This is a genomic window from Roseivivax sp. GX 12232, assembly GCF_021272185.1.
Taxonomy (GTDB): Bacteria; Pseudomonadota; Alphaproteobacteria; order Rhodobacterales; family Rhodobacteraceae; genus Roseivivax.
Map to the genome: position 1 here is coordinate 1 of NZ_JAJSEC010000001.1, position 56,890 is coordinate 56,890.

The following is a 56,890-nucleotide window of genomic DNA, read 5'->3' on the forward strand; positions in this document are numbered from 1 at the left end:
TAATCCGCGCCGCCTCACGGGCGGCGCGGACACCTCACTCGCCCGAGATCAGCCTGTCGGGCACTTCGAAGCGCTGATCGTCGACCCGGATGAGGTGCAGGCCGTCCTCGAGCCGCCAATCGGTGTCTGTGCCAACCCCCGACATCGTGGCATTGCCCCGCAGGAACTGGCCATGCGCGAAGGTCAATGTGCGCCGAAAGCCGTTCTGAAAGGTCGCGACCAGCGTTGCATCGCCGCCGCTGCCGCGCGCGGACCGGATCGTGCAGCGGCCCATCGGCTCGCCGGGGTTCTGCGCGCAGGCGACCTCGGCACGGAGATCGAAGTCGCCGCGCTTGGCTCGGGCGGCGCTCTCGTCGAGCCCGCGCGCGACCACGCCATCGGGGCCTCCGGCCGGTGCCAGCCGCGCGACTGGCAGATGGCCGCGCGGGCCGCCTGAGAGCGGCGCGACCCTGCACCAGACCTCACGAGCCAAGGCCTCACAGCCAAGATTGGACAGGATCGTTCCAGGGGCGAGCCTGGTAGCAGGGGCGGCCTCCTCATTGGGCGCGCTGCGCAGGGGAACGGGCGCCTCGCCCAACAGCCGCCAGCGCCGGATGCCGCCCGCTTCGGCCGCGGCGGGAACCGTTGCCTGCGCTGCCGAGGTGCCCCGCTCCTGCGCCATACCGGGACCTGCAAGCGCCACGAGCGTCAGTGCGAGGATCACGGGAAGCCGGAAACGGCACTGTGTGGCGGTCAATGGGGTCACGGATTGCGGCTCCGGTCAGGGCTTGGCACCAGTATCAAAAACTTCCCGCAGAAGTCTGCCTTGGCGCAAGCCCGCAGAGGCTCAGCGGCGCAAGATGATCAGCGCCGGGGCCTATCAGGTGATAAGGTCGAGGAACCGGCGGTGCATGTCTCAGACCTCGGCGATGCGGCCTGGTGTCCACACTTCGCGCTCGGGACGTTCGTTGTGCCCGGCGATGCTTAACTGGAGATTTCAGTCCGGCTGGAAAATGCGCGCGAGTCTGCCAGAGAACGCCGGTCCGCTTGAACGCGGTCGCGAGGGCCGCGACGACAGTCGAGACCGTGCGCTGCAAGCTGAGCGCCCGACAGGCGTGCGGATGTCCGAAATTCATCGCGGGGGGTAAATGGCGGAGAGGAAGGGATTCGAACCCTCGAGACGGTTTCCCGCCTACACACTTTCCAGGCGTGCGCCTTCGACCACTCGGCCACCTCTCCGCGGCGGTGTCTAGCGGAAGTCCGGGGCCGGGTGCAAGGGGCCTCGGGGCAGTTATTTTTCCTTATTTTTGACCCCGGCACACGACGCTCGGACCAGGGCGCGCCGCGGGCGCAGGACGCGCCCGCATGTGCCCTACTCGCCGCCGTCGGGGTCGCCGCCGCCGGTGGAGCTGCGCACGGATTTCGACAGCGGGCCCTTGTCTTCCATGCTCTGCGGGGTCTGGCCCTCGGCGGCGAAGGCGCGGTGGTCGGGCACGCCCTGCCCGGTCAGCGCCTCGGCGTTGCGCAGCCAGAGGTCGCGCTGCGGGAAGGGGATCTGGATGTCCTCTTCGGAGAAGCGCTCCGCGATCTGGTGATTCATCTCGGTCTGGACCTCGAAGATCTCCAGGATGTCGGTCAGGATCACCCGGATCTCGAACTCGATGCCGCTTTCGGCGAAGCCCTTGAACCAGACGTAGGGCGCGGGGTTCATCAGCACCAGCGGATGCGCCCGGGCGATGGACAGAAGGATGCGCTGCACCTTGCGGGTGTCCGAGCCATAGGCCACCCGGATCGGCACGATCAGCCGGCCGAGCGTGTTGCCGCGGGTGTAGTTGGTCACCGTGCCCGAGACGAGGTCCGAGTTCGGCACGATCACGTCGAAACGGTCGAAGGTCTCGATCCGGGTGGAGCGCACCGAGATGTCCTTCACGAAGCCCATGTTGTCGCCCACGGCGATCCAGTCGCCCTGGCTGATCGGCCGTTCGATCAGAAGGATGATGCCCGAGACGAAGTTCGACACGATGTTCTGCAGGCCGAAACCGATGCCGACGGACAGCGCACCGGCGACCAGCGCGATCGAGGACAGGTCGATGCCGGCGGCGGTGAAGGCCACGATGGCGGCGGTGAAGATGCCGATGTAGCCGATGCCCGCGACGATGGCGTTGCGCCCGCCGATGTCGATCCGGGTCTTCGGCAGCACGCTCGAGCGCAGCCCGCCCTGAAGGCCCCGGGTGATCGCAAAGCCGATCAGGAAGACGGCGATGAAATAGAGGAAGTCCGCCGGAGAGATGCGGCTTTCGCCGAGCTGGAAGCCGGTGGTGAAGGCGGTCCAGAGCTCGGTCAGATCCGAGACCCGCGCGCCCCAGATCAAGGCCAGGACGGGGAAGGCGCAGAGCATCAGAAGGAAGCCCGCGAAGACCGGCACCAGGCTGTTCGATTCCCGCGCCGTGCGGCCGGTCACCAGGTGGTAGACATCCGCGATGACCCGCAGAAGCACGAGGAGCGTGCCCGCCAGGACCAGCGTGGCGATCATCGGGAAGGTCAGCGCCAGCGCCACCTGCAGGTAGCCCGCGGCGGCGAAGATCGGCGCGGCGAAGGCGGTGACGATCAGGATCCGCCCCAGGAGCCGCGCGACGCGGAACCAGAAGAGCACCGGGTCGGGGTCGTCCTCCTCGCCCTGGGCCTCGGCCTCGGGCGCGGCGCCGCGGAAGATCATGCCGAGCCGGAACAGGAGCAGCGAGGCGACCGCGATGATCGGGAAAGACAGGACCGCCACCACGTCCGAGGAATAATCGTCGGCCTCGGTGAAGACGTTCAGGATCGCGCCCAGGACGACCAGCACCGAGAGGCCCGAGAAATAGACCCGCGCCTCGGTCCGCCGCGCGTTCTCGAGCGGCAGCGTCGCCTCGTCGTCATCCGAGGAAAAGCTCTGCTGGGCGAGCCAGCGCACGTAGACCAGGATGCCGACCCAGACCGGCAGGCTTTCGAGGATCAGCTCGCCCCGGGCGCCGATCAGCCCGGTCAGCCGCAGCCCGTAGGAGATCAGGATGATGCCGATCAGCGGCAGCACGATCATCCCGAGCGAGGCGGCGAAGCGCCAGACGCCCGAGGCCCGGCGCGAGATCGTGTTGCGCAGCCAGCGCACGCCGCGTTCGGCCCAGTGCCGCCCGCGCGCCAGGAGCAGCAGCCCCAGGAGGATCAGCACCACCGCGATCGGCAGGCTCTCGCGATCGGTGGAGAGCGCGCCATCGGCGAACTCGCCCTCGGTCTCGACCACGAAGGCGCGGAAGGAGCGCAGGAGCTCCTCGACCGCGGTCGGCCAGAGCGCGGGGTTGAGTGGCGTCGGCCCCTGCGAGAACAGCCGCTCGGCGGCGCGGGCGCGGATCCGGCCGTCGATCTCGCGGATCAGACCGTCTGCGCGGGTATAGGCCTCCTCGGCGGTCAGGACCGGGGCGCGGGCCTCCTCGAGCTGGCGGCTGAGCGCGGCGCGGCGCTCGGCGATGTCGGCGGCCTCTTCCTGGCCTTCCTCGGGCGCGGGGCCCAATGCGTCGAGCTGCGCCTGCAGGGTCTGCACCCGGGCGTTCTGCTCGTTCTGCAGGATGCTGAAGCGCTCGCGGTAGGCCACGAGGTCGCCGCGGATGCGTTCGAGAAGGCTGGTCGAGGCCTGGCCGTCGGCCAGCGTCTTCTCGATCCGCTCGGCGCTTTCGTTCCAGGCGTCGAAATCCACCGTCTCGGCGCGCGGGGCGGGATCGGGGCTGCTGTCCTCGACCGCGCCGCCGCGGCCGGTGGCGGCCTGGCCGATCTCCTCGGCGGACTCGGCCGCGGTCTCGGCGGCGCTGCCGTCTTCCTGCGCAGCAAGACCGCCCGGCGCCAGCGCCAGGAGCGCCGCCAGCCCGGCGGCGCGAAGCCAGCGGGCGGCGGCGGTCATACGTCCTCGAAGACGCCCGGGATAGAGGCCGGCGCGCGGTCCATCCACGGCGGCTTGGGCAGGCCCTTGCTGTCGAGGAACTCGGGGTTGAAGAGCTTCGACTGGTAGCGGTTGCCGAAGTCGCAGAGGATCGTGACGATGGTGTGGCCGGGGCCCATCTCCTTGGCCATGCGGATCGCGCCCGCGACGTTCACGCCGGTCGAGCCGCCCATGACGAGGCCCTCTTCGCTCAGCAGGTCGTAGACGATGGGCAGCGCCTCGGCGTCGGCGACGCGGCAGGTGAAATCGGGGGTGAAGCCCTCGAGGTTGGCGGTGATCCGCCCCTGCCCGATGCCCTCGGTGATCGAGTCGCCGGGGTTCTCCTCGCCGGTGTAGAGCTTTAGGAGGCCCGCGCCCTCGGGATCGGCGAGGCCGACCTTCACGCCCTTGGGCTGCAGCGCCATTCCGACGCCCGCGACCGTGCCGCCCGAACCCGCCGCGCAGATGAAGCCGTCGACCTTGCCGCCGGTCTGTTCCCAGATCTCGGGGCCCGTGGTCTCGACGTGGGCCTGGCGGTTGGCGACATTGTCGAACTGGTTGGCCCAGATCGCGCCATGCGGCTCGGTCTTGGCCAGCTCCTCGGCCAGGCGGCCCGAGTAGCGCACGTAGTTGTTGGGGTTCTTGTAGGGGGCCGCGGGCACCTCGACCAGCTCGGCGCCGGCGAGCCGCAGCATGTCCTTCTTTTCCTGGCTCTGGGTCTCGGGGATCACGATCACCGTCTTGAAGCCCAGCGAGGCGCCGACCAGCGCCAGCCCGATGCCGGTGTTGCCGGCGGTGCCCTCGACGATGGTGCCGCCGGGCTCCAGGAGCCCGCGCTGGACCGCGTCGCGGATGATGTAGAGCGCCGCGCGGTCCTTCACCGACTGGCCGGGGTTCATGAACTCGGCCTTGCCGAGGATCTCGCAGCCGGTCTCCTCGCTGGCCCGTTTCAGGCGGATCAGGGGGGTGTTGCCGACGGCTTCGGCCAGGTCCTTTGCGATGCGCATGGCGGCGTCCTTTTGATTTCCCGCTCGGGTGTCCTTGGGTGTAGGACGCGGACCCCGGGAACTCAAGCGCCCGCGCGGAGGCCCGCGCGTTCGCGCGCCAGCCACAGGAGCATCATCGCCAGCGGTCCGGCGTTGATCTCGCCGCTCTCGACATGGCCCAGGGCCTCCTCGAAGGGCAGGACATGGCTGCGGATGTCCTCGTTCTCCTGGTCGAGCCCGGCGTGCACGACGCCCCGCCCGTCGAGGTCGGCGAGTCCCAGGAAGCAGTGGAAGAACTCCGAGGAATAGCCCGGCGAGGCATAGACCTTGAGCATCGGGCGGATGTCGGAGAGCTCCAGATGCGCCTCCTCCAGCGCCTCGCGGCGGGCGGTCTCGATCGGCGGCTCGCCCGCGTCGACCAGCCCCGCGACGGGTTCCAGCACCCAGGGGCGCGGGTCGTCGCGCATGAGCGGGCCGTAGCGGAACTGCTCGATCAGCAGCACCTGGTCGGTGACCGGATCATACGGCAGGACCAGGGCCGCGTCGAAGGCGCAGAAGGCCTCGCGGGTGACGGTCCGGGACTGTCCGCCCTGGTATTGCGGGAAGCGCACGTCGAAGCGGCGGAGGCGGAAGAAGCCGTCGTGCCCGCCCTCGCGAAACTTCACCTCGGGCGCGCCACGCTCGCCCATGTCGGTGCGCAGCGCCGCGGGCGCGGGGTCGCGGCCCATCTCGCGGGCCCAGCCGCGCGCGGCAAAGACCGGCCAGAGCGCATGGGCGGCGCTGGCGTCCTCGTGGCCGAAGCGGGCCATGATCTCCTCCGCCGCCGAGGTCGCGATGGCGCCCCAGCGCGCCGACCAGTCGGCGATCTCGAAGGGCGCGCCGGTCTCGGGGATCTCGGCGGGGACATAGACCCGGGCCAGGCAGCGGCCCGCCTCGGTCTCGACCTCGAGGTCCTGCGGCAGGTAGCCGAAGCCTTCCTCGTAGTAGTCGACCCGCCGGGCGGCCTCGGCGTCGAGCGTCACCAGCTGGCCCTCGGCGGCGCCGGGGCTCTCGATCAGCACCGGGTAGGCCGCGCCCGCGACCCAATGCGCCGCCCGGCCCGGCAGACGCGCGGGCGTGACAGCGACCTCGCGGCCGGCGACCGCGGTCAGAAGCGGCGCGTGCCGCAGGGTTCCGAACAGAAAATAATGTGTCACGTCAGCGCCAGTAATGGCTCGCCACTTCGGCTGCAACGCCCGCGATCACCGCGCCCAGGGCCATGAGGCCCAGGGTCTGCGGCACCAGCAGGTAGCTGCCGTATTCCAGGAAGAAGGCGATGCCGCCGTCGATCGCCTCGAAGACCGAGGAGTATTTCTTCTTCAGGCTTTCCTCGACCATGGCGTCGGTGGCCTGCACCCCGAGGCAGAGGATCGTCGCGACCGCGGTGCCGGTGATGCCATTGGTGATCGCCGCCGCACTGCCCCGGCCGATCCCGCGCCCGATCACCCGCCAGCCGACGATGAAGGCCAGGACCGCGTTGACCTCGGCCACGAGCCCCACGACCACCGAGTCCGGCAGATCGGCCACCACCAGCTGGGTGACCGCATAGGCCAGGAGGGCGAGCAGAAGGCCCGCCACGAGTTTCGGTGCCGTGGGCATGGGGCTTAACCCGGACGTGACAACGTGATCTGCGTGACGTCGCAATTGCCCGAGGAGAAGGTCGCCGCGCAGGACGTCAGGTAGAAGTTCCACATCCGGCGGAAGCGGTCGTCAAACCCTAACTGGGCGACCTGGTCCCATTTGTCGTTGAACGTGTCGTGCCAGCGACGCAGCGTCTGGCTGTAGCTTTCGCCGAACTCGATGCTCTTCATCACCTCGAGGCCGGCGCGGGTGATCTCGTCGCGCAGCACCACCGGCGAGGGCAGCATGCCGCCGGGGAAGATGTATTTCTGGATGAAGTCGGGCCCGCGCTTGTAGACCTTCCAGCGGCGGTGCTGGACGGTGATGACCTGCAGCGTGGCCCGGGCGCCGGGTTTCAGGCGTTCTTTCACCGTGTCGAAATAGACCGGCCAGTATCTCTCGCCCACCGCCTCGAACATCTCGATCGAGGCGATGCCGTCGAAGCGGCCCTGTTCGTCGCGGTAGTCCTGCAGCTTGATCTCGACCTGGTCTTCCAGCCCGGCGCGGCGCATGCGCTCGCGGGCGTAGTCGTATTGCGCCTGGCTGATCGTCAGCCCGGTGACCTTGAGCCCGCGTTCGCGCGCGGCATATTCCGCGAAACCGCCCCAGCCGCAGCCGATCTCGAGCACGTGGTCGCCGGGCTTGGCGCCCATCTGGTCGACCATGGAGGCGTATTTCTTCACCTGCGCCGCCTCGAGGCTTTCCTGGCCGGTTTCGAATTTAGCCGAGGAATAGGTCATCGTGTCGTCAAGCCAGAGGCCGTAGAACTCGTTCCCGAGGTCGTAGTGATGGGCGATGTTGCGCCGCGCCTGGGTCTTGGAGTTCGACTTCAGCCAGAAGCGCGCGCGCTCGTAGAGCCGCACCAGCCCCATGCCGGGGAAGCCGTCGTAGATGTCCTCGTTGTCGGCATGGACGAGGTCCATGAAGGCCTGCAGGTCCGGGGTGGACCACCAGCCGTCGAGATAGGCGTCGCAGAAGCCCAGGTCGCCCTCGCGGATGAGCCGCGCGAAGAGGTCGGGGTTGTGGATCTCGAGCTCGGCCACCGGCCCCGGGGCCTTGCCCTCGGCGCGGAAGCGGCGGCCGTCGGGCAGGACGAAGTCGACGCGGCCGTTCTCCAGGCCCCGGACCATGTCGAAGACCTGCGTGAAGTAACGGGGCAGATCCTTCTGCCCGGCGGTATCGGTCAGGATCATCTCCCGCGCATCCCCCTCAAAAATCACCAATCTCTCCGGCGAACCACGACGGGCCCCTGCGCGAAGTTTCCAAAGAAGCTATAGGCGGCGGAGGCGGCGCGGCAAGGCGACCCCCGCGCAAGTGACGCGGCGAGAGCACAGTGGCGCCCTGCCCCGCCGGGCCCGGACCTGCGCCGCGGTGCCGCGGGCGGACGGCCCGGCTTCGCGGGGCGTGCCGCCCGGTCATGCGCCGTCCCACTCAGAAATCGCGGTTCTCATAGGCCTTGAGCGCCCGTTCCCGGCCCTCCTTGGCGCCCACGATCGGCTCGGGATAGGCATCCCCGGGCGCCATCTTCCAGGACCGCGGGATCGCGTCGAAATAGCTCAGCGCCTCGGCGGGCGGGTCCTGCTGGCCCTCGGCGATCCAGCGCCGGAGATAGCGGCGCTGCTTGTCGAAGCGGTCGACCTGGGTCTCGGGGTTGAAGACCCGGAAATAGGGCGTCGCATCCGGGCCCGAGCCCGCCGACCACTGCCAGCCGAGCGCGTTCGAGGCCGGGTCCCAGTCGATCAGGCAGTCCTCGAACCAGGCCTTGCCGATGCGCCAGTGGCTCATCAGGTGCTTGCAGAGATAGGAGGCCACGATCATCCGGCCGCGGTTGTGCATCCGGCCGGTCACATACATCTCGCGCATGGCCGCGTCGACGAAGGCCATGCCGGTGCGGCCGCGCTTCCAGGCGATGACCTCGGAGCGGCGCTCGTCCTCGTTCCAGGGGAAGGCGTCCCATTCCCGGCGCCAGTTGCCGCTGTCGAGCTGCGGGGTGTGCCAGAGCAGGTGATAGGCGAACTCGCGCCAGACCAGCTCCTGCAGGAAGGTGCCGGCGCCCGCCTTGCCGTCCTCCTGCGCGCGGCGCCCGGCGGCCCAGCATTGCGCCGGGGTGATCTCGCCCAGGGCCAGGTTCTCCGAGAGGTTCGAGGTGCCGTCCTCGGCCGGCAGGTCGCGGGTGGTGTCGTAGTCGCCGATGAGGTTGGCGGTGAAGGCGCCGAGGCGGGACTGCGCCGCCCCCTCGCCGAGGCGCACGTAGGGCCGCACCACCGCCGCGCCCCGGTCCATGCCCGCGCCGAGCGCCCAGTCGCGCAAGCTGTCGCTCGCGGGCCAGCTTTCGGGGGCCGGGATGCGGCCCGGCGTGGCGATCGGCTCGGGCACATCGCGGTCGCGGACGGCGCGCCAGAAGGGGGTATAGACCTTGTAGAAGCCGCCGGTCTTGGTCTCGACGCTCCAGGGTTCGAACATCACGTGGCCGGCGAAGCTTTCGGCCGCGACGCCCTGGTCCTTGAGGGCGGATTTGACCTCGCGGTCGCGCTCCACGCTCTCGGCGTCATAGGCGCGCATCCAGTGCACCGCGCCGGCGCCGGTCTCTTCGATCAGGTCCTGCAGGACGCTGAGGGCATGGCCCGCGCGCAGGATCAGCCGGCTGCCCTTCTCGGCGTAGCTTTGCCCGAGGTGCTCGAGCCCCAGCTCCAGTCGCCAGGCCGGCGCGGTGCCGAGACCGCCGACCAGCCGGTCGCGGATGAAAACCGGGATGACCGGCCCGCCGCGGCGGGCGGCGGCCTCCAGCGCGGGATGGTCGGAGAGCCGCAGGTCGCGGCGGTGCCATAGGAGCGTCGGTCTCGTGTCAGCCAAGGGCGCCTCGCGGGGTTGTTCTTGGGGGGCTGGGAGGGTGGGGTTGGCAGGAGAGCTAGCGTGGCGCGGCGGAGGTCAACTGTTGGGGGGGGGTGTTGGTCCGGGGCGTTGGGAGGATGGTGGCTGGCGAGATGTGCTCGGAGGACGGATGGAGGTGGGGACCACCTGAAGCCGGCGGGAGGAGGAAGCCCCGAGACGCCCCCGCCTTCGCAGGGACTCATGCATGCACGGAACGGCTAGGCCCCCTCTTGCGCCCGAATAGCACCGAAGGTGCCGGGCGCGCGCCGGACCGGCCCCTTGGGCCGGCGCTCCTTGGGGTGGCGTGCATAGCTCGTCGCTAGCCCTGAGCTTGCTGGGATTAAGTGCCCCGCTCAGAGCGCAGCAGCGCCGGCCCCCGGTCCGGTGCGCGCCCTCTGTTGGGAGTGTTGAGAGGGGGTTTGGGTCCCGGCCTCTTAGGGAGGATCAGCTCACTCAAAGGACGTCTCCAATCCGAAAGCCGCGCATGTGGCGTGGACGGGCAAGACATCTCGACGCCGCCCCCACAGGAGCTCTGGCCTTCACAGCACGGCCAGGCACCTCCTTGCGCCCGAATAGCATCGAAGATGCCGGGCGCGCGCCGGACCGGCCCTATGGGCCGGCGCTCCTTGGGATGGCGTGCTTAGCTCACAGCCAGCCCTGACCTTGTTGGGATAAAGTGCTGAGCTCGGAGGTCGGTTGCGACGGCCCCCGGTCCAGCGCGCGCCCTCTGTCGGGAGGGATGAGAGGGGGTTGGGGGCGCGAACTCGGGTGAGCGGTCCGGCACGCTTCGGGCGGAGAGCGACGCTTGGCGACGCTACGTGTTCAGATGTGACTAAGGTGCCCTACCACCCAGGACGCCCCACCGTCTCCCGCGACGCCCCAACACTCCCAAACCAAGCCCCTTGCCCCCTCTCAAACAAAAAAAAGACCCGGGCGCTCCACGCGCCCGGGCCCAAAAGCCTCTCAGCTCACCCTGCCGCTCAGCGCGGCTCGGTGCGCAGGCCCTGCAGGGTCGACCAGCAGAGCACCAGCAGGATCAGCGTGAAGAAGATCCCGGTGGTGTTCACCATGGCCTGCAGCGCGGTCAGACCGCCGCCGATCAGGAGCACGATGGCCACCACGCCCTCGGTCGTTGCCCAGAACACCCGCTGCGCGGTGGGCGCCTCGGTCTTGCCGCCGGCGGTGATCGTGTCGATCACCAGCGAGCCCGAATCCGAGGAGGTGATGAAGAACACCAGCACCAGCACGATGCCCAGCGTCGAGGTGATCATCGTGAAGGGCAGATCGCCGAACATCGCGAACATGGCGATGGAGTCGTTATAGCTGCCGATCACGTTCTGGTAGACGCCGCTCTCGGTGCCCATCTCGATGACATGGCTGATCGCCGTGCCGCCGAAGGTGGCCATCCAGAAGACCGACACCAGGGTCGGGATCAGGATCACGCAGGTGATGAACTCGCGCACCGTGCGGCCGCGGCTCACACGGGCGATGAACATGCCCACGAAGGGCGACCAGGAGATCCACCAGGCCCAGTAGAACGAGGTCCAGCCCTGGCGGAAGCTGTCATCCTCGCGGCCCACCGGGTTCGACAGCGGGATCACGTCGCGCACATAGGTCGACAGGCCGGTCCAGAAGTCGCTGAGGATCTGCAGCGTCGGCCCCGCGATGAAGACGAAGAGCAGCAGCAGCCCGGCCAGGAACATGTTGAAGTTCGACAGGACCTTCACGCCGCCGTCGATGCCGCGCACCACCGAGATCAGCGCCACGGCGGTCACGCCGATGATCACGATGACCTGGGTGTTGAGCCCCTCGGGCAGGCCGAAGACGTAATGCAGACCCGAGGAGGCCTGCTGCGCGCCGAGACCCAGCGAGGTGGTCAGGCCGAAGAGCGTCGCGAATACCGCGGTGATGTCGATCACATGGCCGGTCCAGCCCCAGACGCGATCGCCGAGGAGCGGGTAGAAGGCCGAGCGGATCGAGAGCGGCAGCTGCTTGTTGTAGGTAAACAGCGCCAGCGACAGGGCGACCACCGCGTAGACCGACCAGGGGTGCAGACCCCAGTGGAAGATCGTCGCGGCCAGGCCATGGGCGCGCGCTTCGGCGACCAGCGCCTCGTTGACCGTGCCGTCCTCGGAGAGCGGCCCCTCGAGACCAAGCGGGCCCGAGACCTGCATGTGGTAGACCGGCTCGAGCACGCCGAAGAACATCAGGCCAATGCCCATGCCGGCAGCAAAGAGCATGGCGAACCACGACAGGTAGCCGAAGTCCGGCGTCGCCTCGGTGCCGCCCAGGCGCACGGTGCCCCAGGGGCTGACGATCAGCGCCAGGCAGAAGATCACGAAGATGTTCGCCGCCGACAGGAAGAACCAGTCGAAGGTCGTGGTCACGAATGTGAACAGCCAGTTGAACACCGCCGATGCCTGATCCTGGAAGATCAGCGTGACCAGCACGAAGGCCATGGTGGTCAGCGAGGAAATCAGGAAGACGGGGTTGTGAATGTCGAAGACCAGCGGGCCGATCTTCTTTGTGACATTGTCCTGTCCGACCTCATAGGATGTGTCGATCGTGTCGACTTCTCCGTCGGGGCTTGGAATATCCAGCCCTTCCGATGACGTATCCGTCATGGACGATACCCTCCTTGCAGGTATGAGTGGATTTTTGCCTATCGCTTCACCTAGGGCCTCAGCCTCAAGGTCCAGCGAAAACCGCGAATTCGGCCCTTTAACGCGGTTCTGACCGGATGACACCCGGAAAACACGGGAAAATTCCCCGCAAAACGACACCGCCCCGCATCGCTCGGATGCGGGGCGGTGGATGGTTTCCTGTCCGCGCGGGCCCTGTCACGGGCCCCTCGGAGGCGGCTGGCTCAGCCGCGTTTTTCGCTTTTGAGGCCCGCGATGATCGCCCAGCACATCAGAAGAAGCACGATGGTGAAGGGCAGCCCGGTGGAGATCACCATGGCCTGCAGCGCGCTCAACCCGCCGCCCAGAAGCAGCACGATCGCCACCGCGCCTTCGAAGAGGCACCAGAAGACCCGCTGCGGCACCGGCGCGTCGATCTTGCCGCCGGCGGTGATCGTGTCGATCACCAGCGAGCCCGAGTCCGAGGAGGTGACGAAGAAGACGATCACCAAGATCACCGCGATGGTCGAGGTGATCGCCGCCATCGGCAGATCCGCCAGCATCCCGAAGAGCGACAGCTCCGGCGAGTAGCTGTCGATCACATTGGCCTTCACCTGGCTGGTCTCGGGGTTGGCGAGCACCTGTTCGATCGCCGTGCCGCCAAAGACCGCCATCCAGAGCACGCAGACCAGGCTCGGGATCAGGATCACGCAGGTGATGAACTCGCGCACCGTCCGGCCGCGGCTGACGCGGGCGATGAACATGCCGACGAAGGGCGACCAGGAGATCCACCAGGCCCAGTAGAAGGCCGTCCAGCCCTGGCGGTAGCTGTCATCCTCGCGCCCGACCGGGTTCGAGAGCGGCAGGAGATCCCGGCCGTAAGCCACGAGCCCCTGCCCGAAGTCGGTCAGGAGCACCAGCGTCGGCCCGGCCAGCAGCACGAAGAGCAGAAGCAGCGCGGCCACCACCATGTTGACCTCGGAGAGGACCTTCACCCCGCCGTCGAGCCCGCGCAGCACCGACACCAGTGCCACCACGGTGATCGCCACGATCAGCACCACCTGGCTGGTGACGGTATTGGGTACGCCGTAGACGAACTCGAGCCCCGCGACCGCCTGCTGCGCCCCGAAGCCCAGCGAGGTCGCGAGCCCGAAGAGCGTGGCGAAGACCGCCAGCGTGTCGATGATATGGCCGGTCCAGCCCCAGACCCGCTCTCCGAAGATCGGGTAGAAGGCCGAGCGGATGGTGAGCGGCAGCCCCTTGTTGTAGGTGAAAAGCGCCAGCGCCAGGGCGACGATGGCGTAGATCGCCCAGGGGTGCAGGCCCCAGTGGTAGATCGTCGCCGCCAGCCCCATGCGGGCCGCCGCCTCGACGTTCTCGGCGATGATCGAGCCGTCCTCGGCGATGGGCGAGGCCACGCCCAGGGGCTCCGAGATGGCCATGTGGTAGACCGGCTCCAGCACCCCGAAGAACATCAGCCCGATGCCCATGCCGGCGGCGAAGAGCATGGCGAACCAGCCCGCGTAGGTGAAATCCGGCGTCGCCTCGGTGCCGCCCAGCCGGACCGAGCCCCAGGGGCTGACGATCAGGAACAGGCTGAAGAGCACGAAGATATTGGCCGCCGAGAGGAAGAACCAGTCGAAGGTGCTGGTCAGCGCCGGGCGCAGCCAGCCGAAGAACTCGGTCGCCTGGGCCTGGAAGATCAGCGCGTAGAGGACAAACAGCACCACCGCCGCGCCGGAGATCACGAAGACCGGGTTGTGGATGTCGAAGCCGAAGGGCCCGACCTGGCCGTCGATGTTGTCCTGTCCGATGTCGTATTCGGTGTCGATGATGACGGCGTGCCCCTCCGGTTCCGGCACGCCTTCGGCGACGTTCTGATCGGTCATGCTGTCCTCCCCTAGCCCTGTTGCAGGCGAGCGCCCCTCTCGAGGGTCCGCCGCTCTGGCGCGGTGGGCCCCGGAGGCGCCTTCCATGGCCGGGAAGCCTACCGGGTCGAATCGCTCTGTCCAGAAAAATGCTTAATCCCTAGGCATTTTGCTGGTGGGGGGACCGGGGAAATCGAGGCTGAGACGGCGGGTGTGGGGCGGGGGCACGTAGGGGTTGGCGCCCTCCGAAAAGCAGACCGCGCGCGACCACATCGGCCACGCGCGGTCCCGTAAGTCGCGCGGTTAGGCGGCTCTGGACCCGCCGCGGGCCCGCCCCCGCCTAGCTGCCGAGGTCGACCACGACCCGCCCGCGCACCTGGCCTTGCAGGATCTGCGCGCCGAGCTCGGGCAGGTCTTCCAGGGTCGCGGGGTGCACCATGGCCTCGAGCTTCTGCATCGGCAGGTCGCGGGCCACCCGCTGCCAGGCGCGCAGCCGGTTGTCATAGGGCTGCATCACGCTGTCGATGCCCAGGAGGTTCACCCCGCGCAGCAGGAAGGGGATGACCTTGGCGGGCAGATCCGCCCCGCCGGCGAGCCCCACCGCCGCGGCCGAGCCACCGTATTTCAGCTGCCCCAGAAGCCGCGCCAGCATCGGCCCGCCAACCGCGTCGACCGCGCCCGCCCAGCGCTCGCTCTCGAGCGGGCGCTTGGTGGTCTCGGCCAGCTCCTCGCGGGCCACGATCTCGGTGGCACCCAGATCCTTGAGGTAATCCGCGCCCTCGGGCCGCCCGGTGACCGCCGCGACCTCGTGGCCGAGCTCGGCCAGGATCGCGGTCGCGACCGAGCCCACGCCGCCCGAGGCGCCGGTGACCAGCACCGGCCCCTGCCCCGGCGTGAGCCCGTGATCCTCGAGCGCCATGACCGCCAGCATGGCGGTGAAACCCGCGGTGCCCACCGCCATGGCCTGGCGCGTGGTGAGCCCCTCGGGCAGCGGCACCAGCCAGTCGGCCTTGACCCGGGCCTTCTGGGCGTAGCCGCCCCAATGCGCCTCGCCGACGCGCCAGCCGGTCAGCACGACCTTGTCGCCGGGCGCGTAGCGATCGTCCGAGGACGCCTCGACCGTGCCCGCGAAATCGATGCCGGGCACATGGGGGTAGCTGCGCACCAGCCCGCCGCCGGGCCCGAGGCAGAGCCCGTCCTTGTAGTTCAGCGTGCTGTATTCGACCGCCACGGTGACCTCGCCCTCGGGCAGGTCCTCGGTGGCGATCTCGCGCAGCCCGGCGCTGGTCTTGCCGGTCTCCGCGTCCTTCTCGACGATCAGGGCCTTGAACATGGTGCCTCCTCCTTGTCGGTCGCGCCGCGCGGGGCCTCTCGGGGCCCGCGCGGGGTGGGGTTGGGTCGCGCCGCGGCTCAGGGCGCGTCGGCCTCCTCGGGCATGAAGACGAGGTCGCTGACCGGCGCCTTGGCGCCCGCCTCGGTCAGCATGGCGTGGATCTGGCCGCGGTGGTGGGTCTGGTGGTTGAAGAAATGCGTGACGCAGAGCGCCATGGGCCGGCTGACCTCGCGCCCCGCGACGCCGGAATACCAGCTGAGATCGCCCTGGAGCGCGGCGCTCTGCAGCCCCCGCGCCCAGTCGGTGAGCCGCGCGTCGAGCGCGGCGCGGGCGCGCTGTTGTTCCTCGAGGCTCGCGGTGAACTCCGGGCTCTCGGGGATACCGCCCTCGGGCAGCGGGCCCCCGGTGAAACGCGCGAGCCAGACCGTGTCGCCCCAGAGCAGGTGGTTCGCGGTCCGGAAGATCGAGCCGAAGAAGCCCGCGCCGGTGCTTTTCAGCCGCGCCTCGCCGAGCGCGCGGAAGGCCGCGCCGAGCTGGCGGTTCTGCCAGGCGTTGTAGCGCGCCATCTGCCGCACGTAGTCCGCGTCGATCATCAGCCGGCCTCCTCTGCCGCCGCCAATCGAGCAGCTTGCCGCGCCGCTGGCAAGACCGTCGAGGGTTTACGGCTTCTTTACCTTGAGGACGGAGGCTGGCGCCCATGCCGCGTCTTTATGGTGCCCTCTCGCCCGAAGCCTGGATGGCCGAGCTTTTTGGCTCGCAATCGGCCATCCGCGGCCAGGTGATCCGCCGCTCGCGCCGCGACGTGGAGCGTTACGCGGGCATGGATGCGCTCAAGGCCGAGGTGGCGCGGCGCGGCTACCGGGCGGTGGAGAACTCGGGCCAGGTGGTGATCTTCTGCAACCGCGCGCCGATCACGCGGCTGGTCTGAGGGTTCCGCACGCGGAACCCTCGGGGAAATCCGACGCGGATTTTAGGGGGATGTTTGAGGGAATCGCTTTTGAGCGACCCGCGCGCCCCTGTTGGACGCGATGTCCGGCCGTCCACCCGCGGTGACCACCCGGTCCAAATGCCAGCTGAACCACCACGGCGCGTGAACCACCCGTCACAAAAGACTCCAAACCGCCACCACCCGCGCCCCCAGGTTTTCCGCGTCCGGAAAACCGCCCCGAAATCTCCGCGAGATTTCGACACCCCCTTTGCAAGCCCGCCGCAAACCCCTATCTTCCCAAGTGTTCCGGAAACGGAACTATGGACATAAACGCGCTCGTAATAAGCGGATCGGACCCGGGGGCGGTACCCGGCGGCTCCACCAAACACCCTTCGTTGGGGGGATCCTGGGGCCGAAACAGGATCGACGAACGTGTAAAGGGGTAGCTTTGTCCCGGTGAGGTACCACCGTTATCGGTCCGTAAAGCATAATTGCCAACGACAATCGTGCTCCGGTCGCTCTCGCAGCCTAATGCTGCGCGAAAGACCGAAATCTTAAGTCCAGTCCTCTAGCAAGGGCTGGCGGGGTTCGCAGGCACCTGGCAACAGAAGCCTGCATTTCAATACAATATGGGATGTTTGATGGCGCTGACGGGTGCATTGCGCCGGGCTATGCAAGCTGCGTGGTCACGCCGGGGGCGGGCCGAGCGTTTTGCCATCCGACCCAAAGCTCCAGCCGCAACGCGCCTCACCCCTCTTCGCCGGAGTTCGCCTTCTCGAGGTCATCCGGACGCCCGACGTCGAGCCAGGGTTCGTGCATCGGATAGGCCACGGTGCGCTCGCCGGCCTCCCGCAACCGGTCGAAAAGCATCGGCATGTCGCAGCGCTCGTCGCGCCGGAGATGCGCCAGGGCCTGCGGCTCGAAGGCATAGACACCCGCGTTGATATGGCTGCGCGACACTGGTTTCTCGACGAAGCCCGTGATCTCCAGCCCGTCCATCTGCACCACGCCATAAGGATTGGTCCACTCGTAGATCCGCACGGCCATGACGCCCAGCGCCTCCTGCCGCTCGCAGAACTCGATCAGGTCGCGGTAGTCGATGTCGGTCAGCACGTCGCCATTGGTCACGACGAAGGGCCGCGTCGGCGCGGGCGAAAGAAGCGACAGCGCGCCGGCGGTTCCAAGCGGCTGATCTTCGGTCACGTAGTCGATCGAGACCCCGAACCGCGACCCGTCGCCGAAATGGTCCCGGATCATCTCGCCAAGGTAGTTCAGCGACAGGATGAACTTGGTGAACCCCTGGCCGCGGGCGCGTTCGATGATGTGCTGCAGAATCGGTTTGCCGGCCACCGGCAGCAGCGGCTTGGGGCAGTTCTCGGTGTAGGGCCGCAGCCGCGTGCCTTTGCCGCCGGCCATGATCACCATGGCATGGTCATGCGCGATCGGCCGGTCGAGGTCGTTCCAGAGATGCAGCCCGACCACGTGGCCCTCGCCGTCGACCACCGGCACCTGCATGACGTCGTTGGCCTGCATGATCGCGCGGATCATCGCGCGGTCGGCGCCTTCGGGCACGACCAGAGGCCGCTTGTTCGCCACGTCCTGGGCCAGGTCCTCCATGGTCAGGCCGCGCAGCAAGCCACGGCGCACATCGCCGTCGGTCACCGTGCCGAAGAGCCGCCGCTCCGCGTCCACGCAGAGCACCAGCTTCAGGCCGGTCTCGTTGAGATTGGCGATGGTCTCGCCCAGCGTGGCGTCGCGCGGCAGGAGCGCCCCGCGCCACTTCGTGTCCTGTTCCGTCACGCGGTCTGCTCCTCGGGCCAGGGCATGTCGAAAAAGCCCTTGGGGCGGGCTTGGGTGTCCCAGTTCTCGATCACCTCGAGCGTGCGGGCGCTGGCCCCGCCGTCGCCGTATGGATTGACCAGACCCTCGAGCCCCGCACGAAACTCCGGCGCGAGGATACGGGTGATCGCGGCCTCTATGGCCCCGCGGTCTGCGGCGCAGTCCACAACGCTCTCGGCCTTCAGGCGCCCGTCCTGACGGCTGCCGATATTGACCGTGCCGATCTTGAAGGCCGGCGCCTCGATCAGTCCCGAGGAGGAATTGCCCACCACCCCGTCGACATGAGCCAGCGCCGAAAGATAGCGCCTCTGGCCGAGCGAGCGGTGCACGCAGGCGCGCCCGGGATGCCGCGCGACAAATGCGTCGATCATCTCGAACAGCACCTGACCGCCGGAGTCCGCGTTGGGCATGGTGAAGATCAGCTGAGCGGGCGTCTCTTCCAGCGCGGAGAGCAGCTCGCGCATCTGCGCGGCAGGGTCCGCACCGCTGGCCGTCTCGGGGTGGAAGGTCACCATCAGGCTCCGCTCGCCAAGGGGCAGTCCAAGCGCCTCTTCCAACTCGCCGCGCGCCATGGGCTCAAGTCGTGCAATGCCATCGAGGCCAAAGCCGCCGACGTCAAAGACCCGCCCAGGGTCCTCGCCCATCTGCACCACCCGCCGCCGGTAGGCTTCGCTTGCGGTGAAATGCAGGTCCGCCATCTTGGTGATGGCGTGCCGGATCGCGTCGTCGAAAGCGCCTTCGGTGACCTCCCCACCGTGCAAATGGGCGATGGGCACGCCCGCGATCAACGCCGCCGAGGCGGCCGCGAGAATCTCGAAGCGGTCTCCCAGAAGAACCACCATGTCCGGCGCCAGGTGCTGGAAGGCATCGGCAAAACCCGACATCGCGAGACCCATGGATTTCGTCACCGCCGGGCTGCTGTCCGAGGCCAGGAGCATCTCGACCTTCCAGTCGATCGTGAAGCCGTCCGCTTCGATCGCGCGCCAGGTCTCGCCGAACTGCGGGGCGAGATGCATGCCCGTCACCACGGTCTGCAGCTCGCAGGAGGTCGAGTCCTTCAGCCCCTGCATGAGCCAGCGCAGAAGCCCGTATTCAGCGCGCGAGCCGGTGACGACGCAGACCCGTTTCACAGGTGGACCTCCTCATCCGTCTCGAAGGCCCGGGGCGCCGCCTGTCCGACCACCTCGTCCCAGCGCATCGGCGAGAGGCCGGTGCCAGGCCGTTTGGCGGTCAGGTTGTCCTCGCTGAAACGCTCGCCCGGGGCGATCGGCCGGGCGGCCACGATGGATTTCCGCGCGACTGCGCAATTCGCCGCCTCGGACGCCGTGCGCGCCTTGATCGGCGAGCCCAGCGCCCGCTCGATGCGCCGGATGCCGCGGATCATCTCGCGCAGCTCCTCGGGCTCGAGGCTCGCCGCATGGTCGGGCCCGGGCATGGCGCGGTCGAGCGTGAAGTGTTTCTCGATCACCCGCGCCCCCAACGCGACGGCGGCAATCGCCACCTCGATGCCCTCGGTGTGGTCGGAGTAGCCGACAGGCACCCCGAAAGCCTCGGCGATGGTCCGCATGGCCCGCAGGTTCACTTCGTCGAACGGCGCGGGATACTCGGTGGTGCAATGCAGCACGGTGATGCGGGCGCGCGGCAGCCCGGCCTCTTCGAGCGCGGCGATGGCCGCCTCGATGTCGCCGAGCGTCGCCATGCCGGTCGACAGGATCACGTCTTTCCCGAAGGAGGCGAGCCTGCGCAGATACGGCAGGTTGGTGATCTCGCCCGAGGGGATCTTGAACTGCGGGAAGCCCAGGGTGTTCAGGTAGTCGAGACTGTTGAGATCGAAGCCGGTCGAGAAAAAGCCGATGCCGCGGGCCTCGCAATGCGCGATCAGCGCTGCGTGATCGGCCTCGCTCAGCTCGAGCTTGCGCAGCATGGCCAGTTGCGAGCTGTCGCCATCGGATCCTTCGCCCGCCGTGTTGCGGCTTTGGTAGCTGGCCTTCTGCGCCGAGGCCGCAGCGATCTTCTCGGCCTTGAAGGTCTGGAACTTGACCAGATCCGCCCCGGCCTCCGCCGCGACATCGACGAGGCGTTTGGCCGTCTCGAGATCGCCGTTGTGGTTCACGCCGGCCTCGGCGATGACCAGAACCTTTGCGTCTTGCGTCACGACGGTGCCCTCCGCGGTGTCTCGCGTATGGTCGTATCCTCGGGCAGATCGCTGCGGATCACGCAGCCCGCCCCGATCACGCTGCCCCGGCCGATGCTTATGCCCTGGTGGATGATCGCACCGGAGCCGATGAAACAGCCCTCCCCGAGCGTGACATTGCCATTCACCCGCGCCCCGGTCGAGACGTGGCAATGATCCCCGATCCTCGCGTCGTGCTCGACCAGGCATTGGCTGTTGAGAATGCAGTTCTCTCCGATCTCGGCCCCGGCATTGGCAATCGCCCCGTGCATGAGAATGCTGCCCGCGCCCAGGCTGGCGTGGCGAGAGCAGTAGGACGTGGGCGCGCAGACGACGGGCAGATCCGCGCCCGCGGCCCGGGCCGCGGCGAAACAGCGGATCCGCGCGGCGGCGGAGGCGATCTGCCCGATGGTCACAAGCGCCGCCGGATGCGCCGCCAGGATGTCGTCGAGCGCGTCGTCCGTCCCGAGGATGGGATAGCCCAGAACGGCGGTCGTCTCGGCGCCGGGACGCTCGACGATACCGGCGACCTCGAACCGCCCCTCGGCCTCGATCACGTCGATCGCGGCGCGGCAATGGCCGCCGCCGCCGATGAGCACGATCCCGGTCATGCCAGGGTTGCCCCGAGATAGGCCGAGGAGGGCACATTCACCACGCGGGCGGCCAGGTCCTCGGTCAAGGGCAGCGCCGCTCTTGGCGCATCGGCGTAGATCGGCAAGGTATGGAGCGGCTCCCAGACCGGCCGCGCCATGAGGCCCGCGTCGTTCAGCACCCCAAGCAGCGTGTCGCGCGCAGCGGCGGCATGCGGCTTCAGGACAAAGGCGTTCAGCCAGTAGTTCGACTCCGCGCCTTCGGGTTCGCGCAGCACCTCGAGATCGGGATGATCCGCGAAACTTGCCAGATAGGCCTCGGCCAGCCGGCGTTTCTGGGCCAGCCGGGTGTCGAGCTGGGCAAGCTGCGCCACGCCCAGCGCGGCATTAAGGTTCGGCATCCGGTAATTATAGCCGATCTCATCGTGTTCGAAGGCCCAGCGATGGGCGGCTTTCGCGGTTGTGGTCAGATGCTTCGCGCGTGCCGCGAGCTCGGGGTCGTCGGTAACTATGGCACCGCCGCCGCCCGTCGTCAGGACCTTGTTGCCATTGAAGCTGAGCGCGCTGACCCGGCCGAAACTGCCGCAGCGCTTGCCCTTGTAGCGGCTGCCCAGGGCTTCGGCGGCATCCTCGACGATGACGAGGCCGGCGTCCTGGGCGACCTCAGCGAGCCCGTCGATGTCGACCGGGTGACCAAAAGCGTGCATCGGCAGGATCGCCGAAATCCGCCGTCCGGTTTCGCGGTTGAAGAGCCCCTCGCCGCGCCGCTCGGTGGTGGCATCCAGATGCGTCCGCAGCGCCGCGGGATCGAGCCCCAGGGTCCGTTCTTCCACGTCCACGAAATGCGGCACCGCGCCCAGGTGATGCGTGGCATTGGCCGTAGCCACGAAGGTCAGCGAGGGCATCAGCACCTCGTCGCCCGCGGACACGCCCGCGACCCGCAGCGCCACCTCCAGCGCGGCCGTGCCGTTCACCACCGCGACGCCATGCGCCGTCCCGCAGGCGGCGGCGATCTCGGCCTCGAAACGGTCGACGTATTTGCCCACCGAGGACACCCAGCCCGAGCGGACGCAATCGGCCACCAGCGTCTCTTCCTCGCCGTGGAACTCGGGCTTGTGCAGCGGAACGAAGTCGGAGGGCGCGCCCAGCATGGCGTGCAGGCGATCGCGGATGTCATGGGCCAGGCGGGTCGGATCGGTCATGCGGGCGCTCAGATGTTGTAGCGGTCGGTCTTGTACCGCGCGAGGTTGGCCGGATTCTGGAACCATTCGGCGGTCTCGGCCAGGCCGCGCACGAAGCCGTCGCGGCCGCTGAACTCCGGCGCCCAGCCGAAGCGGGCCTGGGCTTTCTCGGTCCCCGCGAAGAGCCGCTCGACCTCCGAGGCCGCCGGGCGCTCGCGGCTCTGGTCGCTCTCGATTTCGACCTCGACGCCCATGGCTTCGGCGATGAGGTCCACGGTGTCGCCGATGGAGATTTCGAAATTGCTGCCGATGTTCGTCACCTCGCCGATGCAGCTGTCGCAGGTCATCGCCTGGATGAAGCCGCGCGCGGTGTCCCGAACGAAGGTGAAATCGCGCGTCGGATGCAGCGCGCCCAGCTTCACGCGCCGCGAGCCCGCCGCGATCTGGCCGATGATCGTGGGGATGACCGCCCGCGCCGACTGCCGCGGCCCGTAGGTGTTGAAGGGTCGCAGCACCGAGACCGGCATCTCGAAGGACCGCTGGAACGACAGCGCCATCTGGTCGGCGCCGACCTTGCTGGCCGCATAGGGCGATTGGGCGTTCAGCTGATGCTCTTCGGTGATCGGCACGAATTGCGCCGTGCCGTAGGTCTCCGAGGTCGAGGTGCAGACCGTGCGCGACACGCCGTGCCGGCGGGCCGCCTGCAGCACGTTGAGCGTGCCGGTCACATTGGTCTGCACATAGGCGTCGGGCGCCTGGTAGCTGAAGGGAATGGCAATCAGGGCGGCGAGATGCAGGACGGTGTCGCACCCCTCGACCGCCGCATCGACGCCGTAGGGGTCGCGAATATCGCCCGAGACCACCTCGAACTTGCCGGCCACATCCGGCGCGGCATCATCGAGCCAGCCCCAGGAGTTGAAGGAGTTGTAATAGACAAAGGCCCGCACGTCGTAGCCGTCCCGCACGAGCGTTTCGACCAGGTGCGACCCGATGAAGCCGTCCGCCCCGGTGACCAAGACCTTCTGTGCCATGCCGTTCCCTCAGCCGTCCTGTGGCGTGTCCCATGCCTCGGGATCACACCCCCTAGTTGGGGTTGGTCGTGCCACCGAACCCGCCCGCGCGCAAGCACCCAGCGCGGCGCCGCGCCCCCTGCCCCGACAACGAAGGGCCCGCAGATCCGCATCGACAAGACGCGCCGGGGCCCCTAGAGCTTGGCTCTGGAACAAAGGCGCATCGAGGCGGACGTGAGCGACAAAGGCCTGCTGGCGATCATCCCCGCGCGCGGCGGATCCAAGGGGTTGCCGCGCAAGAACGTGCTGCCCCTGGGCGCGCAGCCGCTCATCGCCTGGACGATCCGTGCGGCGCTGGTCTCCGCATCCGTCCAGCGCGTGATCGTGAGCACCGACGACCGCGAGATCGCCGAGGCCGCCCGCGCCGCAGGGGCCGAGGTCCCCTTCCTGCGCCCGCCCGAGCTGGCCTCGGACACCGCCACTTCCGCCGACGTCGTGGCCCATGCCCTTGCGCAGGCGCCCGGCTTTGCCAGCGGCGTCTTGCTCCAGCCCACCTCTCCGTTCCGAACCGCCGAGGACATCGACACCGCGCAGGCGCTTTGGCGGGCTGGGCAGGCCGCGACCTGCGTCTCCGTCTGCGAGGCCGAGGAAAGCCCCTGGCTGATGTTCACACGGGATCCAGGCGGACAGCTCGACCGCGTTCTGCCGCAGCCGGAACAGGGGCTTCGGCGGCAGGACCTCGCGCCGGCCTACCTTTTGAACGGGGCGATGTATTTCTTTCGGACGGAAGATTTTCTGGCCGACCGGCAGTTCGTCTCGGACGATACCGTCGGATACGTAATGCCCCGGGCGCGATCCCTGGATATCGACACCGCCGAGGATCTCGAGCTCGCACGCGACAGGCTGGCCGCCTGGGGTGGCCGCGTGCCGATGGACGTTGAGTGATCCCGCGGCCGAAGCTGGCGTGCGCGCCCCCGTGGTCTTGATTTCCGCCGCGTGCTAGGGGGACGCAAACGCAACGCGCCGAGGCTCCCATGACCGCCGCCCCAAGATTGATCCTCCATATCGGCCAGGGCAAGACCGGCTCGACCTCGATCCAGAACGCGCTTCGGAACAATCCCGAGACGCTGGCCCGCCACGGGGTCTTCTTTCCCGAGACCGGGCGGCACACCAATCACCAGGATATCTTCACCTATCTGACCGGCGACGTGAAACACCACGATCCGGCGCTCGGTGGCGCACGCGACGATGCCCGCAAGACCGCGCTCGGCAAGGAGTACTGGGAGGCCGCCCGCCGCAATATCGCCGAGGCCGCGCCGGAACTGGTGGTTCTGTCCTGCGAGAACCAGTTCCGCCCGTTTTCGGCCGAGGCGCTGACCCGGCTGAGCCGCGAGTTGGAGGGCATGTTCTCCGAGATCCTGGTGACCGCTTACCTGCGCGATCCTGCCGATCATTTCCTGTCCATGGCCCAGCAGGACGTGAAGAAGCGCCCCGACATCACCATCCCCGGCGAGACCGCACTGCGCGACGTGCTGGAGCCCTGGCAGATGCACGGCCCCGGCCCGGTGGAGGTGATCCGTTTTGCCCGCGACACGCTGCAGGACGGCGATGTGGTCGCCGATTTCTGCGCCCGCTACCTGCCCTTTGCCGCGGGCGACCTGAGCATTCCCGCCAATCGCGACAACACCACGATCAGCGCCGAAGCCATGGCGCTTCTGCAGGCCTATCACCGCGGCGAGATCGCCCCGCCGTCGCGCTACCACGCGGCCCGTGCGCAGCGGACGAAGGAATTGATCCAGACCGCTGACGCCGCCGAACCGGGCTTTTCCAAGCCGCGGCTCGCCGACGGTCTGAAAGCGGCGATCGAGGCGCGGGCGCAGGACCTCGGTTGGCTCGAAGAGCAGTTCGGCCTGTCTTTTCCCGGGCTCGATCCGGCCGCGATGCCGCGCGAGGCGGCGCGGGAGCGTATCGCCGGGATCGATGCGGTCTCGGATATCTGCGCGGTCGACGAGGCGCGGAAGAACGCCCTCTTGCAAAGGGTCCAAGCGGCGGGCGCACAAAAGCGCGGCCTGGGCGAGCGGCTCCTCGCGGCCTTCAGGCCCCGGCAAGACGCCAAGAGCGGTTAAGCGCGCGCCGCCTTCACCGGGCGCGACAACAGACTGGAAAGAGACATGTCGAAAACAATCATGGTCGTCGGATCGGCGCCGAACGCCAAACTCGTCCCCAGCGACCACATCTATTTCGCCAACTTCTCGGCCGTGGTCTTTGCGCCCGAAACGCTGCCCGAGACCGGGGCCAAGACCACGACCGTCTGCGCCGCCTCGGCCTATTTCTTCGACCAGTTTCCCGACCTCTACACCGAAGAGCCCGATCCGGAGAAGCCGCGCAAGAACACTTTCCGCTCGATGCAGGACCGCCTGGACCGGCTGAAAGCCGCCCCGGTGGACGAGACGCTGGCCTTTTCGCACAAGGACAAATACCTCGACGGCCTGCCCGCCGAGAAAAGCGAAGCGCGCCTGGTTCCGCCCCAGGAGGTCTTCGACAGCTTCGCGGCCATGGGCCTTACGCGCGATCTCCGCTGGCCCCTGCCCGTCCTGAAAGAGGCGCGCGCCTCGGGGCAGAAGATCCCCCGGAAAGACATGAGCTCCTTCCTCAAGGAGTTCTTCTGGAAGCGTCCCGCGCTGTTCTACTCCAGCGGCTATTTCCGCCCCTCCTCGGGTCTGACCACCATGGCCATCGCCATGGCGACGCATGGGCCGGAGGCGCGCTACCTGATCTCTGGGCTGACCTTCGAGAACCGCTCGGGCTATTCCACCGGGATCGCCGCGGATGCCAAGGTGCAGACGACCTCGAAGCACACGATCATCGACCGCCTTCTGATGGAGAAGATCCGCGAACGCTACGCGGTCGAGTTCATCTAGGCTGAAGAGAGCCCGCGTTTTCCGGGCTACTCCGCCTGCCCCAGCACATGGGGCGCCGCCAGCCGCGCACCGCTGATCGAGATGTGGTGGTCGTCGAAGTATAGCGCCTTGTCGTCGCGCAGCGCGTAGCACTGTTGCGCGTCGCAGAAGACCTCGCTCAGATCGACCAGGTTGACCTCGGGGTCAAGCGCCGACAGCGCGTTGTAAATCTCGGCGTTCTGCTCCGCCCAAGTGTCCAGCGGGCGGGCCGCCAGCGCCTCTCCGCCCGAGAAGCGGCTCGCGCTGATGTAGAAGCGGATGTCCCGCGGGATCGTCGGCGGATGCAGCACCAGGTGAGCGGTCCGGCCCGTCGCCGCGATGTCGTTGGCAAGGCGCACCAATGCACGCGCCGCTTCCGGCCCCGTGCCGTCGGTGCGGAAAGCCAGCACCACATTGCGGATCTCGGGGTCGTCCAGGACGGCGGCCAGACGCTCCTGGTAGAAGGCCTCGCAATGGGGCGCCGCGTCGATCCGGTAGCTCGGCGGGCAGCCGCTGATCGTATGATGGACGAGGCCCGCGCCCCGGGGCTCGAGCCCTTCGGCCAGCGCATAGGCCAGCTCGACCCCGTAGCTGTTGCCGTAGACCGCCCAGGAAGCCTCTTGCCCGAAATAGACGCAGGCCTCTTCCAGCGGGAACGCGTTGTCCTCGTGGTCGAAATGGCACTTGTCGCGCTTGGGGCTTTCGCCGGCCGAGGCGATCACCCCGAGGAAGTCCTCCGAGAACCGCAAGGCGGTCAGCCGATCGTTGTTTGCATAGGTCAGGACCGCGATCCCCGCCAAACCGGCAAGCGCCGCCGCTGACGCCAGGAGAACCTGCCCCTTGCCGAGAACGCCGCGCCGGAAGGGCTGTTCGACGAAGCGCCACGTGAGGATCGAGGCGACGAGGATGCCCGCCGAAAGCAGGGCGAACACCCAGGGCCCGCCGGAGAGGCCCGAGATCCGGTAGAATGCGAAGACCGGCTGATGCCAGAGATACAGGCTGTAGGAAATCAGCCCGACCGCCACCACGAGCTTCAGCGACAGCAGGCGATGCACGAGCGTTCCCGGGCGCGCACAGAGGATGACCAAGAGCGTGCCCACCGTCGGCGCCAGGGCGTAGAGGCTCGAGAAGGGTGTCTCTTCGTCATAGGCAAAGACCGAGAACAGGATCAGCCCCAGGCCCAAACCGGCGCCAAGATCAGCCCCGAGACCGGAGGCCGGTTCGGGGCGCGCGCGAAGATAGAGCGCGGCAAAGCTTCCCAGCAGCAGTTCCCACGCCCGGGCCGCAAGGAAGAAAAACGCCGTCTCGGGGTCGCTGTAGGCGGTGTGATGCGCATAGGCGAGGCTGGCCACGAAGATCAGCCCGAAGATGGTGGTCAGCGCCCGGGATCCGAAGCGCCAGATCGCCAGGACCAGCATCGGGAACAGGATGTAGAACTGCTCTTCGACGGCGAGGCTCCAGGTGTGCAGGAGCGGCTTGAGCTCGGCCGCGGTGTCGAAATAGCCCGCCTGCAGCTTGAAGATGATGTTCGAGACAAACAGCGCGACCCCAAGAAGGCTTTCGGCGAAGTCCTCCATGTCGCCCGGCAGGAGCAACGCCCAGGCGAACGGCAGGCTGCACAGGACGACGAACAACAGCGCCGGCAGGATCCGCCGGGCGCGCCGGTGGTAGAAGTCCAAGAGGCTGAAGGTGCCCTTGTCCTTGGCGCCAAGAATGAGCGTGGTGATCAGGAAACCGCTGATAACGAAGAAGACGTCGACGCCGACGAAGCCGCCGCTGAACAGCTCGACCCCGCCGTGGAACAGGATCACCGGAACAACCGCGACCGCGCGCAGACCGTCGATTTCCTTGCGGTACTGCATATGCGGCGTGGGTCCTAACGGTTGGTCGTCACGGGCGAAGCTCTGGTCGGCTGGGTCACAAATTCACGAAGGCTTCGAGGAAGCGCAACCCGTGATCCGCGGAACGTTCGGGATGGAACTGCACGCCCATCACGTTGTCGCGCCGCACCGCCGAGGTGATCGCGCGCCCGCCCAGCGTATGGGTTGCGATCAGGTGGTCGGGTTCGGAGACGACGGCCTCGTAGGAATGGACGAAGTAGAAGGCATTGGGATCAGGCACGTCCTGAAGGGGTGTCCCCTGCCAGGCGCCGCTTTGGCTTTCGGCGACCGGGCTCCAGCCGATGAAGGGAACGCGAAAGTTCGAAGCCGCGTCGTCCTCGACGGGGATCTTGCGGACGCGGCCCGGAATGAGGCCGAGCCCGGTGTGAGAGCCGAACTCCTCGCTGGCCTCCATCAGCACCTGCAGACCGATGCAGATGCCCAGGAAGGGTTTCCCGCTGGCCACGTAGTCGTGGACCACCCGGTCGAGCCCGTCCTGCCGCAGCTTCTCCATCGCCCGTCCGAAGGCCCCCACCCCCGGCAGGATCACCCGGTCCGCGGCAAGGATCCGGTCGGGATCCGCCGTCAGTTCGGCCTCGACGCCGATCTGCTCGAGCGCGCGCCGGACCGAGAAGACATTCCCGATGCCGTAGTCGATGATCGCGCAGTTTGGTTGTGTCACTTCTGTCTCCTCACTGCCCACCGGAAGAGGCGACCGCGCCGAGGGGGCGCACGAAGTGCCCATGGGCCGAAACCGTGTCGCGCAGGTCGTCGAGCGACAGCTTGTTCCAATGCAAGGCCTGCGCCACAGCGACCGCCGAGGCCGGCGTCTTCTCGAGCAGCGCGCCCAGGTGGTCTTTCGTCCCGATGCCGCCGGCCGCGACCACGGGCACCCGCACGCTGTCGCAGACCCGCGACACCAGGTCGAGGTCCATGCCGCGGCCGAGGCCCTCCTTGTCGATCGCGGTCAGGATGATCTCGCCCGCCCCCCGGTCGGTCGCCTCGCGCGCCCAGTCGAGCGCCTTGCGCCCGGTGTGATTGCGCCCGTTGTCGGTCATCACCATCCACTCGCCCTCGTAGCGGACGGTCTCGATGGCCACGACGCAGGCCTGCGCGCCGAAGGTCTGCGAGATCTCGGTGATCAGCGCCGGATCCTGCGTCGCGCCGGTGTTGAGCGCGACCTTGTCCGCCCCGCAGGCCAAAAGCTCGCCGGCGTCACCCACCGAGCGGACGCCGCCGCCGATAGTCATCGGCACGAAGACCTCCGAGGCGACATCCCGCACGATCTGATGCAGCGAGTTGCGCTGGTAGAGGCTGGCCACGACATCGGTGAACATCAGCTCGTCCGCGCCCTCGGCGGCGTAGCGGGCGGCGAACTCCCGCGGGTCGCCCACCTTGCGCCAGCCCTCCATCTGCACGCCCTTTATTAGCGTCTTCATCTTGACGTCGAGCCGGGCGATCAGGCGAAAGTTCCGCATCTCGCCGGCCCCTCAGATGTCTTCGATCTGGTGGCGCAGCGACCAGGTCCCGTCCTCGACCTGCCAGAGGTGCGGCGACCGGAACTGGTTGGTCAGGGCGTCGAAATATTCCCGGGTCATCTGCGGATGTTCGAACATCTTGTGCGCCTCGGGGAAGGATTTTTCGTCGATCGACAGGTAGTCGAAGACCTCCTCGGCCCAGCGTTCGGGAAACTCGCCGTCGTAACGCTGGATCAGCGCCACGGCTTCCTCGCGCTCGAGATCGCCCGACCGGACCTCCTGCGAGGCGTCATAGGTCGCCCGGCCGATGCCGAATTTCACGAAGGTCGTGTAGTAGTGGAAGTCGTCGATCTTGTCGTCGATCGAGTTGTATTTCGAATAGGTCCCGGCCGTGCGCTCGGGCGAGGCCCGGAACCCGCCGTTTTCCACCGCGAAGTAATAGGCCGACTGCGGGTGCCACTTCAGGTAATACCCGAGGTAATGGACCTCGGCGCCAAGCTCCTTGAGAGGCGAGACATCGGCGGGAAGATAGGGGCTGAGATCGGCCTGGCTCATGCCGAAGTCCGATTTCAGCTGCGCGATGCTTTCGCCGCCGATGTAGAGATCGCTTTCCGATGCGGAAGCGAAGTAGTCGTAGTTGCGCTGCGCCTCGTTGTTGTCGTCGATCGGATTGCCGTATTCGGCCTCGTTCTCGCCGTAGAAGATCAGCGGAATGTTAAACATGATCGCCATTTTGGGCGCAAAGCCCTTCTGGCCGATGATGAAGGGCTGGAACGGGTGGAACAGGTTTTCCACGGCCAGCCGGGTCAATAGCCGTTTCGACCGGCCCGAGGCGGTCATCAGGTAGTTGTCCATGCCCGAATGGATCCAGGCATCGAAGTTCTGGCGCCCCCAATCGGTGTAGATGTTCGGCGCCCAGGTCACCGTCAGCGGGTTCATCCCGTATTTGTACTTGAGCATCCAGGACTGGTAGAAACTGTCCTTCCCGCCCGAACCCGGCACCAGGCAATCGTAAGAGCCGTTGCGGCTGCGGAAGCGGTCGCAGAGCGCGATCAGCTCGCGCTCGCGCTTCTCCCAGTCGATTTCCTTGTTCTTGCGCTCGGCGGTGCGGCAGGCGTCGCAGACCCCGGCCTCGTCGAAGTTGATCGTCTTCTTCTTCGAGGCTTCGGTGTGTTTGAACTCCACCGAGGAATTCGGCCGCTGGTTCGACACGCCGCAATTGCGGCAGAAGTCGACCTCGCCCGGCAAACCGTATTTTCGGGGCAGATCATTGGCTTGCGGCGCAAAGTCCGTCCAGTTCAGCGGTTTTTCCAGCGCGTTCGGCTTCGGTGCCATTTTTCAGCTCCCCTGATCAGCGATCTGGCGTCGTTTTGGAGACAGTTCTCTTTTGGTGCAAGCGATTACAGCGCGAATGCGCGCCGTCGGGGGGCCTGCGCTGCGGCGTGATCTTTGGGAAAAGTTGACCCCTTGGGATGTCGCGCGCTCGGCGCCAGCCTGGAGTCCGCCCATTCCCTCCTCCGCATCCATTAATATTCGAATGTGATTATTCGTCACTGGAATCCCGCGCGACAATCCCCCCGCCGCGCTTTACCCCGGCCGCAGGCGCCGCTACCTCCGGGCTTGCGTCCAGCTTCAACCGCCCCGGGGGCCCCATGACCGCGCCGACGCTTCGCGAGATCGCCCGCGTCTTCCACCGCATCGGCTGGCTGTCTTTCGGCGGGCCGGCAGCGCAGATCGCGCTTCTGCACCGCAGCACCGTGGAAGAGCGGCGCTGGCTCGACGAGCCGCGCTATCTCGACGCGCTCAGCCTCTGCATGCTCCTGCCCGGCCCCGAGGCGATGCAGCTCGCGACCTATGCCGGCTGGTCACAGCGCGGCGTTGCGGGCGGGCTGATCGCGGGGGGGCTTTTCGTGCTGCCCGGCGCGCTGGTCATCGGGGCGCTGGCGCTCTTGCATGCGGCGCTGGGGGAGGATCCGCTGGCCGCGGCCCTGCTTCTCGGCGTGCAGGCCACGGTGATCGTGATCGTCCTGCAGGCCCTGGCGCGGCTCGCACAGCGGACTCTCGACGGGCCGGTCAAACCGGCGCTGGCGCTCCTGGCCTTCCTCGCGATCTACGCGGGCGGGGTGCCCTTCCCGGTGATCCTGGCGCTTGCGGCCGGAGCCGGGGCGCTCCTCTTCCGCCCCGAGGCACCCGCGACCCCGCCGCCGCCCGCGCCGCCCCTGCCGCTCACCCGCCTGGCCGCCTGGACCGCGCTCTGGCTCGCGCCGCTGGGCCTCCTTCTCCTGATCGACGCGCCCTTCCTCACCGAGATCGTCAGTTTCTTCGCCAAGCTCGCCGTGGTCAGCTTCGGCGGCGCCTATGCGGCCCTGGCCTATATGGCGCAGGACGCGAGCTGGGTCGCGCCCGAGACCATGATCGACGCGCTGGGGCTCGCCGAGACCACGCCCGGCCCGCTGGTCCTCGCCACGCAGTTCGTCGCCATGCGCGCGGGCGCCGAGCTCGGCGGGCTGCCGCTGGCGCTTCTGGCGGGCGGGTTGACGCTCTGGATGATGTTCCTGCCCTCCTTCCTCTTCATCTTCGCGCTGGCCGCGCATCTCGACTGGCTGCGCGCCCGGCCGGCGCTGAAAGGCGCGCTATCCGGCGTCACCGCGGCGGTGCTGGGGGTGATTCTCAACCTCTCGGTCTTCTTCGCGCTGCACGTGCTTTTTGCCGAGACCGCGGTGCTGGCCCTGGGCCCGCTCAGCGCGGAAATCCCCGTCTGGGCCAGCCTCTCGCCCCGCGCGCTGGGGCTGACGGCGCTGGCCGCGCTCCTGATCTTCGGGATGCGCCGGGGCATCGTCACCACGCTGGCGGCTTCGGCCGGAACCTCGGCGCTTCTGGCGCAGATCTGACGCCTCCGCCCGCGGCCCGAGGGAAATTAGCCCGCCCCGCCCCCTTTTCCTCGGCTCGAAAACCAATATCATCGGGGCACAGCTTGCCGAAGGAACCCCCATGTCCCGTGGAATCGACTACGGAAACCTGATGCACGAGGCCATGCGCGGCCTGATCCAGAAGGTGCTGATCGGTGTGGCCGAGCGCGGATTGCCCGGCGACCACCATTTCTTCATCACCTTCGACACCGCGCATCCCGACGTGGAGCTGGCCGACTGGCTGTCGGACCGCTACCCCGGCGAGATGACCGTGGTCATGCAGCATTGGTTCGACGCGCTCGAGGTCACCGACGAGGGCTTCTCGGTCACGCTGAACTTCGGCGAGGCGCCGGAGCGGCTTTATATCCCCTACGACGCGATCAAGACCTTCGTGGACCCCTCGGTCGAGTTCGGGCTGAAGTTCGAATCCCCCGACGATCGCGACGACGGCGACGACGGGCCGGGCCAGGAGGCCGCCGACGAGGACGCCGAGGACGAGGCGCCCGAGGATCACAAGGACGCCGAGATCGTCAGCCTCGATTCCTTCCGGAAGTGAGCGCGAGGGGGCCGCTTGGCCGCCCCCGCCTCTCACACCACAGCCCTGCCGCCCGCACCCCGATGCCGCCCCGCTCTTGGCCTTCGCGCCTCGGGCGGCTAAAGCGCATGCGAGTGTATACCGATCGCGAAAGGATGCCCCATGAGTGAGACCCGCACCGAGACCGACAGCTTCGGCCCGCTCGACGTTCCCGCCGAGAAATACTGGGGCGCCCAGACCCAGCGCTCGATCATGAACTTCCCCATCGGCTGGGAGCGCCAGCCGGTGCCGATCATCCGCGGCCTCGGCGCGATCAAGAAGGCCTGCGCCCTGACCAACGTCGAGCTCGGCAACATGCAGGCCGAGATCGGCGAGGCCATCGCCGCCGCAGCGCAGGAGGTCATCGACGGCAAGTTCGACGACAACTTCCCGCTGGTGGTCTGGCAGACCGGCTCGGGCACCCAGTCGAACATGAACGCCAACGAGGTGATCTCGAACCGCGCGATCGAGATGCTGGGCGGCGAGAAGGGCTCGAAAAGCCCGGTGCACCCGAACGATCACTGCAACATGGGCCAGTCCTCGAACGACACCTTCCCGACCGCCATGCATGTGGGCATCGGCCTGCAGGCGCGCGACGTGCTGCTGCCGGGCCTGCGCAAGCTGCTCGCCGCGCTGGTCGCCAAGTCCGAGGATTTCGCCGAGATCATCAAGATCGGCCGCACCCACACCCAGGACGCCACGCCGCTCACGCTGGGCCAGGAGTTCTCGGGCTACGCCCACCAGGTCGCCAAGGGCATCGAGCGTGTCGAGGCCTGCCTGCCCGACATCTACGAGCTGGCCCAGGGCGGCACCGCGGTCGGCACCGGGCTCAACACCAGGAAGGGCTGGGACGCCAAGGTCGCGGCCCGCATCGCCGAGATCACCGGCCTGCCCTTCGTCACCGCGCCGAACAAGTTCGAGGCGCTGGCCGCGCATGACGCCATGGTGATGTTCTCGGGTGCGCTGAAGACCGTGGCGGCTTCGCTCTTCAAGATCGCCAACGACATCCGGCTTCTGGGCTCGGGCCCGCGCTCGGGGCTGGGCGAGCTGATCCTGCCGGAGAACGAGCCCGGCTCCTCGATCATGCCCGGCAAGGTCAACCCGACCCAGGCCGAGGCGCTGACCATGGTCTGCGCCCATGTCATGGGCAATGACGCAGCGGTGGGATTCGCGGGCTCTCAGGGGCATTTCGAGCTCAACGTCTACAACCCGATGATGAGCTACAACGTGCTGCAATCGATGCAGCTTCTGGGCGACAGCGCCGCGGCCTTCACCGACAACATGGTCGCCGGCATCGAGGCCAACGAGTCGCGGATCGGCGAGCTGATGCGCAACTCGCTGATGCTGGTCACCGCGCTGGCGCCGACGATCGGCTACGACAACGCCACCAAGGTCGCCAAGACCGCGCATAAGAACGGCACGACGCTGAAGGAAGAGGCGATCGCACTGGGCTTCGTGGACGCGGAGACCTTCGACCGCGTGGTGCGGCCCGAGGAGATGATCGGCCCGAAGGAGTGAGGGTCTGCCGGGGCCGGGTCGTTGGTGGGGTCCGGCCCCGGGTGGTTTGAGGGGGATGGCGGTGAGGTTTGCCGGGTTGCGCTTGGGGTGACGTTTGAGCGTGCGGCGGGCTTGGGGCGCGACTTGTGGCGTCTGATCTGACACCGCACGGCACGTCATTGGACACCTCCCCCGCTGCGTCCCATAGCCCACGGTCGGGAAAACCCCCAGCCTGCCCCGTTCACCGCCAGCCCCACCTCAATCGATACGCCAAACATTCGCTTCCCTCGCGCCCCTTGCGCCCGAATAGCACCGAAGGTGCCGGGCGCGCGCCGGACCGGCCCCTTGGGCCGGCGCTCTTGTGGGCGAAGCGCATAGCATGCCCCTAGTCCTGACCTTGCTGGGATAAAGCGCCTCGCTCAAAGGTCAGAAGCGCCGGCCCCCGGTCCGGTGCGCGCCCTCTGTTGTGCGGGCTGTTGGCGGGGATAGCGTCGGCGTCCGGCCCTGACCACTAAAGGTTGGGCTCTGGCCGCTAGGCGGCGGGCTCTGGCCGCTAGGCGGCGGGCACTGGCCGCTAGGGGGCGGGCACTGGCCACTAGCGGCCAGTGCTATGACCACAAGGGGTTAGGCAATGGCCGCTTGGGGTTGGGCTCTGGCCACGCGGGGTCGGACACTGACCACATCGGAGATTGCGCCCTCCGCAATCGTCACCGTCACCGCAACCCTCAGCGCCAAGCGCCAATCCCACGTCCAACCACCCCCAACCACCCTCACCACCCCTTCCGCTCCCCTGCCTGCCCGCCTAAACTCCCCGCCCATGAGCAAGGTCACCAACCTCAAGGCCGCCCGGAAGGCCCGCGCGCGGGCGGAGAAGCGGCAGCAGGGCGACGAGAACGCCCGCGCCTTCGGCCGCAGCAAGGCCGAGAAGACCCGCGAGGCGGCGGAGCGCGAGAAGGCCCGGCGCGACCTCGACGGGCACCGGCGCGAATGAGCGACCGGCCCGCGAAACGCTCGCTGACGCTGCGCGGGCACCGGACCTCGGTCTCGCTCGAGGAGGACTTCTGGCAGGAGTTCCGCGCCATCGCCCGGCGCGAGGGCAAGCCGGTCAACGCGCTGGCGGTCGAGATCGACGCCGAACGGGGTCTCGAGACCGGGCTGGCCTCGGCGATCCGGCTTTACGTGCTGCGCGACCTCAAGGGGCGGTCAGGCGGGTAAGACGCGGGGCGGAGTGCGGGAAGGGGCGAGACAGAGGGCGGGCCTGGGTCAGAATGGCCGCCCAAGCCAGCGCTGCGCGACGCTCCGGCCAACGGCCCGCAGGGCCGCAAGCCCGAAGGCCCCCTATGAACCCGCAGAGCGCTGCAAGCGCCCGGACCTCCTGCAAGGGTCTAATCTTCCCGCAAGCGCCCCAACCTCAAGCCTCGGCGCCCCACACCCCAAACACCTACTGCCGGATCTCGAACACCATCGAGACCTGCGCGCTGATCCCCGTCTCGCCGCGCGCCACCGGGACCGCGCCGTCGGCGGCCATGCGCATCTCGGCCATGGGCACCGGGCCGGGATAGCCGCCGCCCTGCTCCGAGAGCGACAAGACCCGCCCGAGCGTCACCCCCGCGGCCTCGGCGTATAGCTCGGCCCGGGCGCGGGCGTCGGCCACCGCCTCGCGGCGCGCGGCCTCGAGAAGCGGCTCGGGATCGGCCAGCCCGAAGGAGAGCCCCGAGAGCTGGTTCGCCCCGTCGCCGGTCACTGCCCCCAGAACTTCGCCCAGCCGGTCGAGATCGCGCACACGGACAGACAGCGTGTTCGAGGCCCGGAAGCCGCGGATCTCGGGCGGCCCGTCGGAGTTGCGACGGTCGCTGTAGACCGGGTTCAGCGAGAGGTTCGAGGTCTGCACGTCGCGCTCCTCGATCTCGAACCCCGCGAGCCGCTCGAGGATCCGCGCGGCGACCTCCGAGGTCTGATCCAGCGCCGCCTCGGCGCTCTCGGCCTCGGCCATGACGCCCAGCGTCACCGTCGCCATGTCGGGCACCGCGCGGGCCTCGCCCTCGCCGCTGACCGAAAGCCGGGCGACGGGCGGATCCCCCGCCTCCTGAGCCGAGAGCGGCAGGGCCAGGCAGGCCAGGGCCAGGACGGGAGCGATGAGACGGATCATGGATGCCTCCTTGCGGGCGGTGGGGTCTGCCGTCACTCTCGGGCCAAGCGCGGGGCGGCGCAAGCCGCGCCGGCGGATATCGGCGCGCCCTGGCGGAGAGGCGTGCCCCGAGACGACTGCAGACTCCCATGAGTGCCTGAGCGATGCTAAGAGTGCCCCATGAAACCTGAATTCGCCCTGAACCTGTCCTTCGACGGCATCACCCTCCTGCGCCGGGTGCGCGGCGGCTGGGCGATCCTCGGCGAGGCGGCGCTCGACGGCGACATGGCCCGCGAGATGGCCTGGCTGCGCGAGGCCGCGGCGGCGGCGCCCCATGGCACCGAGGTCAAGCTGATCCTGCCCGAGGACCAGATCAAGTTCCTCGACCGCGAGGCCGGCGGCGCGCCCGAGACCGCGGCCCGCGCGGCGCTCGAAGGCGCGACGCCCTACCCGGTCGCCGAGCTGCGCATCGACGCCGAGGAGACCGGCGGACGGCTGCATGTCGCCGCCGTGGCCGAGGAGACCCTGGCCGAGGCCGAGGCCTTCGCGCTGGAACACGGCTTCCAGCCGGTGGGCTTCGTCGCGGCCAAGGGCAACGGCTTCGGCCGCGAGGTGGTCTTCGGGCCTGCGCAGAGCTGGACCGGCAAGGCGCTGACGCCGGAGAGCGCCGGGCTGAAGATCGTGCCGATGCCGGAGGGGGTGGAGGCGTCTGGTGCGGCTACCGCCGAGGCAAAGGCAGATGCGGCGGCTGGTGTTTCTGACGTCGAGGCCGCAGCGGATGCGTCGGCTGACGCCGAAGCAGCGCCGGATGCGGCGGCTGGCGAGGCGGATGCGGCCCCATCGCAGAGCCACGCCGATGCCGCGCAGGACGATGCACTTGCCCCGGAGATACCGGAGCAGGCCCCCATCGCCGAAGCCGCCGCTTCAGAAGAATTTGAAGACACGCCCGAAGCCGCGGAAAACGATCAACCTATCGACGAGCCGGAAGCGGCGACTGGTGACGCCTTGGCGTCGGATTCTCCTGAAGACGTGCCCGAGGCAGCTCTCGCAAAGACCTCTGACGTAGAGCCGACGCCAGCCCGCCCCGTGTCCGCCGACCAGGAAAGCGCGGCGGAGCCCGAGCCCGAGGTCTCTCCCGCGCCCACGCCGGCCCCCTCAGAAGCGGAGACCAAAGCCAAGGAGGCCCCCGAGCCGGCGCAGGCCTCCTTCGCCTTCCAGAGCACCCGCAGCCGCGAGGAGGCGGGCGAGAGCCCGCGCGCGCCGCTGAGGGCCAACCCCGAGGACCGCCCCGCCGGGCGTCTCTCGCTGAGCAAGACCCCCAAGCGCAAGGCCCCGGCGGCACCGAAGAAACCCGCCGCGAAGAAAGCTTCCGAGGGCCCCGCGACGCCCGCGCCGGATCTCGAGGCGAGCCTCTCGCGCCCCGATCCCGCGCCGCCCCGGCGCTCGGAGCGCCGGTCGGACGCCACACCGCCGCTGCGCGCCGAGCGGCCCTCCGATGCGACCCCGCGCGATCCAGCGGAGCCCGGCTCCGAGGCCAAGCCCGCGCGCGCGTCCCGCGCCGCCCCGGTGCCGCCCGCGCGGCCCGGGCGGTCGGCGGAGCCCGGCCCGCAGCTCTCCAAGCCCTCGGGACAGGCCCCCGCGCCGCGCGCCGGGGCAGGCGACGACATCCCACCGGCCCCGCGCCGCTCGGGGGCTGAAGCCCAGCCGCCCCGGCCCGAGGCCCAAGCCGAGCCCCCCGTCGCGCCGCTGCGCCCCGCCGCAGCGGCACAGGGCGAAGGCCGCCGAGACACCGCGCCTCAGGCGCCGCAGCGCCCGCAAGGCCGCGCCCCCCAGGCCGAGGACCACCCCGCCGAGCGCCCACCGCTCAGCGCACGGGACCGGATCGCCGCGCTGCGCCCGGGCACCGAAGCGCCCGCGGGCACGGCGGTCGACACGCCCGCGCTTGCGGCGGGCCTCGCCGCCTTCTCGGGCTCGCGCCGCGACGACCCGGCGGAGGCGCCGGGCCCCGAGGCCGCGCAAAACCTGCCGCGCGGCACCCGCCCCGGGGTCGGCAGCTTCTTCGCCCGCAAGCCGCGCATCGACCCCGAGAAAGCCGCCGAGGAAGAGCGCATGACCGTCTTCGGCGCGCGCCGGAAGGACGGCTATGTCGGCGGCAAGCCGCGCTACCTGGGCCTGATGCTGACCTCGGCGCTGCTGGTCTTCCTCCTGGGGGTCGCGGCCTGGGCCTCGGTCTTCCTCGAGGACGGCATCGCGCGGTTCTTCCGCGAGACGCCCGAGAGCGCGGTCGCGAGCCTGACGCCTTCCGAGGACCTGCCCGCCCTGCCGCTCGAGACCAGCGCCCGGCCCGCGGCGCGGCCTGCCCCGGCGCCCGAGGCGGACCCGGTCCGCGAAGCCCGGCTCGAGACCGGGGCGGAGACCGACGCCGCCCGGAGCCCCGCGCCCGAGAGCCCCGAGACTTCCGAGGAGACCGGCGAGGAGACCGCCCCCGAGGCCCCGGCGGCCCTGCCAGAGGCGCCCGCCGAGGCCCCGCCCCGCCTGCTCTCGCCCGAGGAGGCCGAGGCCACCTATGCCGCGACCGGCATCTGGCAGCGCGCGCCGGGCGCGCCCGCCGAGATCGCGGGCGAGGAGTCGGGCGACCCCTATGTCGCCTCGATCGACCCGGAGGTGCCGCAGTTCGACGCCACCGCCCTGCCCGAGGTCGCGGCCGCGCCCGACAGCGCCCCGGCCTCGCTGCCGATCCCGGCGCCCGCGGGCACGCCCTTCGACCTCGACGATCGCGGGCTGGTGCGGGCCACCCCCGAGGGCGCGGTGAACCCCGATAGGGTGCGCATCTTCGCGGGGCTGCCGCCGGCGGTGCCGCCCCGGCGCGGCGCGGCGCTGGCGCCGCTGATGGAGGCGATCCCCGAGCGCGGCGACGGCTCGCGCCCGGCCCCGACCGAGATCTTCAACCGCGTGCAAGAAAGCAGCGGCCTGCGCCCCTCGGCCCGGCCCGAGGACCTGCAGGAACAGAACGACCGCGCCAATCTCGCGGGCTTCTCGCGGAGCGAACTGGCGGCCTTCCGGCCCGAGCTCCGCCCCGAGAACGCCAAGGACGAGTTGGAGGCCGACCGCAGCGCCACCGCCCAGGCGGTCGAGACCTCGAACCGGCCAAGCGGGCGGCCCGGCAATATCGCCGCCATCGTCGCCGCCGTGGAGGCCAGCCGCGCCGCCGCGCCCGCGCCCGCGCAAGCGCAGCAGGTCGCCCAGGCCGCGCCCCGCACCGTGGCGCCGAGCGTGCCCTCCAACACCTCGGTCAGCCGCGCGGCGACCGAGGAGAACGCGCTGAACCTGCGCCGGATCAACCTGATCGGGGTTTACGGCAACGAGTCGAACCGCCAGGCGCTGGTGCGGCTCGGCAACGGGCGCTACGTGAAGGTCGGCGTCGGAGACCGGCTCGACGGCGGGCGCGTCTCGGCCATCGGCGAGAGCCAGCTGCGCTACGTGAAGGGCGGGCGCAACATGACGCTGGAGATGCCGCGGGGGTAAGGCGGCGCGGGGCGTGGTTGGTTGAGCGCTTCTACCGGACGCACCTCCGCCAATACACCCGGCACGCCGCTCGCAACTCTTAGCCCCTAATTCTTTGCTAAAGCCTCACAGCCGCGCAAATCGCAGCCCGAGATCCAGAGTTCACAGCCCTCTGAACTGAAGCCGCCCCCGCTCCCTCTCCACCAGCCCCACCAGAGGGCGCGCGGCGGACCGGGGGCCGGCGCTGCTGACCTCTGAGCTACGCACTTTATCCCAACAAGGTCAGGGCTCGCTGTGAGCTAAGCACACCAACCCAAGGAGCGCCGGCCCATCGGGCCGGTCCGGCGCGCGCCCGGCACCTGCGGTGCTGTTCGGGCGCAAGAAGGGGGTGGTGCAAGTGAGTGCCACGCGGGGTTCCCGGTCCCGCCCCCCCAAAAAAAAGACGCGCGCCGGAGGATCGGGCGCGCGCCAGTCAATTCTGCCTGTTCGTTCTTCGGATCAGCTGGTCTCTTCCAGCTCCCCATTGGCAATCTGTTCGGCCTCGATCGACTCGAAGAGCGCCTTGAAGTTGCCCTCGCCGAAGCCGTCGTCGCCCTTGCGTTCGATGAACTCGAAGAAGATCGGCCCGATCACCGTCTTCGAGAAGATCTGCAGCAGGATCTTGGTCTCGCCGCCGTCGACCACGCCCTCGCCGTCGATCAGGATGCCGTGTTTCTTCATCCGCTCGACCGGCTCGTCATGGCCCGCCACCCGCTCGAAGCTCAGGTCGTAATAGGTGTCCGGCGGGCCGGGCATGAACTTCACGCCCTTCTCGGCGATGGCATCGGTCGCCGCGTAGATGTCCTTGGCGCCGACGGCGATGTGCTGGATGCCCTCGCCGTTGTACTTCTCGAGATAGGCCACGATCTGGCCCTTCTCGCCGCGGTCCTCGTTGATCGGGATGCGGATCCGGCCGCAGGGCGAGGTCAGCGCGCGGCTGTAAAGGCCGGTGAACTTGCCCTCGATGTCGAAGAAGCGGATCTCGCGAAAGTTGAACAGGTCCCCGTAGAAGCGGAACCAGGTGTCCATGTTGCCCTTGTAGACGTTGTGGGTCAGGTGATCGAGATACCAGAAGCCCACGCCCTCGGGCTTGGAGGTGGCGATCCAGTCGAAGTCCTCGTTGTAGGGCGAGGTGTCGAAATACTGGTCGGTGAAATAGATCAGGCTGCCGCCGATGCCCTTGATCGCGGGCCAGTCGACGGTCTTGTCGTCACCCTCGTAGGGCTCGGCGCCCAGCTTCACCGCATGTTCGAAGGCGTGCTGGGCATCGACCACGCGCCAGGCCATGGAGGGCGCGCAGGGGCCGTGCTCCTCGACGAAGCGGGCGGCGAAACTGCCGGGCTCGGCGTTCAGCACATAGGTGATGTCGCCCTGTTGCCAGAGCTCGACCGCCTTGCTCTTATGGGTGGCGACATGGGCATAACCCATGCGGGCGAAGAGGTCGCGCAGCACCTGCGGCTCGGGATGGGCAAATTCGACGAACTCGAAGCCATCCGTGCCGGCGGGGTTCTCGGGGGTGATCTTCGCCTGCGGGGCGTCGTGGGGAAACGGACCCATGATTCCTCTCCTGTCTGACTTTCCCCCAGTCTAGACTTGCGCCCATGCGGATGTTGCGCGAATGTCGGCATGTTCACCGTAAAATCCGCACCAGTTCCGCAGGTTTCCCCATGGTCATGCAAAAACCCCGCATATCGCTGGATGAGACCGACCTGCGGCTCCTGGCCGCGCTGCAGCGCGACGCGCATCTCACCGCCGAGGCCCTGGGCGAGGAGCTGAACCTCTCGGCGAGCCAGGCAGGGCGGCGGCGCCAGCGGCTCGAGAAATCCGGCGCCATCCACGGCTATACCGCGCGGCTCGACCCCGAGGGGCTGGGGCTGGCGGTGCAGGCCTTCATCCAGGTCAGCCTCGAAAGCCACGGGCCCGAACAGGCCCAGGGCTTCGCCCGGCTGATCGCCACCCGGCCCGAGGTGGTCTCGGCCTGGACGCTGACCGGCGAGGCCGACTACCTCCTGCGGGCCTATACGACCGACCTGCGCGCGCTGCACCGGCTGATCCACGAGGTGCTCCTGTCGCATGCTACCGTGGCGCGGGTGCAGAGCCAGATCGTCATGGACCAGCTCAAGGCGGATGCAGCCCTGCCGCTCTGAGCCCTGGCGCAGGGGGTCCGCGCGCCTCCGCCCATTGCGCCCCGCGCCCCAGGCGGCACTATAGACCGGACCCCGAAGGGAGCCTCCGCCGATGGACACATTCCTGCTTCAGGCCTCGATCTACCTTCTCGCGGCGGTGATCGCCGTGCCCATCGCCTCGCGGCTGGGGCTGGGCTCGGTGCTGGGCTACCTCGCCGCGGGGCTGGTGATCGGCCCGATCCTGGGGCTGGTGCACGAGACCGAGGACATCCAGCATTTCGCCGAGTTCGGCGTGGTGATGATGCTCTTCCTGATCGGGCTCGAGCTGGAACCCCGCGCGCTTTGGGACATGCGCACCAAGCTCATCGGCCTCGGCGGGCTGCAGGTCGGGCTGACCACCGCGGCGGTGACGGCGGCGGCCATGGCCATGGGGCTGGCCTGGCAGCCGGCGCTGGCGGTGGGGCTGATCTTCTCGCTCTCCTCGACGGCCATCGTGCTGCAGACCCTGACCGAGAAACGGCTGATCCAGACCGGCGGCGGGCGCTCGATCTTCTCGGTGCTCCTGACCCAGGACATCGCGGTGATCCCGATGCTGGTGCTCTTGCCGCTCCTGGCCCTGCCCCAGCACGCGAGCCTCTCGCCCGACGGCTCGATCGAGCGCGACCATGGCGAGCACGGGGCCCATGCCACCATGAGCCTCGTCGAGGGGCTGCCGGGCTGGGGCGTGGCGCTGGTCACGCTGGGCGCCATCGCGGCGATCATCCTCGCCGGGATCTACCTGATCGGCCCGCTCTTCCGCTTCATCCACCAGGCCCGCCTGCGCGAGATGTACACCGCCTTCGCGCTCCTGATCGTGCTGGGCATCGCCTTCCTGATGATCCTCGTGGGCCTGTCGCCGGCGCTCGGCACCTTCCTCGCCGGGGTGGTGCTGGCCAACTCGGAGTTCCGCCACGAGCTCGAATCGGACATCGAACCCTTCAAGGGGCTGCTCCTGGGGCTGTTCTTCATCACCGTCGGTGCGGGCATCAGCTTCACCACCTTCTTCGCCGAGCCTTTCCTGATCCTCGGGCTGACGCTGGGGATGATGACCCTGAAGGGGCTGATCCTCTACGGGCTGGCGCGGATCTTCGGGCTCCGGCATTCGGACAACGCGCTCTTCACCATGGGGCTCGCGCAGGCGGGCGAGTTCGGCTTCGTGCTGGTGAGCTTCTCGCTGCAGCAGGACGTGCTGACCGGCGCCCTGGGCGAGCGCATCCTGCTGGTCATCGCGCTTTCGATGCTGTTCACGCCGCTGGTCTTCCTGGCCTACGAGGCGATTTCGAAGCGTTTCGCGCCGACCTCGGACCGGCCCGAGGACGACGAGATCGACGAGACCGCGCCGGTGATCATCGCGGGCATCGGGCGCTTCGGGCAGATCGTGAACCGGCTCCTGCAAAGCTCGGGCTTCCAGACCGTGGTGATCGACCACGACATGGAGACGATCCAGCTCATGCGGCGCTTCGGCTTCAAGGGCTATTTCGGCGACCCGACGCGGCCCGAGCTTCTGCATGCGGCGGGGCTGCACAAGGCGCGGGTGCTTTGCGTTGCGCTCGACGATCCCAAGGCCACCAACACGCTGGTGGCCTATGCCCGGCAGGCGCGCGGGGAGGATCTGCACATCGTCGCTCGCGCGCGGGACCGGACGCATGTCTACGAGCTTTACCAGGCCGGGGCCGACGACATCGTGCGCGAGACCTTCGACAGTTCGATCCGCGCCGGGCGCTACGTGCTCGAGAACATCGGGCTGACAGAATACGAGGCCTCGCAGGCCGAGCGGACCTTCTTCGACCACGACCGGATGACGGTGCGGGAGCTGGCGAAGCTCTGGAAGCCGGGGGTGCGGGCGGTCGACAACCCCGAATACGTGGCCCGCGCGCAGGAGCTGGAGAAGGAGCTGGAGACGGCGCTGTTCTCGGCGCTGGAGCGCAAGGAGGACGCGGCGTGAGGGGCGACGGTCGGCGGGCCGCCTGCCCGGCTGGCGGGCTGGGGCGTTAGGCGGGAGGTGGCAGCGGGGCTGTTGAGGAGGCGTTCAGCGGATGCCGCGGGCAGCTTGGCTTTTCAATGCCCTGACAAGACCGGCATTTGCTCCGGGTTCGGCTCCGAGGCGGGAGCTGACTCGCGCCAGTCTCTCCCGAGCAACTGACCGGCCGCAGGCCTCCCCCGCGCCTGACAGGCCGCCGTCTACGCTCCGGCACCCGACCTCCCCCTGGCCTCGCTCGCCGCACCTGACCGGCCTTCGGCCTCCCCCTCGCCCCCTATCTCCGCCCATGGAAAAGGCCGCGCCCCTCGGGGACGCGGCCAATTCCTTGCGGGACCGTTGCCGGCTCAGGCGGCGCGGGAGACCAGCACCTCGTCGACCTGCTTGGCCGCCGCGATCTCGTCGCCGCCGGAGACCGCCGCCACCTCGCGGGTGAGCCGCTCGAGCGCGGCTTCATAAAGCTGCCGCTCGGAGTAGCTCTGCTCGCGCTGATCGTCGGCGCGGTGCAGGTCGCGCACCACCTCGGCGATGGCGATCAGGTCGCCGGAGTTGATCTTCTGCTCGTATTCCTGGGCGCGGCGCGACCACATGGCCTTCTTCACCTTGGCCTTGCCCTGGAGGGTCTTCATCGCCTGGCTGACCACGTCGGGCGAGGACAGGGTCCGCATGCCCACCTCCGTCGCCTTGTGGGTCGGCACGCGCAGAGTCATCTTGTCCTTCTCGAAGGAGATCACGAACAGCTCCATCGTGATGCCGGCAATCTCTTGCTCTTCGATCGACATGATCTGCCCCACACCATGCGCCGGGTAGACGACGTAATCGTTCGGACGGAATTCGGACGACTGTTTGGTCTTGGTCATTAGGGTTCCTCAGGCAGCTTGAACGCTGAACCTTCCAGACGAAAAAAGTGCCCGGATACCTTGGGGGATCCGTTCACTTGGTTCGATCAAGAAAATTACCAGCGGGGCGCAGACCCCGCGACCTGGTATGGTTGCAGCGTTCTCATTTGTAACGAGAATATAGCACAATTCCGGGGCGCTGAACAGCGCAAGCGGTAGATCGCGCTAACCCCAGTGTATCAAGGGGTTACGCCTCGTCCTTCAGGTGCGCACGGCGCCCGGGGGCGCCGGCTCGAATCGCGTCAGCCGCCTTCGCCGGGCTTCTCCGAGAAGTATTTCTCGAGCTTGCCCTCTTCGCCGTCGCGCTCTTCGGCCTCGGGCAGAGGGTCCTTCTTGGTGATGATCACCGGCCAGAGCTCGGAGTATTTCCGGTTGAACTCGACCCACTTCTCGGCTTCCGGCTCGGTGTCGGGCCGGATCGCATCGGCGGGGCATTCGGGTTCGCAGACACCGCAGTCGATGCATTCATCGGGGTGAATCACCAGCATGTTCTCGCCTTCGTAGAAGCAGTCGACCGGACAGACCTCGACGCAGTCGGTATACTTGCAGGCGATGCAGGCGTCATTGACGATATAGGTCATGTTCGAGAGGTCCGTAAGCTGATCCGAGGGTTGGCTAGACCAAGCGCCGGGATCATTCAAGAACCTCACGGCGGGTTTGATCGAGCTGGCGTCTTTCCTTCTTGGTCGGGCGACCGCTGCCTTCATACTTCGGCACATGCGGCGTTGCACTGCGGTCTTTTGGCCGCGGCGGGTCGAGATCGTCGTAAAGCGTCCGCGCCTCCGAGGCCGGCCCGCGCCGCGCCCCGGGCGCAAGCACCCGGATCACCCGGATCTCATGCGCCTGCGGGAAGGTCAGCACGTCCCCCGGCCCCACCGCGAAGGCGGGCTTGGAGATCGGCTGCGCGTTCACCCGCACGCGGCCCGAGGCCACGACCTTGGCCGACAGGCTGCGGGTCTTGAAGAACCGCGCCTGCCAGAGCCATTTGTCGATGCGGATCCTGTCGCTCATCTCTGGACCTGCCATGCCGCGCGGGCGGTGGGCCCGCCGCGCGCAGTTCTTCAGGACTTGCCCTTGTTGAACCCCGAGAGCGCCGCGGCGAAGGGGTTGTCGGGGTCGATCTTGTCCTTCTTCGGCGGGCGCGCCTCGTAGTTCTTGGCCTGCTGCGGCGGGCGCTTGCCCTTCGGCTTGCCCTTGCCCTTGGGCGGGCCGCCCCGGCCCTGCGGACGGCCCTTGCCGCCGCGGTCGCGGTTGCGGTTGCCGGCCCAGGTGAAGGTGTAGAAGACCTCGATCTCGGGCCCGGCGACGGCGGCGTCGGGGGCCTCGCCCAGCGGCGTCTCCTCGGGCGGGGTCTCGGCGACCGGGGTCTCGGGCACATCCTCGGCCGGCTCTGCGGCCAGCGGCGCCTCGCCGTGATCGGCGATCTCGGCGACCTTCTCCTCGGCCGGGTCCTCGGCGGGGGCCGCCGGGGCCTCGGCCTCGCCGGTCACCGCGCCGGGCTCGATGGCCTCGGGCGTGCCCTTGTCGAAGACCGGAGCGTCCTCGGCAGGCGCGGCCTCGTCCTCGGCGGCATCGGCGCCGGCTTCGGTGGACGCGCCCTCCTCGACCGGGACGGCGGCATCGACCGGCTTCTGCTTGGCGCGTTCGCCCTTCTCGGCGCGGTAGCCGAGGCCCTCCATGAGGTCGGCGAACTGCTCCAGCGTCAGCCCGGTGATCGAGAGCATGTCGGCGGTGGCCTCGAAGCCGCCGCGGCTGTCCTCGACCCGCACGAGGTCGGCCAGCCGCTCGAGCATGTCGATGCGGATCGCCCGGGTGCCGGCCTTGCGGTAGCCCATGATCGCGAACTCGTCCTGCGGCGTGCCCTGGTCGGCGGGCACGGTCACCAGCCCCGGCGGCGGCGCCTCGGGGAAGGTGTCGCGGCCCTGCGCGAGGCTCCAGAGCACCAGCCGCAGCCGGGTCGGCGCGGGTTTCAGGAGAAGCGGCATGAAGATGGTGAACTGGCCGAAGCGGATGCCGTGCTTGCGCAGCGCGCCGCGGGCCTCCTGGTCCAGCGCCTTGACCTCGTCGGCGACCTTGGCGCGCGGGATGACGCCCATGGCCTCGATCATCTGGAAGCCGAAGCCCTTGGCGAGCCCGGTCAGCGCCTCGTCGCGCTGGATGTTCATCAGGGGCTCGAAGAGCGCCGCGACCTTGCGGTCGATGAAATGCTGCAACCGGCGCTCGACCTTCTGGCGCACCTCGGGGCCCGCCTCGTCGTCGACGAAGGCCGCCACGCGGGGCTTCATCGGATCGTCGCCGCGCTCGAGCTTGCCGACGGCCTGCTCGCCCCACATCAGACCGCCCTGTTCGGTAAAGTCGATCTCGGTGTCGGGAGCGTTGTAGAACCGATCCGCGCGCAGATGGAAATGCGGCGCAAGCGCCTGAAGCGACGCGGATTTCAGCGTCTTCGCCTCTTCGCCCTTGGCGTCCTTGTCCTGCCGGAAGCGGAACCCTTCGAGACGGCCGATAAACTCGCCCTCGACGGTCACTTCACCCTTGTCGTTCACTTCGGCCAAGAGGGCCTCCTTCTGCTTCAACCGGCGGAGCAACACGCTGGTCCGCCGGTCCACGAATCTCTGTGTCAGCCGCTCGTGCAGCGCGTCTGACACCCTGTCTTCTACCGCCCGCGTCCGGTCTCGCCAATGGGTCTCGTCGGAGACCCAGCCACGGCGTTGCGCGACGTAGGTCCATGTGCGGATATAGGCCAGCCGTTTCGACAACATGTCGATGTCGCCGTCGACCCGGTCGATGCGGTGCACCTGCCGCGCGATGAAATCGTCCGGCACGGTGCCGCGCTCGTGCAGATGCCGGAAGATAACGTCAAGCAGGCCCGCGTGTTCCGCCTGGCTGATGCCGCGGAAATCGGGGATCCGGCAGACATCCCACAAGAGTTGCACCGACCGCGCGTCGCTGGCCCGGGCGCGGATTTCCGCCCGCGTCGCGAGCTCCTTCAGCGCCTTGAGGTCGTCGGCCTCGCGCGCCTTCAGAAGCAGCGGATCCTCGCTGGCCGCCTCGAGCGAGGCGATCAGCGCCTCGGGCGTGCCGAAGGAGAGCTTCGGGTTGCGCCACTGCAGCTTGCGCAGCGGCGTGAAGCGGTGGTTGCAGATCGCCTCGGCGACCTCGTCCTCCAGCGGCGGCGCCTCGCCGGTCACGCCGAAGGTGCCGTCGCGCATCCCCCGGCCCGCGCGGCCGGCGATCTGCGCCAGCTCGTTCGGCGCCAGGGGCCGCATCCGCCGCCCGTCGAACTTCACCAGCGAGGAGAAGGCAACGTGGTCGATGTCCAGGTTGAGCCCCATGCCGATGGCGTCGGTGGCGACCAGGTAGTCGACCTCGCCATTTTGATAAAGCGACACCTGCGCGTTGCGCGTGCGCGGGCTGAGCGCCCCCATGACCACCGCCGCGCCGCCCTTCTGGCGGCGCAGAAGCTCGGCGATGGCATATACATTCTCAACCGAAAATCCGACAATCGCGGTGCGGGGCTTGATGCGGCTTGTCTTTTTCGAACCCGTGTAGCTCAGCTGGCTCATCCGCTCCCGGCGCATGAACTCGCAGCCCGGGACCAGCTCGGCGATCGGCCCGCGCATGGTGTCGGAGCCCATGAACAGCGTCTCGTGGGTGCCCCGCATCCGCAGGAGCCGGTCGGTGAAGACATGGCCGCGCTCGGGATCGGCGCAAAGCTGGATCTCGTCGATGGCGACGAAATCGGTGCCCATGCCCTCGGGCATGGCCTCGACGGTGCAGACCCAATAGGCGGCGCGCGGCGGCACGATGCGCTCTTCGCCGGTGACCAGCGCCACCACCGAGGGGCCGCGGGCGGCGACGATCTTGTCGTAGACCTCGCGCGCGAGCAGCCGCAGCGGCAGGCCGATCATGCCGGTGCGATAGCCCAGCATCCGCTCGATGGCGTAATGCGTCTTGCCGGTATTGGTCGGGCCGAGAATGGCCGCGACCCGCGAGTTCATGAGCATGTAACGCCCTTTGGCCGATCAGAGGCGATACCCGTTCGCGAGGAGGTCGAGCCGCGTCAGCGCATTGGTCACACGTTCGTCGAAGGGACGCAATGCGTCCGCGGCGTCATAGGCGCGGTAGGCCCGCTGGGCATCGCCCAGGTGTTCGAAGATCGCGCCGAGCCCCTGCAAGGCCCCGTAATGGTTGGGATTGAGCGCCAGCGTCCGCTCCAGCGCATCGGCCGAAAGCCCCAGCCGGTCCTGCGCGTAATAGGCCTGGGCCAGGGTGTGCCAGCCCTCGGCGAAGCCCGGCGCATGGTCGGTCAGCGCGCGCAGGTGCTCGACCGCGCGGTCAAGCTCCTGCACCTCGAGCGCGTCGCGCCCGCGGCGCAACAGAAGGTCCATGGCCGCCGAGCCGGATTTCGACCATTCCAGCTCCAGCTCGCGTTCGAGCCGGCGCGCCTCGGCCGGGGTCTCCGCGGCGCCGAGGTCGCGCAGAAGTTCCGCCGCGCGCTCGCTGCCGCCCTCGGCCTGGCCAAGTGACGGAAGGGAAAACGCCAGCACGGCCAGAAATGCCGTGACGGTAGATTTGAATTTCGCGCGCGGCCTAATCATGGTGCCAAGGAGGATAGCGCGGCCGCGCGGCTTGTGAACACCCGCGCGCGATCACATGGAGGACACCACGCATGAGCGACACGATCACCGAGGCGGTCTCGGCCTTGAACGCCAAGATGGACGGCCAGGACATCGGCGGCACCGTCAAGTTCGACATCGAGGGCGAAGGCACGATCATCATGGACGACAACGGCGCCCGCGCCGCGGATGAAGACGCCGATGTCACCATGACCGCCGATGCCGACACCTTCCGCGAGATCCTCGAGGGCGAGATGAACCCCACCGCGGCCTTCATGTCGGGCAAGCTGTCGATCGACGGCGACATGGGCCTGGCGATGAAGCTGGCGGGCGTCCTCTCCTGATGGCCGAGACGGCCCCCTTCCTGGCCCAAGAGGCCGAGGGGCCAGAGGGCGCGCGCGCGCTCTGGGTGGCGGCCGTGGACGGCACGCGCCTGCGCATCGGGCATTACCCCGGCGGCGCGGCGGGCACGGTGCTTCTCTTGCCCGGCCGCACCGAATACATCGAGAAATACGGCCGCACCGCGGCCGATTTCGCCCGCGCGGGCTATCACACGCTGACCATCGACTGGCGCGGCCAAGGGTTGTCGGACCGGCTTCTGACCGATGTCCGCACCGGCCATGTGCATGTCTTCGACGACTACCAGCGCGACCTCGACGCCGCGCTGAGCTGGGCCGAGGCCGAAGGTCTGCCGAAGCCTTGGCACCTGCTTGCCCACAGCATGGGCGGCTGCATCGGGCTGCGGGCGCTGATGAACGGCCTGCCGGTGGCGGGCGCGGGCTTCACCGGGCCGATGTGGGGCATCCGCATCTCGCCCTTCATGCGGCCCGCGGCCTGGGCCCTGTCCTGGAGCTCCTCGCGGGTGGGGCTGGGCCATACCATCGCGCCCGGCACCAGCCCCGACAGCTACGTCGTGGCCGAGACCTTCGACGACAACCTGCTGACCCGCGACCGCGAGATGTATGACTACATGCGCGCCCAGGTCATCGCCGAACCGGGCTTGCAGCTCGGCGGGCCCTCGCTGCGCTGGCTGAACGAGGCGCTGGTCGAATGCCGGACGCTGGCGCGGATGCCGGCGCCGGACTATCCCTGCCTGACCTTCGTGGGCTCGAACGAGCGCATCGTCGACGTGCCGCGCATCGCCCAGCGTATGGCGGGCTGGCCGGGCGGACGCCTGGTCACCGTGCCCGGCGGCGAACACGAGGTGCTGATGGAGGGCCCCGAGGTCCGGGGCGAGATCACCGAGGCGCTGATCGCCCATTACGACGCCGCCGGGGCTTCTACCCGCGAGGAAGAGAACGGCGGGCCGCAAAGCGCGCGGGCCTGAGGGGCCCGGGCCGGGCCTCGCACCAGATGCGCGGGCCTGAGGGGCGCGGACCTGGCCCTGCGCCTGACGCGCCGGGCTACAAGCGCGAGCCCCGCCGTTGGCACGACGTCTCGGCCCGACACAGCGGCCAGCGCAAAGACCGCCCCGCCCGCCTCTGGCGCGGCCCTCCGCCTGCCCTATCATGGCCCTCATGGCCGAGCCCGTCCTCACCTTCACCGACCGCGGCATCTACTGCCCCGCGGGCGATTTTTTCATCGACCCCTGGCGCCCCGTCGACCGGGCGCTGATCACCCATGGCCATGCCGATCACGCCCGGCTCGGTCATGCGCGCTACCTCGCCACCGAGGTCGCCGCCCCGGTCATGCGCTACCGGCTCGGCCAGATCGACCTCGAGACCATCCGCTTCGGCGAGACCACGCGCATCGGCGATGCCGAGGTCAGCTTCCACCCCGCCGGCCACATCCCCGGCTCGGCGCAGATCCGCGTCTCGGTCGGCGGCGAGACCTGGGTGGTCTCGGGCGACTACAAGACCGCGCCCGACCGGCTGTCCGAACCCTTCGAGCCGGTGCGCTGCCACACCTTCATCTCCGAATGCACCTTTGGCCTGCCGGTCTTCAAATGGCGCCCCGAGGAAGAGGTGGCGGGCGAGATCAACGCCTGGTGGCAGGCCAATGCCGCCGCCGGCGTGACCTCGGTCCTGGGCGCTTATTCGCTCGGCAAGGCGCAGCGGGTGCTGACCCTGCTCGATCCTGAGACAGGCCCGATCCTGACCCATGGCGCGGTGGAGGCGACCAATGCCATCCTGCGCGACCAGGGGCTGGCGCTGCCCGCGACCGCCCAGGTGTCGGAGGAGAACGACCCCAAGAAAACCCCGGGCGCGCTGGTCATCGCGCCGCCCTCGGCGCTTGGCACGCCCTGGATGCGGCGCTTCGGGCCTTCGAGCCAGGCCTTCGCCTCGGGCTGGATGGCCCTGCGCGGGGTGCGGCGGCGGCGCGCCATGGACCGCGGCTTCGTCGTCTCCGATCACGCCGACTGGGAGGGGCTGCACGAGGCGATCCGCGAGACCGGCGCGGAAAAACTATACGTCACGCATGGTTACACCGAGATCTTCGCGCGCTGGCTGAACGCCAGCGGCTGGGACGCCGAGGTGCTGCAGACCGAGTTCGGCACCGAGGAAGCCGAGGAGACCGCGCCCGCATCCGACAGCGGGGCCGCGGCATGAAGGACTTCGCCGCGCTCTTCGCCGCCGTCGACCAGACCACCCGCACCAGCGCCAAGACCGCCGCGCTGGCGCGCTATTTCACGCAAGCCTCGGACGCCGACAAGCTCTGGACCATCGCGCTTTTTTCCGGCCGCCGCCCCAAGCGCGCGGTGACCACGACGCAGCTGCGCGAATGGGCGGCCGAGCGCGCGGGCATCCCGCTCTGGCTGCTCGAGGAGAGTTACCCGATCGTCGGCGACCTCGCCGAGACCATCGCGCTGGTCCTGCCGCCGCCCGGGGCGGAGAGCGACCTGCCGCTCTCGGAGTGGATCGCCGAGCTGCGTGCCCTGCCCGGCCTCGAGATCGCCGAGCGCCGGGCGCGCATCCTCTCGGCCTGGGACCGGCTCGACACCACCGAGCGCTTCCTTTTCAACAAGCTGATCACAGGCGGCTTCCGCATCGGCGTCAGCCGCAAGCTGATGACCCGCGCCCTGGCCCGCGCCACCGGCCAGGAGGAGGCGGTTCTGGCGCATAAGCTCATGGGCGCCTGGCAGCCCGCCGAGACCAGCTATCACGCGCTGATCGAGGCCGAGGACCCCGCCGCCGACGCCTCGCGGCCCTATCCCTTCTACCTCGCCTACCAGCTCGACGAGGGCCCCGAGAGCCTCGGGCCGCCCGCGGACTGGCAGGCGGAATGGAAGTGGGACGGCATCCGCGGCCAGGTGCTGATCCGCGGTGCCGAGCATCACGTCTGGTCGCGCGGCGAGGAGCTGATGACCGACCGTTTCCCCGAGCTCGCGCCGCTCCGCGACTATCTGCCAGAAGGCACGGTGATCGACGGCGAGATCGTCGCCTGGGACGCGGCGACTTCGATGCCCCTGCCCTTCAACACGCTGCAGGCCCGGATCGGGCGCAAGACGGTGCCGAAGAAGCTCCTGCGCGAGGCGCCGGTGATCCTCCTGGCCTATGACCTCCTGGAGGACGGCGGCGCGGACATCCGCGACACGCCGCTGGCCGAGCGCCGCGCGCGGCTCGAGGCGCATCTGGCCGAGGTGCCGCCCGAGGCGCCGATCCGCCCTTCGCCGCGCATCGATTTCACCGATTGGCAGGCCCTTGCCCGCCACCGCGCCGAGGCCCGCGAGATGCGCGCCGAGGGCGTCATGCTGAAGCGCGCAGGCAGCCCTTATCTCTCGGGCCGCAAGAAGGGCGACTGGTGGAAATGGAAGCTCGACCCGCTGACCATCGACGCGGTGATGATCTACGCCCAGCAGGGCCACGGACGGCGGGCGAACCTCTTCACCGATTTCACCTTCGCGGTCTGGGACGGCGAGGCGCTGGTGCCCTTCACCAAGGCCTATTCCGGGCTCACCGACGCCGAGTTCCGCCAGATCACCGCCTGGGTGCGCAAGAACACCCAGAACCGCTTCGGCCCGGTGCGCCAGGTGACCCCGGAGCATGTCTTCGAGATCGCCTTCGAGGGCATCTTCGAAAGCCCCCGCCACAAGTCCGGCGTCGCCCTGCGCTTTCCCCGCATGTCCCGCTGGCGCCACGACAAAGCCGCGGGCGAGGCCAACACGCTGGCGGACCTGAAGGAGATGCTGGCGGCTTACGGGTGAGGTCGTTGGGTGCTGTTGTGAGCGCGGCGCGGGGTGTGGCGGGGGCGTGTCGGCATTTTTGTTTGTGGGGGGCTCTGCCCCCTCTTCGGGCCTGCGGCCCGAATTCACCCCCGAGGGTATTTGGACAAGCTGAAGGGCAAGAGGCGGTGCGCTTTAAAGCCCGGCGGGGGGTGCGGGTGGTTGGCGGAGCTGGGTCGTGCGCTTTGGGGCCGTGCCGGGGGCGCGGGTATTTGGCGGTTGCGGGGCGCGCGGGCGGCGCGGTGGCGGCCGGTCTGCCTTGTCGTGGCGCGCCCTGCGGGGCTTGAACCCGGCTGGCGCGCGCGCCACCTTGAGCGGCAAGACCGACACCCATGGAGAACCTGATGACCCCACGCCCCGTCTTCGACGCCGACGCCCACCAGAAAGGCCAGGACCTGGGCGACCTGCCGGTCTGGGATCTGAGCGATCTCTACGCCGCGCCGGATGCGCCCGAGTTCAAGCGCGATCTCGACTGGCTGGAGGCCGCCTGCCGCGACTTCGCGGCGGATTACGAAGGCAAGATCGAGGGCCTCGACGCCGCGGGCTTCGCCGAGATGATCGGCCGGCACGAGACCATCGAGCGGGTCGCGGGGCGCATCATGTCCTACGCCGGGCTGCGGTATTACCAGAACACCACCGATGCCGAGCGCGCCAAGTTCCTCTCGGACGCGCAGGAGAAGATCACCGTCTACACCACGCCGCTGGTCTTCTTCTCGCTCGAGCTGAACCGCCTGGGCGACGAGCATTACGCGCAGCTCTTCGAGGATGCCGCGCTGGCGCGCTACAAGCCGGCCTTCGACCGCATCCGCGCGATGAAGCCCTACCAGCTCTCCGACGAGATGGAGAAGTTCCTGCACGACATGGGCGTGGTCGGCGACGCCTGGGAGCGGCTCTTCGACGAGACCATCGCCGGGCTGACCTTCGAGGTCGCGGGCGAGACCCTGGGCATCGAGGCGACGCTGAACGGCCTGACCGAACAGGACCGCGCCACCCGCGAGGCGGCGGCCCGCGCCCTGGCCGAGGTCTTCGGCCAGAACATCCGCACCTTCGCCCGGGTCCACAACACCCAGGCCAAGGAGAAGGAGGTCATGGACCGCTGGCGCGGCATGCCCAGCCCGCAGACCGGGCGGCACCTGGCCAATGACGTCGAACCCGAGGTGGTCGAGGCGCTGCGCGACGCGGTGGTGGCCTCCTATCCCGATCTCTCGCATCGCTACTACGAGCTGAAGCGCAAGTGGCTGGGGCTCGAGCGGATGCAGGTCTGGGACCGCAACGCCCCCCTGCCCATGGAGGAAACCCGCCGGGTCGGCTGGGAGGAGGCGCGCGAGACGGTGATGAACGCCTATGGCGCCTTCGACCCGCGCATGGCCGAGATCGCCGAGCCCTTCTTTACCAAGGGCTGGATCGACGCCGGCGTCACCCCGGGCAAGGCCCCGGGCGCCTTCGCCCATCCCACGGTGACCGACGCGCACCCTTATGTGCTGCTGAACTACCTCGGCAAGCCGCGCGACGTGATGACGCTTGCCCATGAGTTGGGCCACGGCGTGCACCAGGTGCTGGCCGCCGACCAGGGCGAGATGCTGAGCCAGACGCCGCTGACCCTGGCCGAGACCGCCAGCGTCTTCGGCGAGATGCTGACCTTCCGGCGGATGCTGGCCAATGCCAAGGACGACGCCGAGAAGAAGGTGCTCCTGGCCGGCAAGGTCGAGGACATGATCAACACCGTCGTGCGGCAGATCGCCTTCTACGACTTCGAGTGCAAGCTGCACGAGGCGCGGCGCGGCGGCGAGCTGACGCCCGACGACATCAACGCGCTCTGGATGAGCGTTCAGGCCGAGAGCCTCGGGCCCGCCTTCGACTTCATGGAGGGCTACGAGACCTTCTGGGCCTATATCCCGCACTTCGTGCATTCGCCCTTCTACGTCTATGCCTATGCCTTCGGCGACGGGCTGGTGAACGCGCTTTACGCCAATTACGAGGACGCGCCCGAAGGCTTCGAGGAGAAGTATTTCGAGATGCTGCGCGCCGGCGGCTCGAAGCATCACACCGACCTCCTGGCGCCCTTCGGGCTGGATGCGACGGACCCGGCCTTCTGGCAGAAGGGCCTGTCGATGATCTCGGGCTTCATCGACGAGCTGGAGGCGATGGAGGGCTGAAGGCCCGCGCCCGCGTAAGGCGCGGTTTTGCGGGACCGGGGGGAAGGCTGCGCTGCTGTCATACGGCAGTGCGACCCAAGCCCGGTCTCCGCCCCTCCCGACCGGCGGCGCGCGATCTCAAGCCTTGAGGCACGCGCGGCCCCTGCACTCAGATCCGGCGCCGCGTGGCGCCCCCCCCCACGCCAAGCCTACTTCAGCTGGCTGTCCTTCGAGCCGCGGCGGTTCACGCCGCCGCGCGCCGCGGGGCGGCCGTCGCGCTCGGACTGGCAGTCGATGCAGAGCTTCACCCCGGGCAGCGCCTTGCGGCGCTTCTCGGGGATCGGCTCGTCGCATTCCGCGCAATGGGTCAGGCTCTCGCCCTCGGGGGCGCGGCGGGCGCGTATCCGCGCCAGCTCGTCGCTGATCGAGGCCTCGATCTGTTCGCTCACCGCGCCGTCGCGGGTCCATCCTCCGGCCATGGCGTGCCTCCTTGCCTGCCATGAAGGCTAGGCCGGGCGGCGCCTTTCGCCAAGGGGCCAGCCCCCCGGACAGACAAAGGCCGCCGCCGTGGGTGCCCGGCGGCGGCCTTTGCTCCTTGGCGTGGGGGCCGCAGGGGCTGCCCCCTGCGCCTCAGCGTTGCGCGGTCTGCCACTCGGGATGCACCCAGGGCGCGCTGTTCTCGGGCGGCAGACGGCGGCCAAGCACATGGTCGGCGATCTTCTCGCCCACGAGGATCGACGGGCCGTTGAGGTTGCCGTTGGTGATCCGCGGGAAGATCGAGCTGTCGGCGACGCGCAGGCCCTCGACGCCGATCACCCGGCCCTCGGGGTCGACCACCGCCTCGGGGTCGTCGGGCCGGCCCATGCGGCAGGTGCCGCAGGGGTGATAGGCGCTTTCGACATGCTCGCGGATGAAGCCGTCGAGCTCTTCGTCGCTTTGCAGCTCGGCGCCCGGCTGGATCTCGAAATCGGCGTAATCGGAGAAAGCCTCCTGCGCGAAG

47 protein-coding genes, 1 tRNA gene and 1 other RNA gene (1 of these 49 cut by a window edge) are annotated in these 56,890 nt (G+C 68.7%); 18 read left to right on the forward strand and 31 right to left on the reverse strand.

What is annotated here, in order from left to right; genetic code table 11:
- Positions 1 to 34: 34 nt before the first annotated feature.
- The 12 genes from LR948_RS00005 to LR948_RS00060 form a co-directional block, all read right to left on the reverse strand.
- Positions 35 to 745, reverse strand: coding sequence for a hypothetical protein (locus LR948_RS00005; RefSeq protein ID WP_232751861.1), 711 nt, complete (start codon positions 743 to 745; stop codon positions 35 to 37).
- Between the two features lie 383 nt (positions 746 to 1,128).
- Positions 1,129 to 1,218 (reverse strand) — tRNA-Ser (locus tag LR948_RS00010).
- Between the two features lie 133 nt (positions 1,219 to 1,351).
- Positions 1,352 to 3,907, reverse strand: a complete 2,556-nt coding sequence (locus tag LR948_RS00015) for a DUF3772 domain-containing protein (RefSeq protein WP_232751862.1) — start codon at positions 3,905 to 3,907, stop codon at positions 1,352 to 1,354.
- Entirely contained in the window at positions 3,904 to 4,932 is a 1,029-nt protein-coding gene (locus LR948_RS00020; protein ID WP_232751863.1) for a cysteine synthase A, read from the reverse strand. The genes LR948_RS00015 and LR948_RS00020 overlap by 4 nt, the downstream gene beginning before the upstream one ends.
- 62 nt (positions 4,933 to 4,994) lie before the next feature.
- A complete protein-coding gene (locus tag LR948_RS00025; RefSeq protein ID WP_232751864.1) occupies positions 4,995 to 6,107 on the reverse strand; it encodes a gamma-glutamylcyclotransferase in 1,113 nt (370 codons plus the stop codon).
- A 1-nt stretch (position 6,108) separates the two neighbouring features.
- Positions 6,109 to 6,549 carry a TrgA family protein gene (locus LR948_RS00030; protein WP_232751865.1) on the reverse strand — a complete coding sequence of 147 codons (441 nt, stop codon included), beginning with the start codon at positions 6,547 to 6,549 and terminating at the stop codon, positions 6,109 to 6,111.
- 5 nt (positions 6,550 to 6,554) lie between these two features.
- On the reverse strand, positions 6,555 to 7,763 hold the full coding sequence (locus LR948_RS00035; RefSeq protein ID WP_232751866.1) for a cyclopropane-fatty-acyl-phospholipid synthase family protein: 1,209 nt from the start codon (positions 7,761 to 7,763) through the stop codon (positions 6,555 to 6,557).
- 238 nt (positions 7,764 to 8,001) lie between these two features.
- Positions 8,002 to 9,423, reverse strand: a complete 1,422-nt coding sequence (locus LR948_RS00040; RefSeq protein ID WP_232751867.1) for a deoxyribodipyrimidine photo-lyase — start codon at positions 9,421 to 9,423, stop codon at positions 8,002 to 8,004.
- Positions 9,424 to 10,421: 998 nt separating this feature from the next.
- Positions 10,422 to 12,065, reverse strand: coding sequence for a BCCT family transporter (locus LR948_RS00045; protein WP_232751868.1), 1,644 nt, complete (start codon positions 12,063 to 12,065; stop codon positions 10,422 to 10,424).
- Positions 12,066 to 12,307: 242 nt separating this feature from the next.
- Positions 12,308 to 13,951 (reverse strand): BCCT family transporter, encoded by a 1,644-nt coding sequence (locus LR948_RS00050; protein WP_232751869.1) that lies wholly within the window; start codon positions 13,949 to 13,951, stop codon positions 12,308 to 12,310.
- A 319-nt stretch (positions 13,952 to 14,270) separates the two neighbouring features.
- Entirely contained in the window at positions 14,271 to 15,263 is a 993-nt protein-coding gene (acuI, locus tag LR948_RS00055; protein WP_232751870.1) for an acryloyl-CoA reductase, read from the reverse strand.
- A 77-nt stretch (positions 15,264 to 15,340) separates the two neighbouring features.
- Complete coding sequence (locus LR948_RS00060) at positions 15,341 to 15,856, reverse strand: DinB family protein (RefSeq protein WP_232751871.1); 516 nt, start codon at positions 15,854 to 15,856, stop codon at positions 15,341 to 15,343.
- A 104-nt stretch (positions 15,857 to 15,960) separates the two neighbouring features.
- Here LR948_RS00060 and LR948_RS00065 point away from each other — a divergent pair, with 104 nt between their 5' ends.
- Complete coding sequence (locus LR948_RS00065; protein WP_232751872.1) at positions 15,961 to 16,191, forward strand: N-(5'-phosphoribosyl)anthranilate isomerase; 231 nt, start codon at positions 15,961 to 15,963, stop codon at positions 16,189 to 16,191.
- A 263-nt stretch (positions 16,192 to 16,454) separates the two neighbouring features.
- Positions 16,455 to 16,810: a transfer-messenger RNA gene (ssrA, locus tag LR948_RS00070) on the forward strand.
- 128 nt (positions 16,811 to 16,938) lie between these two features.
- On the opposite strand, the gene LR948_RS18960 is transcribed toward ssrA, so the two are convergent.
- Genes LR948_RS18960 through LR948_RS00100 form a run of 6 tightly spaced genes read right to left on the reverse strand, consistent with a single transcriptional unit; the run spans position 16,939 to position 23,005 of the window.
- Positions 16,939 to 17,991 (reverse strand): nucleotidyltransferase family protein, encoded by a 1,053-nt coding sequence (locus tag LR948_RS18960; protein WP_232751873.1) that lies wholly within the window; start codon positions 17,989 to 17,991, stop codon positions 16,939 to 16,941.
- Positions 17,988 to 19,160, reverse strand: coding sequence for a UDP-N-acetylglucosamine 2-epimerase (neuC, locus tag LR948_RS00080; RefSeq protein WP_232751874.1), 1,173 nt, complete (start codon positions 19,158 to 19,160; stop codon positions 17,988 to 17,990). The genes LR948_RS18960 and neuC overlap by 4 nt, the downstream gene beginning before the upstream one ends.
- Positions 19,157 to 20,185 carry an N-acetylneuraminate synthase gene (gene neuB / locus LR948_RS00085; RefSeq protein ID WP_232751875.1) on the reverse strand — a complete coding sequence of 343 codons (1,029 nt, stop codon included), beginning with the start codon at positions 20,183 to 20,185 and terminating at the stop codon, positions 19,157 to 19,159. Before neuB ends, neuC begins: the two co-directional genes overlap by 4 nt.
- Entirely contained in the window at positions 20,182 to 20,814 is a 633-nt protein-coding gene (locus tag LR948_RS00090; protein WP_232751876.1) for a NeuD/PglB/VioB family sugar acetyltransferase, read from the reverse strand. Before LR948_RS00090 ends, neuB begins: the two co-directional genes overlap by 4 nt.
- Positions 20,811 to 21,995 carry a LegC family aminotransferase gene (locus tag LR948_RS00095; protein WP_232751877.1) on the reverse strand — a complete coding sequence of 395 codons (1,185 nt, stop codon included), beginning with the start codon at positions 21,993 to 21,995 and terminating at the stop codon, positions 20,811 to 20,813. Before LR948_RS00095 ends, LR948_RS00090 begins: the two co-directional genes overlap by 4 nt.
- A gap of 8 nt (positions 21,996 to 22,003) precedes the next feature.
- Entirely contained in the window at positions 22,004 to 23,005 is a 1,002-nt protein-coding gene (locus LR948_RS00100; RefSeq protein WP_232751878.1) for an NAD-dependent 4,6-dehydratase LegB, read from the reverse strand.
- Positions 23,006 to 23,218: 213 nt separating this feature from the next.
- On the opposite strand from LR948_RS00100, the gene LR948_RS00105 reads away from it, so the two are divergent.
- The 3 genes from LR948_RS00105 (at position 23,219) to LR948_RS00115 (ending at position 25,905) form a co-directional block, all read left to right on the forward strand.
- Positions 23,219 to 23,929, forward strand: coding sequence for an acylneuraminate cytidylyltransferase family protein (locus LR948_RS00105; RefSeq protein ID WP_232751879.1), 711 nt, complete (start codon positions 23,219 to 23,221; stop codon positions 23,927 to 23,929).
- An 89-nt stretch (positions 23,930 to 24,018) separates the two neighbouring features.
- Complete coding sequence (locus LR948_RS00110; RefSeq protein ID WP_232751880.1) at positions 24,019 to 25,110, forward strand: hypothetical protein; 1,092 nt, start codon at positions 24,019 to 24,021, stop codon at positions 25,108 to 25,110.
- A 45-nt stretch (positions 25,111 to 25,155) separates the two neighbouring features.
- Positions 25,156 to 25,905 (forward strand): hypothetical protein, encoded by a 750-nt coding sequence (locus LR948_RS00115; RefSeq protein WP_232751881.1) that lies wholly within the window; start codon positions 25,156 to 25,158, stop codon positions 25,903 to 25,905.
- A 26-nt stretch (positions 25,906 to 25,931) separates the two neighbouring features.
- Here the strand turns inward: LR948_RS00115 and LR948_RS00120 are convergent, their stop codons facing one another.
- Genes LR948_RS00120 through LR948_RS00135 form a run of 4 tightly spaced genes read right to left on the reverse strand, consistent with a single transcriptional unit; the run spans position 25,932 to position 30,616 of the window.
- Complete coding sequence (locus LR948_RS00120; protein WP_232751882.1) at positions 25,932 to 27,785, reverse strand: acyltransferase family protein; 1,854 nt, start codon at positions 27,783 to 27,785, stop codon at positions 25,932 to 25,934.
- A gap of 55 nt (positions 27,786 to 27,840) precedes the next feature.
- Entirely contained in the window at positions 27,841 to 28,485 is a 645-nt protein-coding gene (hisH, locus tag LR948_RS00125) for an imidazole glycerol phosphate synthase subunit HisH (RefSeq protein WP_232751883.1), read from the reverse strand.
- A 10-nt stretch (positions 28,486 to 28,495) separates the two neighbouring features.
- Positions 28,496 to 29,281 carry an imidazole glycerol phosphate synthase subunit HisF gene (hisF, locus tag LR948_RS00130; protein ID WP_232751884.1) on the reverse strand — a complete coding sequence of 262 codons (786 nt, stop codon included), beginning with the start codon at positions 29,279 to 29,281 and terminating at the stop codon, positions 28,496 to 28,498.
- Between the two features lie 12 nt (positions 29,282 to 29,293).
- A complete protein-coding gene (locus LR948_RS00135) occupies positions 29,294 to 30,616 on the reverse strand; it encodes an N-acetyl sugar amidotransferase (RefSeq protein ID WP_232751885.1) in 1,323 nt (440 codons plus the stop codon).
- Positions 30,617 to 30,933: 317 nt separating this feature from the next.
- On the opposite strand from LR948_RS00135, the gene chrA reads away from it, so the two are divergent.
- From chrA to LR948_RS00160, 5 genes are all read left to right on the forward strand, one after another.
- Positions 30,934 to 32,172 carry a chromate efflux transporter gene (chrA, locus tag LR948_RS00140; protein WP_232751886.1) on the forward strand — a complete coding sequence of 413 codons (1,239 nt, stop codon included), beginning with the start codon at positions 30,934 to 30,936 and terminating at the stop codon, positions 32,170 to 32,172.
- A 100-nt stretch (positions 32,173 to 32,272) separates the two neighbouring features.
- Positions 32,273 to 32,746 (forward strand): SspB family protein, encoded by a 474-nt coding sequence (locus LR948_RS00145; RefSeq protein ID WP_232751887.1) that lies wholly within the window; start codon positions 32,273 to 32,275, stop codon positions 32,744 to 32,746.
- A 141-nt stretch (positions 32,747 to 32,887) separates the two neighbouring features.
- On the forward strand, positions 32,888 to 34,282 hold the full coding sequence (gene fumC, locus LR948_RS00150; protein WP_232751888.1) for a class II fumarate hydratase: 1,395 nt from the start codon (positions 32,888 to 32,890) through the stop codon (positions 34,280 to 34,282).
- A gap of 796 nt (positions 34,283 to 35,078) precedes the next feature.
- Complete coding sequence (locus LR948_RS00155) at positions 35,079 to 35,252, forward strand: DUF4169 family protein (protein ID WP_232751889.1); 174 nt, start codon at positions 35,079 to 35,081, stop codon at positions 35,250 to 35,252.
- Complete coding sequence (locus tag LR948_RS00160; protein ID WP_232751890.1) at positions 35,249 to 35,476, forward strand: ribbon-helix-helix domain-containing protein; 228 nt, start codon at positions 35,249 to 35,251, stop codon at positions 35,474 to 35,476. Before LR948_RS00155 ends, LR948_RS00160 begins: the two co-directional genes overlap by 4 nt.
- A 226-nt stretch (positions 35,477 to 35,702) precedes the next feature.
- Here the strand turns inward: LR948_RS00160 and LR948_RS00165 are convergent, their stop codons facing one another.
- Positions 35,703 to 36,410 carry an SIMPL domain-containing protein gene (locus LR948_RS00165; protein ID WP_232751891.1) on the reverse strand — a complete coding sequence of 236 codons (708 nt, stop codon included), beginning with the start codon at positions 36,408 to 36,410 and terminating at the stop codon, positions 35,703 to 35,705.
- A 159-nt stretch (positions 36,411 to 36,569) separates the two neighbouring features.
- On the opposite strand from LR948_RS00165, the gene LR948_RS00170 reads away from it, so the two are divergent.
- A complete protein-coding gene (locus tag LR948_RS00170) occupies positions 36,570 to 39,914 on the forward strand; it encodes a hypothetical protein (protein WP_232751892.1) in 3,345 nt (1,114 codons plus the stop codon).
- A 477-nt stretch (positions 39,915 to 40,391) separates the two neighbouring features.
- Here the strand turns inward: LR948_RS00170 and hppD are convergent, their stop codons facing one another.
- Positions 40,392 to 41,489 (reverse strand): 4-hydroxyphenylpyruvate dioxygenase, encoded by a 1,098-nt coding sequence (gene hppD / locus LR948_RS00175; protein WP_232751893.1) that lies wholly within the window; start codon positions 41,487 to 41,489, stop codon positions 40,392 to 40,394.
- Positions 41,490 to 41,605: 116 nt separating this feature from the next.
- Here hppD and LR948_RS00180 point away from each other — a divergent pair, with 116 nt between their 5' ends.
- Together LR948_RS00180 and LR948_RS00185 are read left to right on the forward strand one after the other, a co-directional pair.
- Positions 41,606 to 42,079 carry an Lrp/AsnC family transcriptional regulator gene (locus tag LR948_RS00180; RefSeq protein WP_370634839.1) on the forward strand — a complete coding sequence of 158 codons (474 nt, stop codon included), beginning with the start codon at positions 41,606 to 41,608 and terminating at the stop codon, positions 42,077 to 42,079.
- A 91-nt stretch (positions 42,080 to 42,170) separates the two neighbouring features.
- Positions 42,171 to 44,042 carry a monovalent cation:proton antiporter-2 (CPA2) family protein gene (locus LR948_RS00185; RefSeq protein ID WP_232751895.1) on the forward strand — a complete coding sequence of 624 codons (1,872 nt, stop codon included), beginning with the start codon at positions 42,171 to 42,173 and terminating at the stop codon, positions 44,040 to 44,042.
- Positions 44,043 to 44,422: 380 nt separating this feature from the next.
- On the opposite strand, the gene LR948_RS00190 is transcribed toward LR948_RS00185, so the two are convergent.
- The 5 genes from LR948_RS00190 to LR948_RS00210 all read right to left on the reverse strand — a co-directional run bounded on the left by LR948_RS00190 (position 44,423) and on the right by LR948_RS00210 (position 49,524).
- Complete coding sequence (locus LR948_RS00190; protein WP_232751896.1) at positions 44,423 to 44,935, reverse strand: CarD family transcriptional regulator; 513 nt, start codon at positions 44,933 to 44,935, stop codon at positions 44,423 to 44,425.
- 281 nt (positions 44,936 to 45,216) lie between these two features.
- The gene (gene fdxA, locus LR948_RS00195) at positions 45,217 to 45,555 is read right to left on the reverse strand and encodes a ferredoxin FdxA (protein ID WP_232751897.1); all 339 of its coding nucleotides are present in this window, start codon (positions 45,553 to 45,555) and stop codon (positions 45,217 to 45,219) included.
- A 52-nt stretch (positions 45,556 to 45,607) separates the two neighbouring features.
- Positions 45,608 to 45,985 (reverse strand): RNA-binding S4 domain-containing protein, encoded by a 378-nt coding sequence (locus LR948_RS00200; protein ID WP_232751898.1) that lies wholly within the window; start codon positions 45,983 to 45,985, stop codon positions 45,608 to 45,610.
- Between the two features lie 50 nt (positions 45,986 to 46,035).
- On the reverse strand, positions 46,036 to 48,981 hold the full coding sequence (locus LR948_RS00205; protein ID WP_232751899.1) for a helicase-related protein: 2,946 nt from the start codon (positions 48,979 to 48,981) through the stop codon (positions 46,036 to 46,038).
- An 18-nt stretch (positions 48,982 to 48,999) separates the two neighbouring features.
- Positions 49,000 to 49,524 carry a tetratricopeptide repeat protein gene (locus LR948_RS00210; protein ID WP_232751900.1) on the reverse strand — a complete coding sequence of 175 codons (525 nt, stop codon included), beginning with the start codon at positions 49,522 to 49,524 and terminating at the stop codon, positions 49,000 to 49,002.
- 122 nt (positions 49,525 to 49,646) lie between these two features.
- Here LR948_RS00210 and LR948_RS00215 point away from each other — a divergent pair, with 122 nt between their 5' ends.
- From LR948_RS00215 to LR948_RS00235, 5 genes are all read left to right on the forward strand, one after another.
- Positions 49,647 to 49,937, forward strand: a complete 291-nt coding sequence (locus LR948_RS00215; RefSeq protein ID WP_232751901.1) for an SCP2 sterol-binding domain-containing protein — start codon at positions 49,647 to 49,649, stop codon at positions 49,935 to 49,937.
- Positions 49,937 to 50,920 carry an alpha/beta fold hydrolase gene (locus LR948_RS00220; protein ID WP_232751902.1) on the forward strand — a complete coding sequence of 328 codons (984 nt, stop codon included), beginning with the start codon at positions 49,937 to 49,939 and terminating at the stop codon, positions 50,918 to 50,920. Before LR948_RS00215 ends, LR948_RS00220 begins: the two co-directional genes overlap by 1 nt.
- 190 nt (positions 50,921 to 51,110) lie before the next feature.
- Positions 51,111 to 52,142, forward strand: coding sequence for a ligase-associated DNA damage response exonuclease (locus LR948_RS00225; protein ID WP_232751903.1), 1,032 nt, complete (start codon positions 51,111 to 51,113; stop codon positions 52,140 to 52,142).
- Positions 52,139 to 53,737, forward strand: coding sequence for an ATP-dependent DNA ligase (locus LR948_RS00230; protein ID WP_232751904.1), 1,599 nt, complete (start codon positions 52,139 to 52,141; stop codon positions 53,735 to 53,737). Before LR948_RS00225 ends, LR948_RS00230 begins: the two co-directional genes overlap by 4 nt.
- Before the next feature lie 362 nt (positions 53,738 to 54,099).
- Positions 54,100 to 55,911 (forward strand): M3 family oligoendopeptidase, encoded by a 1,812-nt coding sequence (locus LR948_RS00235; protein WP_232751905.1) that lies wholly within the window; start codon positions 54,100 to 54,102, stop codon positions 55,909 to 55,911.
- Between the two features lie 188 nt (positions 55,912 to 56,099).
- Here the strand turns inward: LR948_RS00235 and LR948_RS00240 are convergent, their stop codons facing one another.
- Together LR948_RS00240 and betA are read right to left on the reverse strand one after the other, a co-directional pair.
- Complete coding sequence (locus tag LR948_RS00240; protein ID WP_232751906.1) at positions 56,100 to 56,369, reverse strand: DksA/TraR family C4-type zinc finger protein; 270 nt, start codon at positions 56,367 to 56,369, stop codon at positions 56,100 to 56,102.
- Between the two features lie 151 nt (positions 56,370 to 56,520).
- Positions 56,521 to 56,890, reverse strand: the 3' portion of a protein-coding gene (gene betA, locus LR948_RS00245) for a choline dehydrogenase (RefSeq protein ID WP_232752610.1). It continues 1,271 nt past the right edge of the window; only the last 370 of its 1,641 coding nucleotides appear in the window; its start codon lies beyond the right edge, outside the window; the stop codon is at positions 56,521 to 56,523.

What these genes read in the sequence shown, in the direction of transcription:
- LR948_RS00120 (WP_232751882.1), bottom strand. Translation starts at nt 27,785, where the DNA reads ATGCAGTACCGCAAGGAAATCGACGGTCTGCGCGCGGTCGCGGTTGTT.
- LR948_RS00110 (WP_232751880.1), top strand. Translation starts at nt 24,019, where the DNA reads ATGACCGCCGCCCCAAGATTGATCCTCCATATCGGCCAGGGCAAGACC.
- LR948_RS00215 (WP_232751901.1), top strand. Translation starts at nt 49,647, where the DNA reads ATGAGCGACACGATCACCGAGGCGGTCTCGGCCTTGAACGCCAAGATG.
- LR948_RS00230 (WP_232751904.1), top strand. Translation starts at nt 52,139, where the DNA reads ATGAAGGACTTCGCCGCGCTCTTCGCCGCCGTCGACCAGACCACCCGC.
- LR948_RS00100 (WP_232751878.1), bottom strand. Translation starts at nt 23,005, where the DNA reads ATGGCACAGAAGGTCTTGGTCACCGGGGCGGACGGCTTCATCGGGTCG.
- LR948_RS00035 (WP_232751866.1), bottom strand. Translation starts at nt 7,763, where the DNA reads ATGATCCTGACCGATACCGCCGGGCAGAAGGATCTGCCCCGTTACTTC.
- LR948_RS00030 (WP_232751865.1), bottom strand. Translation starts at nt 6,549, where the DNA reads ATGCCCACGGCACCGAAACTCGTGGCGGGCCTTCTGCTCGCCCTCCTG.
- LR948_RS00095 (WP_232751877.1), bottom strand. Translation starts at nt 21,995, where the DNA reads ATGACCGATCCGACCCGCCTGGCCCATGACATCCGCGATCGCCTGCAC.
- LR948_RS00065 (WP_232751872.1), top strand. Translation starts at nt 15,961, where the DNA reads ATGCCGCGTCTTTATGGTGCCCTCTCGCCCGAAGCCTGGATGGCCGAG.
- LR948_RS00180 (WP_370634839.1), top strand. Translation starts at nt 41,606, where the DNA reads ATGCAAAAACCCCGCATATCGCTGGATGAGACCGACCTGCGGCTCCTG.
- LR948_RS00145 (WP_232751887.1), top strand. Translation starts at nt 32,273, where the DNA reads ATGTCCCGTGGAATCGACTACGGAAACCTGATGCACGAGGCCATGCGC.
- chrA (WP_232751886.1), top strand. Translation starts at nt 30,934, where the DNA reads ATGACCGCGCCGACGCTTCGCGAGATCGCCCGCGTCTTCCACCGCATC.
- LR948_RS00235 (WP_232751905.1), top strand. Translation starts at nt 54,100, where the DNA reads ATGACCCCACGCCCCGTCTTCGACGCCGACGCCCACCAGAAAGGCCAG.
- LR948_RS00015 (WP_232751862.1), bottom strand. Translation starts at nt 3,907, where the DNA reads ATGACCGCCGCCGCCCGCTGGCTTCGCGCCGCCGGGCTGGCGGCGCTC.
- LR948_RS00240 (WP_232751906.1), bottom strand. Translation starts at nt 56,369, where the DNA reads ATGGCCGGAGGATGGACCCGCGACGGCGCGGTGAGCGAACAGATCGAG.
- LR948_RS00020 (WP_232751863.1), bottom strand. Translation starts at nt 4,932, where the DNA reads ATGCGCATCGCAAAGGACCTGGCCGAAGCCGTCGGCAACACCCCCCTG.
- LR948_RS00185 (WP_232751895.1), top strand. Translation starts at nt 42,171, where the DNA reads ATGGACACATTCCTGCTTCAGGCCTCGATCTACCTTCTCGCGGCGGTG.
- LR948_RS00050 (WP_232751869.1), bottom strand. Translation starts at nt 13,951, where the DNA reads ATGACCGATCAGAACGTCGCCGAAGGCGTGCCGGAACCGGAGGGGCAC.
- fdxA (WP_232751897.1), bottom strand. Translation starts at nt 45,555, where the DNA reads ATGACCTATATCGTCAATGACGCCTGCATCGCCTGCAAGTATACCGAC.
- LR948_RS00220 (WP_232751902.1), top strand. Translation starts at nt 49,937, where the DNA reads ATGGCCGAGACGGCCCCCTTCCTGGCCCAAGAGGCCGAGGGGCCAGAG.
- LR948_RS00090 (WP_232751876.1), bottom strand. Translation starts at nt 20,814, where the DNA reads ATGACCGGGATCGTGCTCATCGGCGGCGGCGGCCATTGCCGCGCCGCG.
- LR948_RS00190 (WP_232751896.1), bottom strand. Translation starts at nt 44,935, where the DNA reads ATGACCAAGACCAAACAGTCGTCCGAATTCCGTCCGAACGATTACGTC.
- LR948_RS00205 (WP_232751899.1), bottom strand. Translation starts at nt 48,981, where the DNA reads ATGCTCATGAACTCGCGGGTCGCGGCCATTCTCGGCCCGACCAATACC.
- LR948_RS00060 (WP_232751871.1), bottom strand. Translation starts at nt 15,856, where the DNA reads ATGATCGACGCGGACTACGTGCGGCAGATGGCGCGCTACAACGCCTGG.
- LR948_RS00160 (WP_232751890.1), top strand. Translation starts at nt 35,249, where the DNA reads ATGAGCGACCGGCCCGCGAAACGCTCGCTGACGCTGCGCGGGCACCGG.
- LR948_RS00200 (WP_232751898.1), bottom strand. Translation starts at nt 45,985, where the DNA reads ATGAGCGACAGGATCCGCATCGACAAATGGCTCTGGCAGGCGCGGTTC.
- LR948_RS00165 (WP_232751891.1), bottom strand. Translation starts at nt 36,410, where the DNA reads ATGATCCGTCTCATCGCTCCCGTCCTGGCCCTGGCCTGCCTGGCCCTG.
- LR948_RS00155 (WP_232751889.1), top strand. Translation starts at nt 35,079, where the DNA reads ATGAGCAAGGTCACCAACCTCAAGGCCGCCCGGAAGGCCCGCGCGCGG.
- hisF (WP_232751884.1), bottom strand. Translation starts at nt 29,281, where the DNA reads ATGCGGAACTTTCGCCTGATCGCCCGGCTCGACGTCAAGATGAAGACG.
- LR948_RS00135 (WP_232751885.1), bottom strand. Translation starts at nt 30,616, where the DNA reads ATGGCACCGAAGCCGAACGCGCTGGAAAAACCGCTGAACTGGACGGAC.
- hppD (WP_232751893.1), bottom strand. Translation starts at nt 41,489, where the DNA reads ATGGGTCCGTTTCCCCACGACGCCCCGCAGGCGAAGATCACCCCCGAG.
- fumC (WP_232751888.1), top strand. Translation starts at nt 32,888, where the DNA reads ATGAGTGAGACCCGCACCGAGACCGACAGCTTCGGCCCGCTCGACGTT.
- LR948_RS00170 (WP_232751892.1), top strand. Translation starts at nt 36,570, where the DNA reads ATGAAACCTGAATTCGCCCTGAACCTGTCCTTCGACGGCATCACCCTC.
- LR948_RS00225 (WP_232751903.1), top strand. Translation starts at nt 51,111, where the DNA reads ATGGCCGAGCCCGTCCTCACCTTCACCGACCGCGGCATCTACTGCCCC.
- LR948_RS00115 (WP_232751881.1), top strand. Translation starts at nt 25,156, where the DNA reads ATGTCGAAAACAATCATGGTCGTCGGATCGGCGCCGAACGCCAAACTC.
- acuI (WP_232751870.1), bottom strand. Translation starts at nt 15,263, where the DNA reads ATGTTCAAGGCCCTGATCGTCGAGAAGGACGCGGAGACCGGCAAGACC.
- LR948_RS00045 (WP_232751868.1), bottom strand. Translation starts at nt 12,065, where the DNA reads ATGACGGATACGTCATCGGAAGGGCTGGATATTCCAAGCCCCGACGGA.